This window comes from Achromobacter xylosoxidans, assembly GCF_002192695.1.
GTDB classification, from domain to species: Bacteria; Pseudomonadota; Gammaproteobacteria; order Burkholderiales; family Burkholderiaceae_B; genus Achromobacter; species Achromobacter xylosoxidans_C.
In genome coordinates this window covers 287,171-328,443 of record NZ_MTLG01000053.1, presented here as the reverse complement: position 1 = coordinate 328,443, position 41,273 = coordinate 287,171, and the positions used below count along the sequence as shown (strand labels likewise).

Genomic DNA, 41,273 nt, shown 5'->3' with positions numbered 1-41,273 from the left:
TGACGCGCACCTTGACGTTGTAGTCAACGACGCGTTTGACAGGTACCAAAACCTTCATCCCGCTGCCTCCAAATGGAAAATAATTACCCGGCATGCGCCGGGATCGCATTGCACAATTTTTTCTTGATTCTACAGCTTCGCCAGCGCTCGTATATGGGCGACCACGCTGCGGCCCAGGGCGGACAAGTTGTAACCGCCTTCCAGCGTGCTGACGATGCGCCCCTGGCAGTGGCGCTCGGCCACCGCCACGAGCTGTTCGGTGATCCAGGCGTAATCGGCCTCGACCAGGCCCATCTGGCCCATGTCGTCCTCGCGGTGCGCATCGAAACCGGCCGATATCAGGATCAGCTCGGGCCGGTGCGCCTCCAGCGCCGGCAGCCAGGTATCGGTGACGATGGCCCTGACCGCCGCCCCTCCCGTGTAGGCGGCGACGGGCACGTTCAGCATGTTGGAAGCCGGATGCTCGGTGCCGCTATTGGGAAAGAACGGATGCTGGAAGAAGCTGCACATCAGCACGCGGTCGTTGCCGGCGAAGATGTCTTCGGTGCCGTTGCCGTGGTGCACGTCGAAATCGACGATGGCCACGCGCGACAGGCCGTGGAAGTCCAGCGCATGCTGCGCTGCAATGGCGACGTTGTTCAGAAAGCAGAATCCCATGGCCTGGGAACGGCAGGCATGGTGCCCCGGAGGCCGCACCGCGCAGAAGGCCGTGCGGGCTTCCCCGCCCATCACGGCATCCACCGCCGCCACGCCCGCTCCGGCCGCATGCAGGGCGGCCTCGTAGGTGTGGGGGTTCATCAAGGTATCCGGATCGATAGGGAAATACCCTTGCTCCGGCAAGTGTTCGCGCAAACTGTTCAAGTACTGGACAGTGTGCACCCGCAATATGTCATGGCGGGACGCTTGCGGCGCCTGGCGGTCGTCCAGGTAAGGCATCAATCCGCTGGCCAGCAACTGGTCTGAAATGGCGTCCAGCCTCTGGGGGCTTTCGGGATGCCAACTGCCCATTTCATGCAGGCGGCATGCCGGGTGGGTAAGATACATGGTCTCCATAAGGAAGATTATGTTCATCTGTCGGCGATTACTGCAACTCGGAACGCTCTCCGCCCTGCTGGCGGGCTGCTCCACCACCGCCCCCTCTGCCCCCAATACCGCCGCCGGCCAGCCGGCTGCCGAATCAACCCCGGCCCCCATCCGCATCGGACCCAGCGCGCCGACACCTGGATCCGAACTGGCGGACGATGCCCCCGCCGCACTGGCCGCCAATGGCACGTTGCGGCCTGAAGTCCGCACTTTCGTGGAAAACCTGGCCACCGAGCGCCAGTTGCCGCTGGATCCCATGGTCGCCGCGCTGGCCGGTTCCCGCTACAACGCCACCGTCGCGCGCCTGATCGCGCCCTCGCCCCCGGGCAAGAAGATCTGGCGCAGCTGGCTGACCTACCGCTCGCGCTTCGTCGAGCCCAAGCGCATCGGCTGGGGCGTGGAGTTCTACAACGAGAACCGCGACCTGCTCAACCAGGCGGCGCAGCGCTTCGGCGTTCCGGCGCCGGTGATTGCCTCGATCATCGGCGTGGAGACGCTGTACGGCCGCAATATGGGCAATTTCCGCGTGCTGGATGCGCTGACCACGCTGGCCTTCGACTATCCGGACCCCGCCAAGCCCGAGCGCGCCACCATGTTCCGCGGCCAACTGGCGGATTTCCTGACCCTGGTCATGAAAGACAAGCTGGACTTGGAAACCCGCGGCTCCTACGCCGGCGCCATCGGCATGCCCCAGTTCATGCCCACTAGCGTCATGCATTACGCCGTGGACGGCGACGACAACGGCCATATCGACCTGAGCAACAACACCCGCGACGCCATCATGTCGGTGGGCAGCTTCCTGTCGCAGCATGGCTGGCAGCGCGGCCTGCCGGTGTTCGCGCCGGTGGTGCTGCCCGCCGATCCCACCGCGCTGGTCGACGGCGGACTGGAACCCAAGCAAAGCTGGGGCACGCTCACGGCGGCCGGCGCGCGCTTGCAGCCGGGCGCCTCTGCCGCAGGCTGGGGCAGCCAGCCGCTGGGGGTCGTCGACCTGGTCGAGGAAGCCCGGGGCACGGCGCAATACCGCGTCGGCACGCCCAACTTCTTCGCCTTGACGAAGTACAACCGCAGCTACTTCTACGCGACGTCCGTGGCGGATCTGGCCTACGAGATCGAAGCCCGCGTGGGCCGCTGACAGCGCTATGAGCCGCGGCGTCCCACGCCGCGGCCAGCCTTTACACCGTCGCGACGGGCGTCGCGGGCGACCCTACGGCGCCCGGCAGGTTCAACGGCGGCGCCGTCAACAGGAAGCGGCTGCGGCCGTGGGCGGCGAGCCAGCGCGCCAACGCCCCCAGGTACCACATCTCGCCTATCGGCATGCCGATCTTGAAGATGCAATGGTGGTGCAAGGGTAGCGCCGCGCAGCAGGCATTGGGCTTCTGCGTGGGATAGATTTCCAGCGCATGGTTGTCCGATGCCATGGCCGCCACCTGCGAGTCGGTGATCCACTGCAGCAGCTTCTCGTCGCTGCCATCCAGGCCGGCGCAGATCTCGTGCAGCGTATGGGGGTCCGGCTCGCGGTTCTTTTCGAGCAGGGCGTCGCCGAATTCCGTGTGGAACAGCACGATATCGCCGCGCTCGATCTCGATCCGGTCTGCTTCCAGTATGCGCATCAGGTCGTCGTAGCCGACCGACTTCTGCTCTCGGCCGTAATGGCGCGCCAGGTCAACCATCACGCCGCGGGTCTGCAGGCACGATTCGGCCAGCTGGGTGATGTCCAGCTTCTTGGCGTTGGAGGCCGGCCCCTGGCCCAGGTCGGTCTTGGCGTAGCCATTGTCCACGTCGTAGTCCACCGGCCCCACCACGTGCTCGTTGGGCCGGTAGCCGTTGTAGTAGACGCGTTCGGGCAGGCCGTCGCCATTGGCGTCGAACAGCGCGCCCACATGCGCCAGCGAATCCCATTGCGTTGAGTACTGCAGGCTCATTTCGACGATGTCGTCGCTGAGCACGTCGACGCATCCCGGACGCAGGCGCCCCAAGGGGAAATTCAGGTACTGGTCGCCGTCCCTTTCGGTGGGACGCAGCTTGGGCGGATGGCGCCGGACGTTCACGCCGTTGCCGCCCGGGTAATCCAGCGGCAGCGACAGGCAGAAACTCAGTCCCTCGCGGACTTCGCGCATGCCGCTCAGCACGTTCGCGGGGGTGATGTAATTCAGGCAGCCTCGCTGGTCGTCAGGCCCAAAATCTCCCCAGTTCGATCCCTCAGGACGGTTCTTCCATCTCATGCGTTGCAACTCCTGGTCGATTGAATGCTGTTTGACATAAATTTATCACGTATAGGATACTAACATCATGGATGTGAAAACTGCAGGCCGCGTGCTGGATGTGCTGAACCTCTTCGCCGAGGCGCAGAAGCCCTTGCTGTACAGCGAAATCGCAGCCCAGATGGGGATACCGCTGTCGAGCTGCCATGGGCTGCTGAAGACCATGGTGGCGCGCGGCTATCTCTATGAAATCGGCAAGAAGCACGGCTATTACCCGACCCAGAAACTGATACACGTGGCCACCCTGATCTGCCATAGCGACCCGCTGAACGCGGTGATCGAGCCGGTGCTGGCCCGGGTGCGCGACCTGACGGGCGAAACGGCCTTGCTGGCCAAGCTGGCCGACGACAAGGTCGTGTACCTGATCGTCGCCGAGTCCAAGCAGACGATCCGCTTCTCGCACCAGCCGGGCGGCTTCAAGGCGGTGCACGCCACCAGCTCCGGCAAGGCGCTGCTGTCGGTGCTGTCGCAGGAAGAACGGCAGAAGTGGTTCAAGGCCTACAGCGGTTTTGCCGCCTACACGGACAGCACGCTCACCAGCCAGGAGGCCTTCGACCGCGACCTGGAAGCGGGCGTGGCGCGCGGCTGGCAACGCTCGGTGGGCGAGAACGTGGAGGACGTGATGTCCATTTCGCTCGGATTCCGGGCATACGAACAACCCTTTGCCATCGTGGTGGCCGGCCCGCTGAGCCGGATGCTGAAGAACGAAGCCACCACGGGGAAACAGCTGGCCGAGGTCCGGGCGATGCTGCAGGCAGCGCTGCCCTCGGCCAATCTCACCTTTGTAGGAGTAGACAGTAGATGAACAAACGCACCTTCCTCGCCGCGGCATGCTCGGCGATCGCCACGGCGGCCCTGCCGGCGGCAAACGCCTATGCGCAGGCGGCCTATCCGGACAAGCCCATCCGCGTGATCATGCCGTGGGCGGCGGGCGGACCGACGGACGTGGTCGGCCGCGTGATCGCGGTCCAGATGGGGGAAATCCTGGGCCAGCCGCTGGTGATCGAAACCCGCGCGGGGGCCAGCGGCACCATCGGCACGGCCCAGGTCGCCAAGGCGCCCGGCGACGGCTACACCTTGTTGATGAACCCGTCGGTGCAGGGCATCTATCCGGCCCAATTCAAGAATCTGAGCTTTGACCCGATCAAGGACTTCCAGATGGTGGGCGTGCTGGGCACGGTGCCGATGGTGGCCGTCGTCCCGCCCAACTCCAAGTTCAAGACCTTCGGCGAACTGATCAAGCAGGGCCAGGCCCAGCCCGGCTCGCTGACCTTCGCCTCGCCCGGCGTCGCCACCTTGCCGCATCTGGCGGGCGAGCTGATCAACACCTCCACCAAGGCCAAGATCACCCACGTCGGCTACCGCGGCAGCAGCCCGGCGCTGACCGATGTCGCGGGCGGCCACGTGGACCTGATGTACGCGCCGCTGGCGCCGGCCCTGCCGCTGATCCAGAGCTGCAAGATCCGCCCGATCGCCGTGACGACCAAGACGCGCCTGGCCGAACTGCCCGACGTGCCGACCATCGCGGAAAGCGTCCTGCCCGGTTTCGACATCGTCACCTGGTACGGCATGTGGGCGCCCAAGGACACGCCGCAGCCCATCATCGCCAAGCTGAACAAGGCCATGATCGAAGCGTCGCAATCGCCCAAGGTGGTGGAAGCGCTCAAGTCGCAAGGCACGCTGCCCAGCGCCATGAGCTACCAGGAAGCGGAAGCCTTCAACCTCGCGGAAAGCAAGCGCTGGATCAAGGTGATGCAGGACGCCGGCATCCAGCCCGAATAAGCCGGCAAGAAACCGGGGCGCCCGCTGCGCCCCTGCAATGAAAAACCGCCATGTCCGGCTAGCCCGGCATGGCGGTTTTTTTCGGTGCGACGCGGTCAGGCGTTCAGTTGAACACGCCCGTGGACAGGTAGCGGTCGCCGCGGTCGCACACGATGAACACGATGGTGGCGTCGTTGACGCGCTCGGCCACGCGCAGGGCCGCAACCAGCGCGCCCGCCGAGGAAATTCCGCCGAAGATGCCCTCTTCCGCCGCCAGCCGGCGCGCCATCTGTTCGGCCTCGGCCTGTTCGATGGATTCATAGGCGTCCACCCGGCTGCGGTCGAAGATCTTGGGCAGGTAGGCTTCGGGCCACTTGCGGATGCCCGGGATCGACGACCCTTCGGCGGGCTGCGCGCCCACCACCTGGACCGCGGGATTGCGCGACTTCAGGTAGGTCGACACGCCCATGATGGTGCCGGTGGTGCCCATGGCGCTCACGAAGTGAGTGACGCGCCCTTCGGTCTGGTTCCAGATTTCCGGCCCGGTGGTTTCGATGTGGGCGCGGGGGTTGTCGGGATTGGCGAACTGGTCCAGCACCAGCCCGCGGCCGTCCGCCTGCATGGCGGAGGCCAGGTCGCGGGCATATTCCATGCCGCCCTTGTCCGCAGGAGTCAGGATCAGTTCGGCGCCATAGGCCGTCATGGCGGCGCGGCGTTCCACCGACAGGTTGTCGGGCATGATCAGGATCATGCGGTAGCCGCGCATGGCGGCGGCCATGGCCAGCGCGATGCCGGTATTGCCGCTGGTGGCCTCGATGAGGGTGTCGCCCGGCTTGATGTCGCCGCGCTCTTCCGCGCGCGCGATCATCGACAGGGCCGGACGGTCCTTCACGGAGCCGGCGGGGTTGTTGCCCTCCAGCTTGGCCAGGATGACATTGCCCCGGGCTGCGCCCGCGGCCCCGGGAATGCGCTGCAGGCGCACCAGCGGCGTATTGCCGACGGTTTGCTCGATAGTGGGATAGGTAGTAGTCATGCGGACGATAATAACCTCGCCTGGCGGCGCGCGCCGTCAAAAGCCGCGCTCCCGCCAGGGCTACCCGCCGCAGGCCGCTACGCGCTCAGGGCCGGGCGCGGGCGGCGGGCTGGGATGCCACCGGTTTCGCTTCGGATTTGGTTTCGGATTTGGCTTCGGCCTTGCCCCCAGCCGGCTTGCCCTGCGCCGGCTTGGCCGCTGTATCGCCCTGCCCGGTCTGAGGGCCCGCCCCTCCCACCTGCAGGCCGGCCTCTTGCAAGGCCTGCGCCTTCTTCGGGCCGATGCCGCGCACGCGTTCAGCCAAGTCGTTCAAGGATTCGAACTTGCCGCCCCGCTCGCGTTCCTTGATGATGATTTCCGCCATGCGCGGGCCGATTCCCCGGACACCTTCGAGCTGCTGGGCATTGGCCTGGTTGAGGTCGACCGCAAGCGCCTGCGGCGCGACCAGGCCCAGGCCCGCCGTTACCAGCAGCGTGCCCAACACCTGCCGCAAAGGGCGCGGCCGGGCTTCGGAAGCAAGGGTGGCACGCGTCCTGCGCCATCTGGCAAAGGGCGCCGGGTGGGCGGCGGCGGATTGAAGGAACGGATTCATGGAAGGTCTCCCTGGAGTCTGGCGCAACGGCTGTCACGCCACGCTCAGATCATGCGGGCGGCGCGCCTCGCCACGGCGGCGCGGTGAATGGAAACATCCGCCCCGGCAAACCGCCAGACGAAAAAAAGCCACCGCGAAGGGTGGCTAGCTTGCAGACACGGCGCAGTCGCGCAGACTTACTTGCGGGCGCGCCAGTAGCGCACGTACTCGGTGACACCGGTCCGCACGTCGCGCATCGGCGCCTGGAACCCCGCCGCGCGCAGGCGCGTGACGTCGGCCTGCGTGTAGCTCTGGTAGCGCCCTTTCAGGTCGTCCGGGAACGGGATATAGCGGATCAGATCCAGTTCGACCAGCTGCGCCAGCGTCAGCTCGGCTTCGCCGCGCTCCGCGCGCAAGGCATTGACCACGCCGGCCGCCACGTCGTTGAAGGGCTGCGCGCGGCCCGTGCCGCAGTTGAAGATGCCCGACTGCTCGGGGTGATCCAGGAAGTGCAGGTTGACGGCAACCACGTCCTCGACGGAGATGAAGTCGCGACTCTGGCCACCGTCCACGTAGCCGTCCCAGCCCGCGAACAGGCGCACGTGCCCGTGCTCCAGGAACTGGTTCATGTTGTGGAACGCCACCGAGGCCATGCGGCCCTTGTGCTGTTCGTGCGGGCCATAGACGTTGAAGTAGCGCAGGCCCACGACCTGTGCGGTCAGGCTGTCCATGCGCTGGCGCAGGACCTGGTCGAACAGCAGCTTGGAATAGCCGTAGACGTTGAGCGGGCCTTCGTTGGCGGGATCTTCCACGTAGATCGAGGAACCGCCATAGACCGCCGCCGACGAGGCGTACAGGAACGGAATGCGGCGCTCCTGGCAGAACTCGAACAGCTCCAGCGTGACGCGGTAGTTGTTGTCCAGCATGTAGCGGCCGTTGCGCTCGGTCGTGTCCGAGCACGCGCCCTGGTGCAGCACGGCCCGCACTTCGCGCAAGCTGCCGTCGAGGACGCGGCGGCGGAAGTCGTCCTTGTCCATGTAGTCCGCGATCTGGCAATCGACCAGGTTGACGAACTTGTCGCCTTCGGTCAGGTCATCGACCGCGATGATGTCCTTGATGCCGCGGCGGTTGAGCCCCCGCACCAGGTTGCTGCCTATGAAGCCGGCGGCGCCGGTAACGACGATCATGAGAGTTCTCCTGCCAATTCCGCGGCGGTGACGATGGACGTGCCGAGCTTGCCCACGGCGATGCCGCCGGCCTTGTTGGCCCAGCCCATCGCGTCGACCCAGGGCAGATCGATGGCGCGCGACACGGCCAGCGTCGCCAGCACGGTATCGCCCGCGCCGGACACGTCGAACACTTCGTGCGCCTGGGCATCGATGTGGTCGCGCCCGCCGTCGGTAAACAAAGTCATGCCCTGCTCGGAACGCGTCACAAGCAAGGCTTCCAGATCCAGGTCGGCGCGCAGGCGCTGCGCGCGATCGGTAAGTTCAGCCTCGGAACTCCAGCGGCCCACGGCCTCCTGCATTTCCGAGCGATTGGGGGTGACCAGGGTGGCGCCGCGATAACGGGTGTAGTCGTGGCCCTTGGGGTCCACCAATACCGGCACCCCGGCGCTGCGGGCCAGGGCGATCAGCGATTCGACCCGCGTCAGCACGCCCTTGGCATAGTCGGACAGCACGACGATGTCGTGGTTGGCCAGATGGCGGGCAAATGCAGCATCGACGCAGTCCAGCGCGGCCTGCGCCGGATGCTGCTCGAAATCCACGCGCAAGAGCTGCTGCTGGCGGCCCAGTACACGCATCTTCAAGGTGGTGTGCAAGGACGTATCGGCGACCAAGTCGGCCTGTATGCCGGCCTCGGCGGATAGGCGGCGGACGCTGTCGCCGGCCTCGTCTTCGCCCAGCACGCCGACCAATGTCACGTGGCCGCCCAGGGCCGCCACGTTGCGCGCGACGTTGGCCGCGCCGCCCAGCCGGTCTTCGCGGCGCGCGACGCGCACCACGGGCACCGGCGCTTCCGGCGAAATGCGTTCGACTTCACCGAACCAGTACCGGTCCAGCATCACATCGCCCACCACTAGGACGCGGCTATGCGAAATGGCTTCGGCGGGAAATGCATTCATTCAAGTTCTTCCAAGCGGCGCGGCGCATAGGTTTCCCAGGCGTTGCAGCCGGGACATTGCCAGTAAAAGCGACGCGCCTGAAAACCGCAACTGCGGCATGCGTAGCGGTCCAGCCGCTGCGTATGCTTGTGGATCAGGCTGCGCAACAGCGTCAGGTCGGCGCCCGGCACCGGCGCTTGCTCGGCGCCGCCTTCCGGATTGGCCAGCTCGGCTTCCAGCAGGCGGTCCAGGCCCAGCAGCGACGGATGGCTGCGCAAGGCATTGCGGGCAAATGCCCATGACGGCGCAGAGCCCTGCTGGGCGCGCAGTTCGCGGAACAGCACGTTGAACAGGTCCAGCGACGCGTGGCGCGCATACTGCTTCTGCAGCACGTCGAGCCCGGCCGCTTCCTGATTGGCGGCGCGGTAGTTCGCCAGGACCTGCTCGGCCACCAGGCCGGCGTACTCGGGAGCGTCGGTCATGACCGACTCCAGGTAAAGGCGTTCGCGCTTCGGGTCCTGTTCGATCAGCGCCAGGCGGGCGCGCAGCATCGCGGTGCGCACCATGGCGCCCTTGCTCGCACCGGGATCGATGGTCGACAGGGCATGGTCGGCGGCATCCAGCGCCTTGTGGGCCGCTTCGACGTCGGCGGGCTTGGCCGACAGCGCGGTCTGCGCCTGTTCGCAGTAATAGTGCACGAGCTGCGGCACCGGCTCGTCGACCAGGCCCTGCAGCGTCTTCACGGCCTCGATGGCGCGCGGCCAGTCGTGCTCGGATTCGTAGATGCGGATCAGCGAACGCAGCGCGGGCAAGGCGTAGCGGGTGTCCTTGAGCTGCTCGAAGCCGCTTTCGGCGCGGTCCAGCATGCCCGCCTTGAGGAAGTCCTGCGCCAGCTCGTGCTGCGCGTGCTCGCGTTCGGCGGCGGGCAGGTCGGAACGGTTCAGCAGGCTTTGGTGCACGCGGATGGCGCGCTCCATTTCACCCCGGCGGCGGAACAGGCTGCCCAGCGCAAAGTGCAGCTCGGTGGTTTCCGGGTCCAGCTTGGCCACTTCGACAAAGGCGTCGATGGCGCGGTCCGGCTCTTCATTGAGCAGGAAATTCAGCCCGCGGAAATAGGAGTCGGGCAGGCTGCGGGTTTCCCGCAGCATTTGCCGGATATCGAAGCGCGCGGCCAGCCAACCCAGCGCGAACAATACCGGCACGAAAATCAACCACCAAGGTTCAAAATCCACTATGCGGGCTCTTGCGGTAATTCAGTGCGGAAAGGGATACAGGGCCGGCGCGTTACAGCGGCGACATCGGGGCCACGGCCTCCGGCGGCACGGCAGGCGTGGTGCCGGCGACGGCGGCCTGGACGCGGTCCAGTTCGCGGCGCAGGCGCATGGCTTCGCGGCGGCGGCGCATGGCGGCGGGCACGGTCAGCAACAGGCCGAACAAGGCGCCCAACACGAACACGACCAGCATCACGACGATGAGGGGGACGTCCTGCACCACGTAATCGGCGTAGAACTTCACGGCGACCGGATCCGTGTTTTTCAACGCGAACATCAATACTGCAACAAACACGAGCAATCGCAGGGCCCAGACTAGGTAGCGCATGGCGCATGCTCCAAAGAATTCAAGACTATCAATTGTAAGCGACGGATCCCGCCTGGCGCCAAAAAACAAAGCCCCTTGATTGCTCAAGGGGCCAGGTTCTCGGTCCGATCCGCCCGAAGGCGGCCTTACTGCCGTGCCGTCAATGCATGGCGTGCAGACTCACCATCGACGGCATCGGTTCACTCGATCCAGAGGATTGAGCGTCCTCGTCATTGCCGCCGGCCAAGTCCACCCGCTCGCGCAGTTCCTTGCCCGCCTTGAAGTGCGGCACCTGTTTACCAGGCACCAGCACCTGCTCGCCGGATTTCGGATTGCGACCGATGCGGGGAGACCGCTGCGACAGCGAGAAGCTGCCAAAACCGCGGATCTCGATGCGCTGACCCGAGGCCAGGGCCTGGGTCATTGCGTCGAGCACGGTCTTGACCGCGTAATCGGTGTCGCGGGCGGCCAGCTGAGGATAGCGGGCCGCCAAGGCGGCGATCAGCTCCGACTTGGTCACGAATTAACCGTCGTTGCGCTGTTGGTCCAGCTTGGCCTTCAGCAGCGCGCCGAGGTTGGTGGTGCCGGACGAAGCGCTGGCGTCGGACATGCGCTGGATCGTTTCGGCGGTTTCGGCGTTGTCGCGGGCCTTGATCGACAGCTGGATCGAACGCGTCTTGCGGTCGATGTTGACGATCATGGCTTCGATGTTCTCGCCGGCGTTCAGAACGGTGGTGGCATCTTCGACGCGGCCCGAGGAGATCTCGGAAGCGCGCAGGTAGCCTTCAACGTCCACGGACAGCGTGACAACAGCGCCCTTGGCTTCGACCGACTTGATGGTGCCCGGAACAACGGCGCCCTTGTCGAAGGTGGCAACGAAGTTGTTGAAGGGGTCGCCTTCCAGCTGCTTGATGCCCAGCGAGATGCGTTCCTTGTCGGTATCGATGCCCAGAACCACGGCTTCGATCTCGTCGCCCTTCTTGAAGTTGCGCACGGCTTCTTCGCCGGTTTCCGTCCACGACAGGTCGGACAGGTGAACCAGGCCATCGATGCCGCCGGGCAGGCCGACGAACACGCCGAAGTCGGTGATCGACTTGATGGCGCCGCGGACCTTGTCACCACGCTTGAAGTTGGTGGCGAACTCTTCCCACGGGTTCTGGCGGCACTGCTTCATGCCCAGCGAGATGCGACGACGGTCTTCGTCGATTTCCAGGACCATGACTTCGACTTCTTCGCCCAGGGTCACGACCTTGCGCGGATCGACGTTCTTGTTGGTCCAGTCCATTTCGGAGACGTGCACCAGGCCTTCGATGCCGGCTTCGACTTCAACGAACGCACCGTAGTCGGTCAGGTTGGTAACCTTGCCGAACAGGCGGGTGCCTTGCGGGTAGCGGCGAGCCAGGCCCACCCACGGGTCTTCGCCCAGCTGCTTGACGCCCAGGGAGACGCGGCTCTTTTCCTGGTCGAACTTGAGCACCTTGGCTTCGACTTCCTGACCCACTTGCAGGACTTCGGAGGGGTGACGCACACGGCGCCAGGCCATGTCGGTGATGTGCAGCAGGCCGTCGATGCCGCCCAGGTCCACGAACGCGCCGTAGTCGGTGATGTTCTTGACCACGCCCTTGACCACAGCACCTTCGTGCAGGGTTTCGAGCAGCTTCTGGCGCTCTTCGCCCATGCTGGCTTCCAGCACCTGGCGACGCGACAGCACGACGTTGTTGCGCTTGCGGTCGAGCTTGATGACCTTGAATTCGAGGGTCTTGCCTTCGTACGGGGTGGTGTCCTTGACCGGACGCAGATCCACCAGCGAACCCGGCAGGAACGCGCGGATGCCGTTGGTCATGACGGTCAGGCCGCCCTTCACCTTGCCGGTGATGGTGCCGGTGACCAGCTCGCCGTTTTCCAGGGCCTTTTCCAGTTGCAGCCAGGCCGACAGGCGCTTGGCGCGGTCACGCGACAGGATGGTGTCGCCGTAGCCGTTTTCCAGGGAATCGATGGCCACCGAGACGAAATCGCCGGGTTGCACTTCGAGCTCGCCCTGGTCGTTCAGGAACTCTTCCAGGGGGATCAGCGCTTCGGACTTCAGGCCGGCGTTGACGACGACGAAGTTGTGGTCGACGCGGACGACTTCGGCGCTGATGACCTCGCCGGACTTCATGTCCTGGCTCTTGAGGCTCTGTGCGAAAAGGTCGGCGAAGCTTTCGCCGCCGGTGGCGACGGTAGTGGAAACGGAAGACATGGGGTTGAAATCCATTGGGCCGAAATGGCCGTTAAAAACACACCGCAGCGGATTGCCCGCCACAGTGGAGTCAAAATGCCTGTTTGCCGGTTCGCCCTTGCGGGGTGGCCCGTGGGGGTTGCACCTGGCTTGAACAGGGCCGATAAAAAAAACAGAAAACTGCGGAGGATTCGCGGGGAAAGTCCGGGACCGATAACTCAATCCGCGGCGGCGTTCTTCCAGAAATCCAGTATTGCCTGCACCGTTTCCGCAATCGTCAAATCAGACGAATCCAGCACGTGTGCATCCGCTGCGGGAGCCAGGGGAGCCGTAGTTCGCCCCATATCGCGGGCGTCCCGCTCGCGCATATCCCGTAGAAGGTCATCAAGATTAGCAGAAATTCCCTTTTCGATCAACTGCTTACAGCGCCTCTGCGCCCGCGCGACCACATCGGCCACCAGGAACACCTTCAGGGGCGCATCGGGAAACACCACCGTGCCCATGTCGCGACCGTCCGCAACCAGGCCCGGAGCCACCTGGAAGGCGCGCTGGCGCTCGAGCAGCGCCTTGCGCACGCCCGGAAAGGCAGCCACGCGCGAAGCGAAATTGCCGACTTCCTCGCGGCGGATCTCGTGGCCGACGTCCACGCCTTCGAGGTAGACATGAGGGCCCTCGAAACGCACGTCCAGGGTCTCAGCCACGCGCGCCACGCCGGGCTCGTCCTCGGCCGACAAGCCGCGGTTCAACGCCGCCAGCGCGGTCAGGCGATAGAGCGCGCCGCTGTCGAGCACGGCCCAGCCCAACGCCTTGGCGACGCGGTGGGCCACCGTGCCCTTGCCGGACGCGGTGGGGCCGTCGATGGTGATGACGGGGACGGAAGAGGAAGTTGCAGAGGAAATCGAAGTCATGGGCAATTCTGCGCTAGGCCGCTACCAGGCCCGCGTAAACATCAAAGTAACCCGGGAAGGTCTTGCTGACGCAACCCGGGTCGAGGATACGGACGGCCGCCGGCCCGAAAGCCGCCAGCGAGAAGCACATGGCCATGCGGTGGTCGTCCCAGGTGCCGATGTGCGCGTCGCGCCAGGCGTCCTGCGCCGGCGGCGTCACGCGCAGCCAATCCGGCCCCGATTCCACCTGCGCGCCCAGCTTTTCCAGCTCGGTCTGCATGGCGTGGATGCGGTCGGTTTCCTTGACGCGCCAGCTGCCGATGTTGCGCAGGCGGCACGGGCCATCGGCGTACAACGCCAGCGCCGCCGCGGTCATGGCTGCGTCCGGGATCAGGTTGAAATCGGTGTCGAAGGCCTTCAGGCGTTCGCCCTGGGCGACGCGCGCGCCCGATACTTCGATCCAGTCCGGACCGTAGGTCACGGTGGCGCCCATGGCGGCCAGCGTGGCGGCAAAGGCGACGTCGCCCTGGATGCTGTCCGCGCCCACGCCGGTCACGCGCAGCGGCCCGCCGCCGATCGCGCCCAGCGCCAGGAAGTATGAAGCCGTGGAGGCGTCGCCTTCCACGGCGATCCGCCCGGGGCTGCGATAGGCCGCCCCGCCGTCGATGACGAAACGGCTCCAGCCGTCGCGCCGCACCTGCACGCCGAAGCGCGCCATCAGGTTCAGCGTGATCTCGATGTAGGGCTTGGAGATGAGCTCGCCCAGCACTTCGATCGTGACCGGCTTGCCGCTGCGGCCGGCCTGCAGCGGCGCGGCCATCAGCAAGGCCGTAAGGAACTGGCTGGACACCGAACCCTGCACGCGCGTGACCGCGTCGGCCGCGATGTCGCCGCGGCCGATGTGCAGGGGCGGATAGCCGGGCTGACCCAGGTAATCGATGCTGGCGCCCAGGCCCTTGAGCGCGTCGACCAGGTCGCCGATGGGCCGCTCGTGCATGCGCGGCACGCCTGACAGGCGGTAGTCGCCGCCCATCAGCGCCAGCGCCGCAGTCAGCGGCCGGATCGCGGTGCCGGCGTTGCCCATGAACAGGTCGGCGCTTTCCACGGGAAAGCGGCGCACGCCCTGCACCGTGACGCTGCCCGCTTCCAGTTCGGACACCTGCACGCCCAGCTGGCGCAAGGCCCCCAGCATGACGCGGGTGTCGTCGGAATCCAGCAGGCCGGTGATGACCGTGCTGCCTTCGGCAATGGCCGACAGCAGCAGCACGCGGTTGGAAATGCTCTTGGAACCCGGCAGGGCAATCACGCCCCGCGCTTGCCGCACGCGCGGCAGGTCGAGATAAGGCAAAGCGCCCATGTCAGCTACTCCTTGCGCCAGTTGCGGCGGGCGCGGGCCGCCGTGTCCAGCAGCGTCAGCAAAGCCGCGCCATCGCCGTCGGCAATGGCGCGTTCGGCACGATCCAGCACCGCGCGCACGTCGGCCAGTTCGGCCAGCATCGCGTCGCGGTTGGACAGAAAAATGTCGCGCCACATCTCGGGCGAACCCGCGGCGATGCGCGTGAAGTCGCGAAAGCCGCTGCCCGCCAGAGCCAGGCGCGTGGCGGCGTCGGCGGCCTCGGCCACCTGTTCCATGTACACCGCCGACAGCAGATGCGGCAAGTGGCTGACCGAAGCGAGCACGCGGTCATGGGCGTCGGTGTCCATGTCGATCACGTCCGCCCCGCAAGCGCGCCATGCCTGGCGCACCAGATCCAGCGAGGCCGCGCCGTTCTCGGCCAGCGGCGTCAGTATGACGGTGCGCTTGCGGTACAGGTCGGCATCCGCCGCCTCCGGCCCGGTACGCTCGGCGCCGGCGATGGGATGGCCAGGCACGAACTGCGCAATCCGGTCGCCCAGGGCGACGCGTGCGGCCTCGACCACTTCAGCCTTGGTACTGCCCCCATCCGTCAGCACGGTATCGGAACGCAGATGCGCGCGCATGCGCGACAGCACGTCGCCCAGCCCGCCCACTGGCGTCGCCAGCAGGATCAGATCGGCGCGCGCCGCGGCATCCTCTGCGGACGCTGCTTCGTCGATCAGCCCCAACTCAACTGCGCGGGCCAGCGATTGCGCATTGCGCCCCACCCCCAGCACCCGGCCCACCTGCCCCGCCCGGCGCAAGGCCGCGGCGAAGGACCCGCCAATCAGGCCCACGCCCACGACGGCCAATACAGGAATCAGGGGGCCAGCGGCCCCCTGATCGGATTTCGGTGACGCGTCGTTCATGCGGACAAGATGGCGGTCAGGGCTTCGATGAACCGCTCGTTTTCCTGCGGCAGTCCGATGGACACCCGCAGCCACTCCGGCAAGCCGTCGCCGGCCACCGGACGCACGATCACGCCGCGCTTGAGCAGCTCCAGGTTGATGCGCGGGGCGTCGCCCACATGCACCAGCACGAAGTTGCCGTAGCTGGGCACGTAGCGCAGTTTCAGGTTTTCGAACGCGGCGCACAGCTGCGCCTTGCCCGCCTTGTTGGAAGCATAGGCCTCTTCCAGGTAGGCGGCATCGCGCAAGGCGGCGATGGCGGCGGCTTGCGCCAGCGTATTGACGTTGAAGGGCTGGCGCACGCGGTTCAGCAAGTCCGTCAGCACGGGCTGCGCCACCGCGAAGCCCACGCGCAGGCCCGCCAGGCCGTAGGCCTTGGAGAACGTGCGCGACACGATCAGGTTGGGATAGCGGCGCACCAGCGCGGTACTGTCGAAGCGGAACTCGGGATCGAGGTACTCGTTATAGGCCTCGTCCAGCACCACCGTCACGCGGTCGCCGTGGGCGGCGTGCACGCGCTCCAGGAAGGCCGCGATCTGGTCGCCCGGCACGAAGGTGCCGGTCGGGTTGTTCGGGTTGGCGATGAACAACAGCCGCGTATCGTCGGCGATGGCATCGAACATCGCATCCAGGTCGTGGCCGTATTCCTTGGCCGGCACCACGATGTGGCGCGCGCCGCGCGCCTGGGTGGCCAGACGGTAGACCGCGAACGAATGCTGCGCGTACACCGCCGACACGCCCGGCTCCAGCAGCGCCAGCGCCGCGATTTCCAGGATGTCGTTGGAGCCGTTGCCGAGCGTGACCCAGCTCATCGGCACGCCATAGCGTTCGGCCAGCGCCGCCTTCAGGTCGAAGCCGTTGGGATCGGGATAGCGCGCCAGCGACTCGGCGGCGGCCAGCATGGCCTCGCGCGCCGACTTGGGCATGCCCAACGGGTTTTCATTGGACGCCAGCTTGACGATGCCGGCGGGATCCAGCCCGAATTCGCGGGCCAGTTCTTCGATGGGCTTGCCGGCCTGGTAAGGCGCGATGGCGCTGACGTGCGCGGGAGCAACAAGGGGCTTGGATGCGGTGGTCATGTCGGAGAGGCTCACGGCGCCGGGTAGGAACCCAGCACTTTCAGGTAGGCAACCTGCGCCTGCAAGGCGGCAAGGGCGCGTTCGACGTTCGGGTCATTGCGGTGACCCTGGACGTCCACATAGAAATAGTATTCCCACTGGCCGGTGCGCGCCGGCCGCGACTCGAAGCGCGTCATGGATACGCCGTTGGCGGCCAGCGGCGCCAGCATTTCGTAGACGGCGCCGGCGCGGTTCGGCACCGCCAGGATCAGGCTGGTCTTGTCCTTGCCGCTGACCAGCGGCTCGATGTTGCCGATCGCCAGGAAGCGCGTGCGGTTGTGCGGATCGTCCTGGATGCCCGCGGCCACGATCTGCAGGTTCCAGGCGGGCGCCGCCACTTCGCCGGCGATGGCCGCGATGCTCGGGTCGCCCGCAGCCGCGCGCGCGGCCTCGGAATTGCTGGACGCGGCCACGCGCGCCACGTCCGGATAGTTGCGCGTCAGCCAGCCCTGGCACTGGGCCAGCGCCTGAGGATGCGCGGAAATCGTCTTGATGCCGTCCATGCTGCCGGACTGCGACATCAGGCAATGGCGAATGACCAGTGAACGCTCGCCCAGGATCTTCAGCGGCGTGTTCAGCAGCAGGTCCAGGCTGCGGTTGACCGCGCCTTCGGTGGAGTTCTCGACCGGAACCATGCCGACGTCGGCCTGCCCCGCCTCGACGGCGCGGAAGACCTCGTCAAAGGACGCACACGGCAACTTCTGCACGGCGTGGCCGAAATGCTCCTGCGCGGCCTGTTCCGAGAACGAGCCCTGCGGGCCCAGGAAAGCGACCGTCATGCCGCGCTCCAGGCCGCGGCAGGCCGAGATGATTTCAGTCCAAACCGCGGCCACGCCTGCGTTCGGGAACGGGCCGGGATTGGTCTGCTGCAGGCGGCGGATGACATCGGCTTCGCGCTCAGGACGCAGCACGGGACCATCGGCATTCGCGGCGTGCTTGGCCTCGCCCACTTCCAGCGCGGCGCTCGCGCGCTGCGTCAGGAGGTCGAGGATCTGGGCGTCCAGCGCGTCGATGCGCTGACGCAGGGGGAGCAGCTTGCGCTGCAGATCGTCATCCATAGCGACGCTCGAATTCCTTGAGGTACTCGACCAGCGCGGCGACCCCGGCCAGGGGCACCGCGTTGTAGATGGAGGCGCGCATGCCGCCCACGCTCTTGTGGCCCTTGAGCTGCGTCAGGCCGGCCGCGTCGGCGCCTTGCAGGAAGGCGTCGTTCAGCGATTCGTCGCGCAGCACGAACGGCACGTTCATGCGCGAGCGCACGGGTGCGTGGATGGGATTGCGGTAGAAGCTGGTGCTGTCCAGGTAGCCGTACAGCAGATCGGCCTTGGCCTTGTTCGCGGCTTCCATGCCGGCCACGCCGCCATTGGCCTTGACCCACTTGAACACCAGGCCGGCGACGTAGATGGCGAAGGTGGGCGGGGTGTTGTAGCGCGAATGCTCCGCTGCCACGTTGGCGTAGTCGAACGCGGACGGGCAGATCGGCAAGGCATGGCCGATCAGGTCGCGGCGCGCGATGACCATCGTCACCCCCGCCGGGCCGGCGTTCTTCTGCGCGCCGGCATACATCATGCCGCAGCGCGTCACGTCCATCGGACGCGACAGGAAATGCGAGGACGCGTCGACGACCAGCGGCACGTCGGGCGCGCCCAGCGCGGCGGTGTCGGGCCAGTCCATGAACTCGACGCCGCCGATGGTTTCATTGCTGCACAGGTGCAGATAGGCCGAATCCTGGCGCACCTGCCAGGTATCGACCGGCGGCACCCAGGTCAGCGGCGCCTGCTCGCGGCCATCCAGCTGGATGGCCTGCTCGCTGCTTGCCGCCACATGGGTGCTGCCGTAGCGGCCGGCTTCCTTGTACGAACGCTTGGACCAGTGGCCCGTCACGACGAAGTCGGCCGCCGGCGTGCCGCGGCGTCCCATGAGGTTCATGGGAACGATGGCGTTTTCCCCGGAACCGCCGCCTTGCATGAACATGACGGCGTAATCCGCCGGCAGTCCGAGCAGGTCGCGCAGATCGGACTCTGCTTCATCGCAGATCTGCACGAAATGCTTGCCGCGATGGCTCATTTCCATCACGGACATGCCGCTGCCGTGCCAGTCCAGCATTTCCGCAGCGGCTTGCTGCAGCACCACCTCGGGCAAGGCCGAGGGGCCTGCCGAGAAGTTCCAGGGGCGGGCCATTATTGCTCCGTAGGTTCCGTCGAATCCGTCGAGTCCGCAGCGCCGTTGTCGTCGCCGCCATCCGCGTCCTGGCCGTCTTCGCCCAGGTCGCCGTCATCGTCCGCATCGCTTTCCACGACACGGCGCACGCCGGACAGCGAGCTGCCGTCGTCGACGTTGATGAGCGTGACGCCTTGCGTGGCGCGGCCCATTTCGCGGATTTCCGAGACGCGGGTGCGCACCAGCACGCCGCCGGTCGTGATCAGCATGATCTCGTCCGAAGGCATGACCAGCACGGCGCCCACGACCTTGCCGTTGCGCGAGCTGGTCTGGATGGCGATCATGCCCTTGGTGCCGCGGCCGTGGCGCGTGTACTCGGTGATCGGCGTGCGCTTGCCATAGCCGTTTTCGGTGGCGGTCAGCACGCTTTGCGTTTCGTCGCCAGCCACGAGCAGCGCGATGACGGTCTGGGTGTCTTCCAGCATCATGCCGCGCACGCCGCGGGCGTTGCGGCCCATCGGACGCACGTCGTTTTCATCGAAGCGCACGGCCTTGCCCGAGTCCGAGAACAGCATGACGTCATGCTTGCCATCGGTCAGGTCGGCGCCGATCAGGTAGTCGCCGTCGTCCAGGTCCACGGCGATGATGCCGGCCTTGCGCGGGTTGGAGAAGTCGGACAGCGGGGTCTTCTTGACCGTGCCGCGCGAGGTCGCCATGAAGACGTAATGGTCTTCGCTGAATTCCTTGACCGGCAGCACCACGGTGATCTTCTCGCCTTCGGCCAACGGGAACATGTTGACGATGGGCTTGCCGCGCGAGTTGCGCGTGCCTTGCGGCACTTCCCAGACCTTCAGCCAGTACACGCGGCCGCGGTTGGAGAAGCACAGCAGGAAGTCGTGCGTGTTGGCGATGAACAACTGGTCGATCCAGTCGTTTTCCTTCATGGCCGTGGCCTGCTTGCCGCGTCCGCCGCGCTTTTGCGAGCGGTACTCGGACAAGGGCTGGCTCTTGATGTAGCCGCCGTGCGACAGGGTCACGACCATGTCGGTCGGGGTGATCAGGTCTTCGGTGTCGAGCTCGGTCGCGTTCAGTTCGATTTCCGAACGGCGCGTATCCTTCACGCCAGTCGAGAATTCCGCCTTGATGGCCTGCAGCTCGTCGGAGATGATCGTGGTGATGCGCTCGGGGCGCGCCAGGATATCCAGCAGGTCGGCGATGGTGGACATGATGTCCTTGTATTCGCCGACGATCTTGTCCTGCTCCAGCCCGGTCAGGCGTTGCAGGCGCATGTTCAGGATTTCCTGGGCCTGCGTGTCGCTCAGGCGGTACATGCCGTCGCCCTGGAGGCCGAACTCGGTGCCCAGGTCGTCCGGACGGAAGGCCGCGCGGCCTCCCGGCGTGTCGCCATCGGCGCGCGACAGCATTTCGCGCACCAGCGACGAGTCCCACGACTTCGCCATCAGTTCCTGGCGCGCGACCGGAGGGGTCGGCGCCGCCTTGATGATGGCGATGAAATCGTCGATGTTGGCGAGCGCGACGGCCAGGCCTTCCAGCACGTGGCCGCGTTCGCGGGCCTTGCGCAGCTGGAACACCGTGCGGCGCGTGACCACTTCGCGGCGATGCTGCAGGAAGTAGTCGATCATCTGCTTCAGGTTGAGCAGGCGCGGCTGGCCGTCGACCAGCGCCACCAGGTTCATCCCGAAGGTATCTTGCAGTTGCGTGTTCTTATAGAGGTTGTTCAGGACAACCTCGGGAACCTCGCCGCGCTTGAGTTCGATGACCAGGCGCATCCCGTCCTTGTCGGACTCGTCGCGGATGTCGGAGATGCCTTCGATCTTCTTGTCGTTGACGAGCTCGGCGATGCGTTCCTGCAGCGTCTTCTTGTTGACCTGGTAAGGGATCGCATCGACCACGATGGCCTGGCGGTTACCCTTCTCCATGTCCTCGAAGTGGGTCTTGGCGCGCATGATGACGCGGCCGCGACCGGTGCGGTAGCCTTCGCGCACGCCGGACATGCCGTAGATGATGCCGCCAGTGGGGAAATCGGGGGCCGGGATGAGCTCCATGAGCTCATCGACCGAGCAGCCCGGATTGCGCAGGCAGTACAGGCAGCCGTCGACCACTTCCTGGAGGTTGTGGGGCGGAATGTTGGTCGCCATGCCTACCGCGATGCCCGAGCTGCCGTTGACCAGCAGGTTGGGCAGGCGCGACGGCAACAGCAGCGGTTCTTGTTCGCTGCCGTCGTAATTGGGGCCAAAGTCCACCGTTTCCTGGTCGATGTCGGCCAGCAGTTCGTGGGCGATCTTGGCCAGGCGGATTTCGGTGTAACGCATCGCCGCGGCGTTGTCGCCGTCGATCGAGCCGAAGTTGCCCTGGCCGTCGACCAGCATGTAGCGCATGGAGAAGTCCTGCGCCATGCGGACGATGGTGTCATAGACGGACTGGTCGCCGTGGGGGTGGTATTTACCGATGACGTCCCCGACGATACGCGCCGACTTCTTGTAGGCGCGGTTCCAGTCGTTGTTCAGTTCGTGCATCGCGTAGAGCACGCGCCGGTGGACGGGCTTGAGGCCGTCCCGCACATCCGGTAGCGCCCGCCCGACGATCACGCTCATCGCGTAATCGAGGTAACTGCGGCGCATCTCTTCTTCCAGCGATACCGGAAGCGTCTCCTTGGCAAAGGAATCCATATATATAACGACAGAATCGTGTAAGGAGGAACCCGGGCCGGGTAAACAGGAAATTCTATCATCCGATTCCCGTAGAGGTCAGAAGGCGCTCCCCAAGAAGCCCCTCGGCGGGCCGGACCGGCAGATATGGGGCGGCGACCGACCCGCGCCTCGACCCGCGTCCTGCGGGCCTGTTGTCAAAAACCAACATGGAAAACGGAAGGAGCGCCGAAAACGTCATATCCAGCGCCAATGCGCCTCTCCAGGGAAGCCAAAGGCCCCCAAATGCCTTAAGATTGTTTCCAGCACGCAGGAAACCCAGTAGCTATTCCTTTGAACCAGCTCTTGGCGTTGCTATACTGGCCCCGTTTTCCTGATATGCGGCGGGGGTTCGCTGCGAGTCACTTATCCAGCTTCAAGCTCAACGAGGAGAAACATGAACAAACCCTCCAAATTCGCTCTGGCGCTCGCCTTCGCCGCCGTCACGGCCTCTGGTGTAGCTTCCGCGCAAACCGTGGACAACTGGCGCAACCCGTTCGGTGACGTTTGGAAGAACGGCACGAACGAACTGTGCTGGCGCGATGCATTCTGGACCCCGGCCACCGGTATCCCCGGTTGCGACGGCGTGCCGGTTGCACAACAGAAGGCGAAGCCGGCCCCGATGGCGGCCAAGGTCGTGTTCAATGCTGACACGTTCTTCGACTTCGACAAGTCGACGCTGAAGCCCGAAGGCCGTCAGCTGCTGGACCAAGTCGCCCAGCAAGCTCGCGGTATCGATCTCGAAACCATCATTGCTGTGGGCCACACCGACTCGATCGGTACCGAAGCCTACAACCAGAAGCTGTCCGAGCGCCGCGCCGCTTCGGTCAAGACCTACCTGGTCAGCAAGGGTATCGACCCGAACCGTATCTACACGGAAGGCAAGGGTGAGCTGAACCCGATCGCTTCCAACAAGACGAAGGAAGGCCGCGCCCAAAACCGTCGCGTTGAAATCGAAATCGTGGGTAGCCGCAAGTAATTGCTGGACTAGCTACAATAAGGGGGCCTCGCATAGCGAGGCCCTTTTTTTCGCCGGCCACGCACCAAAGCGGTGCAACGCCGCGCCCTTCCCTCGCCTAGCGCGACGGACCCCCTCTATATATATAGAGTCGCCTTACGCTGGACCTGCCCATGACCACGCAAACGCACGACACCGCCCGCCCCGCCATCAACGCCGACCAGGCTGAAATCGACAAGTTCGGCGCCCTGGCCAGCCGCTGGTGGGATCCCGAAAGCGAGTTCAAGCCCCTGCACGCCATCAATCCGTTGCGGCTGGAATGGATCCAGGAATGCGCGGGCAGCCTGGCGGGCAAGAAGGTCCTGGACGTGGGCTGCGGCGGCGGCATCCTGTCCGAAGCCATGGCGCGCGGCGGCGCCGAGGTCACCGGCATCGACCTGGCGGACAAATCCCTGAAGGTGGCCCGCCTGCATGGCCTGGAATCGGGCGTGAAGGTGGAATACCGCAAGGTTCCCGTGGAGGAACTCGCGGCGGAACAACCGGGTCAGTACGATGTGGTGACCTGCATGGAAATGCTGGAGCACGTGCCGGATCCCGCTTCCATCGTGCGCGCCTGCTCGACCCTGGTGAAACCGGGGGGCTGGGTGTTCTTCTCGACGCTGAACCGCAATCCCAAGTCCTTCCTGTTCGCCATCGTCGGCGCGGAATATGTCCTGCGCCTGCTGCCGCGCGGCACGCACAGCTATGACCAGTTCATCAAGCCCAGCGAGCTGTCGGCAGCGGCGCGCGGCGCCAACCTGGAACCGGTCAGCATGCGCGGCATGGAATACAACCCGATCACCCAGATCTACACCCTGTCGTCCGATACCTCGGTCAATTACCTGATGGCTACCCGCAAATGAGCGCCCTGATCCTGTTCGACTTCGACGGCACGCTGGCCGACACCGCCCCCGACCTGGCCGCCGCGGCCAACCGCCAGCGCACCCGCAAGGGCCTGGAACCGATGCCCTACGAGGCCCTGCGCCCGGTCGCGTCCCAAGGCGCGCGCGGCCTGCTGCGCGTGGCGCTGGACCTCAAACCCGGCGACGCCGACTACGAGCCCACCCGCCTGCAGTTCCTGGAAGACTATGCCGCCGGCTCCACGGTCCACAGCAAGCTGTTTCCCGGCATCGAGGCGCTGCTGGCGGACATCCGCGGCCGCGGGCTGTCCTGGGGCATCGTGACCAACAAGGTCACCTACCTGACCCTGCCCATCGTCGAATACTTGGACCTGACGCGTGACAGCGCGGTCCTGGTCTGCGGCGACACCACGGCGCACGCCAAGCCGCACCCGCTGCCGCTACAGCACGCGGCGCGCGAAGCCGGCTTCGCCGTAGACCGTTGCGTCTATGTCGGCGACGACCTGCGCGACATCCAGGCCGCGCACGCGGCAGGCATGCCCGCGGTGGCGGCCGCTTACGGCTACGTCGGCGAAGACGACAACATCACGACCTGGGAAGCGGAAACCTGCGCCAACTCCCCCGCGGAACTCTGGTCCGCCATCCAGCCGCTGCTGCCCAGCGACCTGCGCTGATCCAGCTTGGCCGGGCCGCCGCGCGGCCCGTATCCCACCTAGCGCTTGTTCGCGAAAATTAGTTGAATTTGCCGAACAATCTTTCCGGAATCAGGGTCTTTATCCTGAAACCAAAGCCACTTAAAGTATCGCTTATGCAAGGCATGCGGGTGCTTCCCGATTGCCTTTTCCGGCTGATGCCGGAGGTCGCGGACACCGCCGTCCGCCACTAATCCCCCGCAACGGCGCCCTTCGGCCCCGTTGCTCTGCCCGGCGCTCAGGCCGGAGCACACCTGACCTTTTTAGACCACCCACAACGCCGCCCGCGCGCCGCCCTGCCGCGTCGCGCCAGAGGAATGCCTATGCTATTGCCCATCCTGTTACTTTCCGCCGCCGGCTTCACCATCCTGACGACAGAGTTCCTGATCATCGGGCTGCTGCCCGGCCTGGCCCGCGACCTGAACGTCACCGTATCCCAGGCCGGCCTGCTGGTGTCGCTGTTCGCCTTCACGGTGGCGGCGACCGGCCCTCTGCTCACGGCGCTCATGGCCAACATCGAGCGCAAGCGGCTGTTCATCGGCGTGCTGGTGCTGTTTGGCCTGTCCAACGCCCTGGCAGCCGTCGCGCCCAACATCTGGGTCATGGCCGTGGCGCGTCTGGTCCCTGCACTGGCCCTGCCGGTGTTCTGGTCGCTGGCCAGCGCCACGGCCGTGGAGCTGGTTGGTCCCGCCCGTGCCGGGCGCGCCATCTCCATGGTCGCCTTCGGCATCGTCGCGGCCACGGTGTTCGGCATCCCCATCGGCGTGCTGATCTCGGACGCCTTCGGCTGGCGCGCCGCCTTTGGCGTGCTGTCGGCGGTGGCGTTCGCCAAGGCCCTGCTCTTGCTGTTCGCCTTCCCCAGCACCCGCATCCGCGCCGACAGCGTCAAGCTCATCACCCAGCTGCGCATCCTGCGCAACCCGATCGTGGTCGGCCACGTGCTGCTGTCGCTGCTGGTGTTCACCGGCATGTTCACGGCCTATACCTATCTGGCGGACATGCTGGAGCGGCTGGCGGGCTTCAACGGCCAGATCGTGGGCTGGACCATGATGGCATTCGGCGCCGTCGGCCTGATCGGCAACACCCTGGGCGGCCGCATGGTAGACCGCAGCCCACTGGGCGCGACCGCCTTGTTCTCGGCGCTGATGGCGGCGGGACTGGCCGTGATCGCCCCCGTGATGCAATCGCACGGCCTGCTGGCCGTGGCGCTGGGCGTCTGGGGCATTGCGCAAGCCGCGCTCTTCATCGTCTGCCACGTGCGGCTGATGAAATCCGCGCCCGAAGCGCCGGCATTTGCCGCGTCCCTGAATATCTCGGGCGCCAACACCGGCATCGGCCTGGGCGCCGTGGTCGGCGGGTACGTCATCGACAACTACGGGTTGGCCTCGCTGGGCTGGGCCGCGGCCGCGATCGTCGGCGTCTCCGTGATCCTGGCCTTCGTGCTGATGGCGGCTTCGCGCCCGCGCCGGGAGCCCAAGGCGGTCTGCGCCAACGCGGTCTGACGCCCGCCTGTATCGTCTGCGCCACGCCCGGGCAAGGCGGCGCAGACGACGCAGCAAGCTATGGCGTTTACCAGTACAATAGATCCTCTTGGGGCCGATCCGGATTCGACGTGGGTCGCGAAACAACTCAGGGCATGCCGAGCACCAGTACGCTCGTTAAACCACTGGAACACTACAAACGCCAACGACGAGCGTTTCGCTCTCGCCGCTTAAGCGGTGAGCCGCTGCACTGATCTGTCCTTGGGTCAGGCGGAGGAAGGCAACTTCCTAGGGGGGCAACCCTCGAACCGCAGCAGCGACATTCACAAGGAATCGGTTTGAACTGGGGTCACACGGTTCAAATTTAAATTACGTGAATCGCTTTGGTCCGGCCTGTCGGTTGGCTAAGTCCAAAGTTAAAACCAAATAAATCGACTACGCATGTAGAACTGGTTGCGGAGGGCTTGCGGACGGGGGTTCAATTCCCCCCGGCTCCACCAAATACCGCTGAAAAGCCGGTCTGATCTTGAATCAGACCGGCTTTTTTTTGCCTGCGACAAACGCACCTCGGCACCCCGCTGTGCTCAAGCCTCCAGCCTGAACTGCGGCAAGGTGATCTCGTCCGACACCCGCTCGAAGCACACCCGCACCCGGCTTCCCATCCGGACCGCCTCGGGCGGACTGTCGACGATGTTGGCCATCATGCGCACGCCTTCATCCAGGTCGATCATGGCGACGACATATGGCACTTTTTCGCTCAGGGCCGCGTTGCTCGGGCGCCGGTTGATGGTGTAGGTATAGACGGTTCCCTGGCCTGCGGACTCGATCCATTCGATGTTGTCGGACAGGCAGGCCGTGCAGAATTCGCGCGGATAGAACTGGCGCGTCTTGCAGCAGCCGCATTGCTGGACGACCAGGCGGTTTTGCTTCGCCGCATCCCAGTAGGGCTGGGTGATCCGGGTCGGTTGCGGCAGCGGGCGTTGGGCGAGTTCCATGGTCAGACTCCGAGTATCAGGGTGGTGTTGCAGGAAAAGACCAGGCCGGGCGCATGCACCAGGGCCAGTTCGGCGCGGGGCAGCTGGCGCTCGCCGCATTCCTTGCGCAATTGGTGCACGGCCTCGAGCAGCAGCAGCATGCCGAACTGGCCGGGGTGGTTGTAGGACAGGCCGCCGCCCGAGGTATTGATGGGGAAGTCGCCCCCCGGAGCCAGGCGTCCGTCCGCCACGAAGGCCCCGCCCTCCCCGCGCTTGCAGAAGCCCAGTTCTTCCAGCGACTGGATCACGCCGATGGTGAAGTGGTCGTAGATCTGCACCACGTCGATGTCGGCGCGCGTGACGCCGGCCATGGCGAGCGCGGCGTCGGCCGTCTGCGCCACATTGGTGTCCAGCCAGTCCGCCGTGTTGAAGGGCGTGTAGTGGTGCGAGAAGGATTCGGCGATGCCCATCACGTAGACCGGCGGCCGCTTGAGTTCGCGGGCGCGCGCCGCGGACGTGATGATGACGGCGCCGCCGGCGTCGGTCACCAGGCAGCAGTCGCGCTGGCGCAGGGGATCGGCAATCATCTTGGACGCCATGACTTCCTCGATCGAGGTGTCCTCGCGGCGGTAGGCCTTGGGGTTGAGCTGCGCCCACTTGCGCGCCGCCACCGCTACTTCGGCCAGGTCCTTGTGGGTGGTGCCGTAGCGCTGCATGTGCAGCTGCGCCACCATCGCGTAGTAGCCGATGGGGCTCAGCTGCCCATACGGCGTGATGAACTGCCCGCGCGGCAGGCGCATGTCCTCGGGCGTGCCGCCCACCTTGCGCGTGCCGTCCGACAGCTGGGTGCTGCCGTAGGCCACCAGCGCCACCTCGCACATGCCGGCCTCGATGGCGGCCATGGCGTGGCGGATGTGCATGACGCTGGACATGCCGCCCACGCTGGTCGAATCCACGTAGCGCGGCCGTATGCCCAGGTATTCCGCAAGGTGCAGGCCGGCGAACTTGTCGTCCACGTGCGCGAACACGCCGTCGACGTCCTTGAGCGTCAGCCCGGCATCGCGCAAGGCGCGGGCCGCTGCCTGCGCCTGCAGGTCCAGCGAGGTCATCCCGGGCACTTTCCCCAGGTCCGATTCGGCGGCGCCGACGATGGCGACCGATTTAGAAAGATGCTTGCTCATGTAGGGATCTGTTCCTGTCGAAGTCGAAGAGAAGGTTCAAAGCGTCCGGGCGATCAGCTCGCGCATGACCTCCGAGGCGCCGCCGTAAATACGGTTGGGCCGCACGTCGGTGTAGGCGCGGGCGATGGGGTATTCGCGCATATAGCCGTAGCCGCCGTGGAACTGCAGCAGGTCATCGATGGCGCTGGTGGCCTCGGAAGCCCACAGCTTGGCCATGGCCGCGCCGCCTGCATCGAGCTCGCCATCCAGGTATTGCTGCACGCAGCCGTCGACGAAGGCGCGGGTGGCGGCGGCCAGGGTCTTGATGTCGGCCAGCTTGAAGCGGATGTGCTGGTTGTCGATCAAGGCTTTGTCGAAGGCGCGCCTTTCCTTGGTGTAGTCGACGGTCCATTGCAGCGCGCTCTCCAGCGCCATGGCGCAGCGCACCGCGATCATCAGGCGCTCGCGCACCAGCTCCTTCATCAGATAGCCGAAGCCCTGCCCCGGCTCGCCCAGCATGTCCTCGTCCGGCACGAACATGTCCTGGAAAAAGAGTTCGGCCGTGTCCTGCGCCTTCTGCCCGACCTTGTCCAGCAGGCGTCCGCGCGTGAATCCGGGCGTCGCGGTATCGACCCAGAACAGGCTGATGCCGCGCGCGCCAGCGGCGGGATCGGTCTTGGCGACCACCAGCACGCGGTCGGCATGGAAGCCGTTGGTGATGAAGGTCTTCTGGCCGTTGATGACGTAGCCGCCTTGGGCACGGACCGCCGCGGTGCGTATCGCCTTGACGTCGCTGCCGGCGCCCGGCTCGGTCATGGCGATGGACGCCACGATGTCGCCCTGGGCCATGCCGGGCAGGTCGCGCAGCTTCTGCCGTTCGGTGCCGAAGTTCAGCAGGTAGGGCGCGACGATATCGGAATGGGTGGTGAAGCCCGTGACGCCGGTGGCCAGCGCGCGGGCGATCTCTTCCACCACGATGATGGTGTGCAGGAAGTCGCCGCCGCCCCCGCCGTATTCCTCGGGCGTGCTGGGCAGCAGGATGCCGGCCGCGCCGGCCTTGCGCCACAGCTCGCGCGGCACCAGGCCTTCCTGTTCCCATTGGTAGTGATGGGGCGTGATCTCTTGCGCAATGAAGCGCGCCACGGTGTCGCGGAACAGTTCGTGCTCCGCCGAGAAAAGCTTGCGCTGCCGGTTCATGCTGTCTCCTGGTCTGTCATGGCGGCCCGCCTAGGCTTGCGGCCAGTAGCGCTGTTTGACCAGCCGCTTGAGCAGCTTGCCGGTCTCGGTGCGCGGCATGTCGCTGGAAAAATCCACGCTCTTCGGGCACTTGATGGGCGAGATCCGGTCGCGGCAATAGGCGATGAGCTGCTGCGCCAAATCGGGGCTGGCGGCGGCGGGATCGCGCAGTTGCACTACCGCCTTGACCTCTTCGCCGAACTCCGCGTTCGGCACCCCGACCACCGCCACGTCGGCCACCGCGGGATGCGTGCTCAGCAGGTTCTCCGCTTCCTGGGGATAGATGTTGACGCCGCCCGACACGATCATGTTGGAGAGGCGGTCGGTCAGGTACAGATAGCCGTCCTGATCCAGGTAGCCGATGTCGCCATAGGTGGCCCAGCCGCGCGCGTTGTAGGCGCCGCGCGTCTTGTCCGGATCCTTGTGGTATTCGAAGGAGCCGCCGCCGGAAAAATAGATGACCCCGGGTTGGCCGGGGGGCAATTCATTCAGGCCGTCCTCGCTCATGATGTGGGCCTGGCCGAACTCCGGCCGGCCGACCGAGCCGCGATGCGCCAGCCACTCGTCGGAGCCCAGCGAGGTGCGTCCCACCAGTTCCGTCCCGCTGTAGTACTCGTACAAGATCGGCCCCCACCACGCGATCATGGCTTCCTTGACGTCGGCCGGGCACGGCGCGGCCGCGTGCACCGCGTAGCGCAGCGTGGACAGGTCGTGGCGCGCGCGCTCCTCTGGCGGCAGGCGCAGCAGGCGGATGAACATGGTGGGCACCCATTGCGAATGGGTAATGCCATGGGTGGCGATGGCCTCCAGCGCCGCGGCCGCGTCGAATTTTTCCATCATGACGCAGCTGCCGCCCGCCCGCAGCGCCGCCATGTTCCAGCGCACCGGAGCCGCGTGATAGAACGGCGCGGTCGACAGATAGACGGTGCCGCGGTCGAAGGCCTTCCAGGCGCTGCTGGGCGCGTCGCCGACGCGGAAGTAGCGGTTGGCCACCGACAGCGGACGCTTGATGCCCTTGGGCAGTCCGGTGGTGCCCGATGAATACAGGAAGTCCGTGCCTTCCGGGGTTTCAGGCAAGGCCACGTCATCGGCGTAACGGCCGATCCAGTCTTCGTACTGGATCGCGCCGGCGTCCGCGCCGTCCATGCACACGCGCAGCACGCCGCGCGCATCCAGTTCATCCGCGTCCGTTTCGGCCTGCGTATGGCCGGAGTAGAACAGCACCCGCGCGTCGCAGTTCTCGATGATGTAGCGCGCTTCGTCGCGCTTCAGATGGCGGCTGATAGTGGTGTAGTACAGGCCGACGCGGTGCGCGGCCCACAGCAGTTCGAAGAAGCGCGGATGGTTTTCCAGGAACACCGCAACCACGTCGCCGGGTTGCAGGCCAGCGTCCAGCAAGGCCGCCGCGCATTTGCGGCTGCGCAGTTCCAACTCGCGCCAGGTCACCTTGGTGCCGGACGGAATCATGCGATAGGCGATGCCATCGGGCATCTCCCGGGCATGGGCTTCAAGTACAGACATGGTTCACCTCTGGTTTCTCTCAATGCGCCAGGCTGGCCGCGCCATGGCTCAGCACCACCGTGCCGCGCTCGTGGGCCAACGCGCGGAATTGCAGGCGGTCGCCGTCGCGCCAGATCTCCACACGCAACGTCTCGCCCGGGAAGAACGGCGCGGAAAAGCGCGCGGCGATGGCGCCCAGCCGTTGCGGCGCCGAGGGCGCGCAGGCCTGCAGCAAGGCCCGCGCCGCCATGCCGTAGGTGCACAGGCCATGCAGGATGGGCCGGTCGAAGCCGGCTTCGCGCGCCATGTGCGGCAGCGCGTGCACCGGGTTGAGATCGCCGTTCAGGCGATAGAGCAAGGCCTGCTGCGGCAGCGTGGGCAGCAGCACGACCTGATCGGGTTCGCGCTCCGGCGTGGCCGGCAAGGCCTCGGGCGGCTCGTCGCCCTGGCCGAAGCCGCCATCTGCGCGGCAGAACGACACGTGCTCCACCGTGGCCAGCGGCGCGCCGCTGTCGGCGTCCGAAATATCGCGCACGGTCACCACCAGCGCGCCCTTGCTGGCGCCCTTGTCCACTACCCGTGTAACGCGGGTCCGGCTGCGCACCGCGCCGGCCGCGACCAGCGGCGCATGGAAGGTCATGCGATGCTCGCCATGCAGGATCTTGACCCAGTCGATGCCCGTGGCCGGATCGGCGGCCCAGCCATTGGGCGCGCCGATGGTGGCCAGGAAGGTCGGCACCACCGCCGTCCCTTCTTCATGCACGTAGCGCAGTTCGCCTTCGTTGGCCGGATCGCTGCCGTAGCCCAGTCCCAGCGCATAGATCATGCAGTCGCGCGCGCTGTAGCGGTCGACGCGGTCCTCGAATTTCCAGTTGCGCAGGTTTTGATAATCGATTGCCATGGATCATGCCTCCCTGTGCAAGCCGGCGGCGCCTGGCCGCCGGCTTGCGGGTCATTCCGCCTTGATGCCGGCGGCCTTGATGATTTTTTCCCAACGGTCCTTTTCGGACCGGATGAAGCTGTCGAACTCGGCCGGCGTGCCGCCCAGCGGAATGCCGCCCTGCTGCGCCAGCTGCTTCTTCACTTCCTCATCCGCCAGGACCGCGTTGAGCTCCGTGTTCAGGCGCGCGACCACGGCCGGCGGGGTGCGCGCCGCGACCAGCACGCCCAGCCACGCGCCGACGTCCACATCGGGATAGCCTTGCTCGGCCAGCGTCGGCACGTCGGGCAGGATCTGGCTGCGTTCGCGGGTGGTGACCGCCAGCGCCCGCAGCCTGCCCGCCTTGACCAGCGGCGCGACGGTGATCACGTTCTCGACCGTGAAGTCGACCTGGCCCGCGACCAGGTCGTTGGTCGCGGGCGCCGCCCCCTTGTAGGGCACGGTGACCGCGGTGAAGTCCAGGCGGTTCTTCAGCAGCTCGCCGCCCAGGTGCCCGGACGTGCCGATCATGGATACCGCCATCGACAGGCTGCCCTGCTTCTTGCGGGCATAGTCGCGGAACTCGGCCAGCGTCTTAACCGGCGCGTTGGCGTTGACCACCAGCGCGTTCGGCATGGTGATGATGCGGATCACCGGCGCGAAGTCGGACATCGCGTAAGGCAGCTTGCTGTACAGCGTGTAATTGACCGCGTTCGGGCCGCTGCTGCCCATGACCATCGTGTAGCCGTCGGGCTCGGCGCGCAGCAAGCCTTGCATGCCCAGGATGCCGGCCGCGCCGGCCATGTTTTCCACCACCACCGGTTGGCCCAGCCTCTCGGACAGCTTCTTGCCTATTACCCGGCTGGTGATGTCCAGGATTCCGCCCGGCGAGCTGGGCGCGATCAGGCGCAGGGGCTTGTTCGGATAGTCATCGGCCGCGTGCGACACCGGCGGCAAGGTTATTGCGGTCATCAGGCTGGCCAGCACTGCCAGCGTGTATCGCCTGCGTGTGTTCATGTATGTCTCCTGATTGGTCTTGTGTCCGCGGGCTTGTGGCGCCCGCTGTCTCGAATCCGGCGAACGGACCCGTTGCCGCGCGTCAATCCACCTTCATGCCGGTGGCGTCGACCACGCCCTGCCACTTCTTCACTTCGCTCTTGAGGAAGGCCCGCGCCTCGTCCGGACCGCCGGTCAGGGGCCGGGCGTAGATCCGGTCCATGAATTCCTGCACATCGGGCTGCTTGTTGATGTCGGCCACGGCATCGGCCAGCTTCTTCAAAACCGGCGCCGGCACCTTGGCGGGGGCCGCCATGAAGTACACCGCTTCCACGTCATAGCCCTTGAGGCCGGCTTCCTCGATGGTGGGTAGGTCCGGCATCGCCTTCATGCGCTCGCGCCCGGTCACGGCCAGCGCCTTCAGCTTCTTGGACTGCACCAGCGGGATGGCGGTGGAAACGCTGCCGAACATCATGTCCACGGTGCCCGACATCAGGTCCACCTCCGCCGGCGACACGCCCTTGTAGGGCACGTGGGTCATGTCGACCCCGGCCATGACCTTGAACAGCTCGCCCGCCAGGTGAATGGACGAGCCCATGCCGGCCGAGGCGAAGGTCAGCTTGTTGCCGCCGGCCTTGGCCTTGCTGATCAGGTCGTCGACGCCCTGGATGCTGGAGCCGGTCGGCACCACCAGGATGTTGGGCGTGGAGGCCACCATGCCTATGGGCATCAGGTCGCGCTCCCAGTCGTAGGGGTTGCGCTTCATGGCGGCGTTGGCCGCCACATAGTTGGCCGCCATCGCGATGGTGTAGCCGTCGGCCGGGGCCTGCGTCAGCGCCTGGATCGCGATGTTGCCGCCGGCGCCCGGGCGGTTTTCCACGATGAATGTCTGATTGAAACGTTCGCCGAGCTTTTTGGCGTACAGGCGGGCGAGCAAGTCCGTGGCGCCGCCGGGCGCAAAGCCCACGTACACCCGCACCGGCTTGTCCGGATAAGCGTCGGCCCCGCTGGCTGCGCCTGCGGCAGCCAGGCTCAGTACCGCGGCCAACAATCCCTTCAACATTGCCATGAGTCGATCTCCTTCCGTTTTTTTAGAGATATGGGAATGTCGGGCCAACTTATTCCGACATGCCGAACAGTATAACGATGTGCCGATAATAATTGTCAATATTTCCGGTGATGTGTATATTTGTTCGGAACCTCGGAATAAATTCAAACTTGCCAGGCGTATCTCCCGGGATATCGGATTTCGGGCCCAAGGCGCCGGCACATCAGCTACAGAAGGGGAATGGAGATGGACCTGCAACTCACCGGTAAAGTCGCTGTCATCACGGGTTCCGGCCGCGGCATCGGCTATGCGTCGGCATTGGCCCTGGCGCAGGAAGGCGCCCGCATCGTCATTACCGACATCAACCCCGAATCGGTGGAACAGGCAGTCGGCAGCCTGAAGCAGGCCGGCCACGAGGCCATCGGCGCCGTGCTCGACGTCTGCGACGCGGAACAGGTCCAGACCATGGCCGAGCTGGCCGCGCACAAGTTCGGCGGCATCGACATCCTGGTCAACAACGCCGGCTTCACGCGCGACAAGTACCTGCTCAAGATGCCGGTGGAGGACTGGGATTCGGTGGTCGACACCATCCTGAAGGGCGCCTACTACTGCACCAAGGCCGCCCTGCCCTCGATGATGGAAAGGAAGTGGGGCCGCGTCATCAACATCGCTTCGCGCGCGCACTGGGGCAATCCCGGACAGACCAACTACTCGGCCGCCAAGGCCGGCCTGATCGGCTTCACCCGCGCGCTGGCGCTGGAACAGGGCAAGTTCAACATCACCGCCAACGCCATCGCTCCGGGACTGATCGAAACGCCGCTGGTGCGCGGCCTGTCCACCTATGAAACCCTGCGCGCCAATGCGCTGGCGCGCCAGCCGGTGCCGCGCCTGGGCGCGGTCGAGGACATCGCCAACGCGGTGGCCTTCCTGGCCTCTGAACGGTCCTCCTTCATCACGGGCGAACTGCTGCACGTGACCGGCGGCCGCTACGCCTCGTAAAACGCCCCTCCTCTCCGGAATCCGCTCAGCCATGCAAAGCGCAAGCCCTGCCAGCCAGTCCCCGCTTCCCGCCCAGCCGCCGCTGGAAGTCGGCCATCGCTTCGAATCCGCCGGCCGCACCATTACCGAAAGCGACATCGTCAACTTCGCCTGCCTGTCCGGCGACTTCAACCGCCTGCACGTCGACCACGAGTACGCCAGCGCCACGCCCTTCGGCCAGCGCATCGCCCACGGCCTATTGGTGCTGTCCGTGCTGTCCGGGCTGACCACGCAGTCCAGCGGCTACCGGCAGCTGGAACCCTATGTGCTGGCGCTGATCGACATCAACTGCCGTTTTCCCAAGCCCACCTTCATCGGCGACACCATCGTCGTGCGAGTGACTGTGACCGAAAAAACCGGGCAGTACCGGCCCGGCAAGGACAAGGTGGTGTTCCGGCGCGAAGCCGTCAACCAGCGCGGCGAGGTGGTGGTCCAGGCCGACTTCGCCATGGTGCTGCGGTCCATGGAGGGTGCGGCATGAAACCGTTCGCAGACCTGACGCGCTTCGTCAACCCGCGCAACGTGGCGGTGGTCGGGGCCTCCGCCCGCGAGTCCAGCCAGGGGCGCCGCCTGTACGACAACCTGATGCTGCATTCCTCGGTGCCGGGCGAGGTGTACGCGGTCAATCCGGCCTATCAGGAGATCGGTGGCCGGCCCTGCTGGCCCTCCATCAGCGCGTTGCCCGAGGCCGACATCGACGTGGCGCTGATCATGGTCAACGCCTCGCTGGTGCTGGATGCCTTGCGCCAATGCGCGGCGCGCGGAATTCCGTTCGCGGTGGTCATGACCTCGGGCTTTTCGGAGGCGGGCGAGGAAGGCAGGCGCCTGGAGCGCGAGATCGCCGAGCTGTGCGAGGCCACCGGCCTGCATGTCTACGGGCCGAACTGTCCCGGCTTCGTCAATGTCCGCGACCGCCTGGGCATGACCTTCTCGCCCGCCTTCAAGGACGATCTGAACTCCGGCTCCATCGGCTTGGCAACCCAGGGCGGCGGACTTGGCCGCAACCTGTTGCAAGGCCTGTCCCACGGCCAGGGCGTGGGCCTGTGGTTTTCCGCCGGCAACGAGGTCGACCTGGAGATCCCGGACTTCATCGCCCACATGGCGAACGATCCGAAAATCAGCGTGATCGCCTTGCTGATGGAAGGGGTGAAGGATGGCAGACGCCTGACCGCCGCGCTGGAGCTGGCGCGCGCCCGCAACAAGCCGGTGGTGGTGCTGAAGGTCGGCCGCTCCGAAGCCGGCGTGCGCGCCGCGCAATCGCACACGGCGTCGGTGGCCGGCACGGCTGCGGTCAACAGCGCCGTGTTCCGGCAGTTCGGCGCGATCGAAGTGGACGACCTGGATCAGCTGCTGGCGGCCTCGCGCCTGCTGACGCGCATCACGCCCAAGAGCGGCAATGGCCTGTGCATCCATACTTTCTCGGGCGGCACCGCCGCGCTGGCCGCCGACATCGCTGGCGCCGCCGGCCTGCCGATGGCAGTGTTCGCGCCCGAAACCAAGGCCGCCTTGCGCAAGCTGCTGCCGGACTTCGCCAGCATCGACAACCCGGTAGACACCACTGCCGACATCCTGCGCAACCCCGAGGCCTCGGCCGCCTGCCTGCGCGCGATATGCGCCGACCCGGCGGTGGGCACGGTGCTGTTCCCCATCCCCATGGATTACGGTTCGATCACCGACGGCATGGCGCAGGCCATCGCCACGGTGGCGGCCGAAACCGAAACCTTGATCGTGCCGGTCTGGATGAGCCGGCGCCTGGGCGGGGGCTTCCAGCTGCTGGAAACCGCCGGCCTGCTGCCATTCCTGTCGCTGTCGGACGCGATCGCGGCGCTGTCCAAGGCCATACCCTGGAAGCGCCCCGAGCGCGCGGCAGCGGCGCCCGCGCACGCGGATGCCGCCCCCGGCCAGGCCCGCATGCTTAGCGAAGCCGCGGCCAAGGCCATGCTGCGCGCGGCCGGCCTGCCGATACCCGAAGGAGTGGTTGCCGCCAGCGCCGAACAGGCGGCCCATGAGGCCGAGCGCCTGCGCTTTCCCGTGGTGATGAAGGTGGTCAGCGCCCAGATCGCGCACAAGACCGAAGCGGGCGGCGTCAAGCTGGGTATCGCCAGCGCTGGCGCGGCGCGCGCAGCCTATGCCGCCATTCATGAATCGGTCGCGCGCCACCAGCCGGACGCCGTCATCGATGGCATCCTGGTGGAGCGCATGCTGCCGCCGGGCGGCCGCGAAGTGTTGATCGGCGTGCACAGCGATGCGGCCTTCGGCCTGGTGCTGACCTTCGGCCTGGGCGGCATTTTCGTCGAAACCATCCGCGACGTGGCCCACCGCATGGTGCCGCTGTCGCGCGACGATGCACGAGCGCTGCTGCGCGAGATCCGCCATGCCGACGTGCTGGACGGCGTGCGCGGCCAGGCGCCCGCCGATCTCGCGGCGCTGGAGGACCTGGTCCTGCAGGTCTCGGACTTCGCCTGGAGCCACCGCGACGCCTTGCAGGAAATGGAGCTCAATCCGGTCTGGGTCGGCGCCGCTGGGCAAGGCGCGGTGCCGCTGGACGCGCTGATCGGCCTGCGGGCCGATGCGGATCCCGACCTGGGGCTGCGCCAGCCATGAGCGCCGCCGGACTGCTCTTTCCGACTCTATCCGCCTAGGACTCGCATGGACTTCTCACTGGACTCCACCCAGATCGAATTGCGCGATTCGCTGCGCCGCTACCTGACGGCCGAAGTCGCGCCCATCGTCAACCGCTACGAAGCCGAGGCCCGCGTGGTGCCGCAAGACATGGTCCGCGCCATGCGCGACTTCGGCCTCCTGGGCGGAATGCTGCAGGAAAAGGACGGCGGCTACGGCCTGCCGATGACAACCTACGGCATGCTGATAGCCGAGCTGGCGCGCGTCTGGCCGTCGCTGCGCAGCATCGTCAGCACCAGCAATCTCGCGGCCTCGGTCTTGAGCGACGGCGGCTCGCCCTACCTCAAGGAAAGGTACCTGCCGCGCGTCCTGTCGGGCGACGCGATCGCCAGCTTCGCGCTCAGCGAACCCAATATCGGTTCGGACGCGGCCAACGTGGAAACCCGCGCGGTGGAAACGGCGACCGGCTGGCGGGTCAATGGCCGCAAGCTCTACATCAGCCTGGGCACGGTATGCGAGCTGGGCGTGGTGTTCGTGCAGACCCAGCGGCAGAACGGCGAACGCGGCGTATCCTGCCTGCTGTTCGAGCGCGCCATGCCGGGCTTCTCGTCCAGCCCCATCGGCAAGATGGGCATGCTGAGCTGCCCGCTGGGCGAGCTGCTGTTCGAAGACGTGGAGATCCCCGCGGCCAACCTGATCGGCACGGAGGGCAAGGGCTTCGCGCTGGCCAAGAAGTACCTCAACATCGGCCGCTGCGTGGTGGCGTTTTCCGCGCTGGGCATCGCCGAGGCCGCCTATGAGGCGGCGGTAAAATACGCCGGCGACCGGGTCCAGTTCGGCCGCCCCATAGGCGGCTTCCAGCTGGTGCAGCATATGATCGCCGACATGATGACGCTGGTCGAAACCTCGCGCCTGCTGTGCTGGCGCGCCGCCGACGCGCTGGACCGCAACGCCGCCGACAGCCAGATGCTATGTTCGATGGCCAAGCGCCATGCCACCGACGCCGTGCTGCGCGTGGCGGAACTGTCCATGCAGGTGCATGGCGGCGCGGGCTACACCACGCTGTTCCCGGTCGAGCGTCATTACCGCGACGCCCGCCACCTGAGCATTGCCGAAGGCACCAACCAGATCCAGGCCCTACTCATGGCGCAGAGCGTACTAGGCATTTCCGCGTTGAAATGACCGACTACGCCAACGCCCAGGCCGGCTCCCCTATCCACTCCGACATCCTATGCCGCAAATCCTCCCTACCGCACAGCGCGTGCTGCAAGTCTTCGAAGTCTATGCGCGGGAACGCCGTCCCCTGACGAATTCGGAAATGGCGCGCTTCCTCGATCTGGCCGACAGCAGCTGCTCGGACCTGCTCTACACGCTGCGTCAGGCAGGCTATCTGCTGCGCACGCCCAAGTCGCGCTACTTCCATCCGACGGGCAGGCTGCTCGACGTGGCCCAGGGCATCTCGGCGGCCGACCCGCTGCAGTCCTTCGCGTCCGAAGCGCTGGAAATCCTGACGCGCCAGTCCGGCGAATCGTCGATGTGCGGCCTGCTGGACGGCAACAAGGTGAAGATCTACGCCAGCCAGGAAAGCCCGCGCGCCCTGCGCTACGTGGTGCAGCCCGGCACCACCTTCGACCTGCAGGTCGCGGCGCTGGGCAAGGCGCTGCTGGGCGAGATGGACGCGGCGGAGCGCAATGCGCTGATCGACTCGCTGCCGTACGAGCACGTCACGGCCAGCAGCATCACCGACCCCGCCACCTTGCGCGCCCAGATCGAATCGCAGTCGGCCAAGCACTATTTCAACAGCCGCGACGAAGGCAATGAAGGCGTGTCGGCGGTCGGCATCGCGGGGCGCGTGGGAGGCCAGCTGACGGCTCTGTCCATCGTCGGCCCGACCCATCGCATGGACGCCAATATGGAGAAGTACATCCAGATCATCCTGGACGCGCGCGCCGAATTCTTCGAATCCTGAGAACCCGACACATCATGGAGTGACGATAGACATGGCTGGTCCCCTGAACGGATTGACGGTGGTGGAAATGGCCGGCATCGGGCCCGGCCCCTTCTGCGCCATGATGTTGGCGGACATGGGCGCGGACGTGATCCGCATCGACCGGCTGACGCCCGGATTCCTGGGCGGCGGCGGCACCATCATCGACCGCGGCCGCCGCACGATCGCGCTGGACCTCAAGCAGCCCGGCGCCACCGACATCGTGCTGCGGCTGCTGGACCGGGCGGATGCCTTGCTGGAAGGCTTCCGCCCGGGCGTGATGGAAAGGCTGGGCCTGGGGCCGGACGAGTGCCTGGCGCGCAATCCACGCCTGGTGTACGGGCGCATGACCGGCTGGGGCCAGGACGGCCCGCTGGCGCAGGCGGCCGGCCATGACCTGAACTACATCGCCATCACCGGCGCGCTGCACGCCATGGGGCATGCCGAACTGCCGCCAGCGCCGCCGCTGCATCTGGTCGGCGACATGGGCGGCGGCGCCATGATGCTGGCCTTCGGCGTGCTTTGCGGCCTGCTCGAGGCCGGCCGCACGGGCCAGGGCCAGGTGGTGGACGCGGCGATCTGCGACGGCGCGTCCCTGCTGGCCAGCGCTTATCACGGCAAGCTGCAGGATGGCGGCTGGGTCAACCAGCGCCAATCCAACATGCTGGACGGTGGCGCCCATTTCTACGGCTGCTATGCCTGCGCGGACGGCAAGTACGTCTCCATCGGCGCGATCGAGCCGCAGTTCTACCGCCTGCTGCTGGAGCGCTGCGGCATCGACGACCCGGACTTCCAGCAGCAATGGGAGCGCGCGCAATGGCCGCAGCTGCGCGCCAAGCTGGCGGGCATCATCGCCGGCCGGACCCGCGAGCAATGGTGCGCGCTGCTCGAAGGCACGGACGCCTGCTTCGCGCCGGTGCTGGACTTCGAGGAAGCGCCGCGACACCCCCACCATGTGGCGCGCGGCAGCTTCATGGAGACCGGCGGCATCGTGCATCCCGCCCCCGCGCCGCGGCTTTCGCGCACGCCGGGACAGGCCCGCGCAGTGCCCGCGCCCGGCGCGCACACGGAAGAATTGCTGGCGGAACTGGGCCTGGCGCAAGCCGAGATCCAGGCCCTGCGCGAGCGCGGCGCCATCGCCTGAGCGTTCGCGGCAGCTAGCGGCCCGGTCCGCATGGCGCGGGCCGGCCATCCTGAAAGGCAGACATGGAGACCGATCCGATGCAAGTCATCTCTAGCGAGTTCAAGACCCTGCTCTATGCCGTGGAGGGCGGCGTCGCCACCATCACGCTGAACCGCCCCGCCCAGCGCAATGCGCTGGACATGGCCATGCGCGAAGAACTGGCCCATCTGGTGGGCGAGATCCGACGCGACCGCGGCGTGCGCGTCGTGATCCTGGCAGGCGCCGGCGGCGCCTTCTGCTCGGGCGGCGACATCTCCACCATGGGCTCCGGCGGCTCCGCCGAGGAAGCGCGCGAGCGCATGGCCAGCCTGCTGCTGACGATAGAAGGCCTGATCACGCTGGACCGGCCGGTGATCGCGGCGGTCGATGGCCCAGCCTATGGCGCCGGGCTGGGCCTGGCCCTGACCGCCGACCTGATCCTGGCGTCGCCGCGGGCGCGCTTCTGCCTGTCCTTCCTGCGGCTGGGGGCCATCCCCGATTGCGCCACCATGTACACCCTGCCGCGCATGGTGGGCCTGCAACGCGCCAAGGAACTGGCCTTCTCCACCCGCGAATTCCAGGCGCAGGAAGCCCGCGACATGGGCATCGTGTTCGAGATCCAGCCGCAAGAGGCGATCCACGAGCGCGCGCGGCAGATCGCGCTGTCCATGGCCGAACTGCCCATGGCGGCGCTGGCGATCACCAAGCGCGGCTTCAACGCCTCGCTCAACAGCGACCTGAACGCGATGCTGGACCTGGAAGCCGCCGGCCAGGGCGTGGCGCGCTCCACCGACTATCACCGCGAGGCGGCC

At 66.3% G+C, this 41,273-nt stretch carries 38 protein-coding genes and 1 other RNA gene (1 of these 39 cut by a window edge); 15 read left to right on the top strand and 24 right to left on the bottom strand.

Features of this window, described 5'->3' with window-relative positions; translation table 11 throughout:
- Nucleotides 1–129: 129 nt before the first annotated feature.
- A complete protein-coding gene (locus BRO63_RS07950) occupies nucleotides 130–1,053 on the bottom strand; it encodes a histone deacetylase family protein (RefSeq protein WP_179215053.1) in 924 nt (307 codons plus the stop codon).
- Between the two features lie 10 nt (nucleotides 1,054–1,063).
- Here BRO63_RS07950 and mltB point away from each other — a divergent pair, with 10 nt between their 5' ends.
- Entirely contained in the window at nucleotides 1,064–2,218 is a 1,155-nt protein-coding gene (mltB, locus tag BRO63_RS07945; RefSeq protein WP_088139186.1) for a lytic murein transglycosylase B, read from the top strand.
- A gap of 40 nt (nucleotides 2,219–2,258) precedes the next feature.
- On the opposite strand, the gene BRO63_RS07940 is transcribed toward mltB, so the two are convergent.
- The gene (locus tag BRO63_RS07940) at nucleotides 2,259–3,308 is read right to left on the bottom strand and encodes a cyclase family protein (RefSeq protein WP_088139185.1); all 1,050 of its coding nucleotides are present in this window, start codon (nucleotides 3,306–3,308) and stop codon (nucleotides 2,259–2,261) included.
- Between the two features lie 67 nt (nucleotides 3,309–3,375).
- Here BRO63_RS07940 and BRO63_RS07935 point away from each other — a divergent pair, with 67 nt between their 5' ends.
- Complete coding sequence (locus tag BRO63_RS07935; protein WP_088139184.1) at nucleotides 3,376–4,152, top strand: IclR family transcriptional regulator; 777 nt, start codon at nucleotides 3,376–3,378, stop codon at nucleotides 4,150–4,152.
- Nucleotides 4,149–5,129, top strand: coding sequence for a Bug family tripartite tricarboxylate transporter substrate binding protein (locus BRO63_RS07930; protein WP_088139183.1), 981 nt, complete (start codon nucleotides 4,149–4,151; stop codon nucleotides 5,127–5,129). Before BRO63_RS07935 ends, BRO63_RS07930 begins: the two co-directional genes overlap by 4 nt.
- 103 nt (nucleotides 5,130–5,232) lie before the next feature.
- Here BRO63_RS07930 and cysM read toward each other — a convergent pair whose 3' ends face one another.
- The 15 genes from cysM to gyrA form a co-directional block, all read right to left on the bottom strand.
- On the bottom strand, nucleotides 5,233–6,141 hold the full coding sequence (gene cysM, locus BRO63_RS07925) for a cysteine synthase CysM (protein ID WP_041655288.1): 909 nt from the start codon (nucleotides 6,139–6,141) through the stop codon (nucleotides 5,233–5,235).
- A gap of 85 nt (nucleotides 6,142–6,226) precedes the next feature.
- The gene (locus tag BRO63_RS07920; protein WP_088139182.1) at nucleotides 6,227–6,733 is read right to left on the bottom strand and encodes a ComEA family DNA-binding protein; all 507 of its coding nucleotides are present in this window, start codon (nucleotides 6,731–6,733) and stop codon (nucleotides 6,227–6,229) included.
- 176 nt (nucleotides 6,734–6,909) lie between these two features.
- Nucleotides 6,910–7,899 (bottom strand): ADP-glyceromanno-heptose 6-epimerase, encoded by a 990-nt coding sequence (gene rfaD, locus BRO63_RS07915; protein ID WP_054450903.1) that lies wholly within the window; start codon nucleotides 7,897–7,899, stop codon nucleotides 6,910–6,912.
- The gene (gene rfaE1 / locus BRO63_RS07910) at nucleotides 7,896–8,837 is read right to left on the bottom strand and encodes a D-glycero-beta-D-manno-heptose-7-phosphate kinase (protein WP_088139181.1); all 942 of its coding nucleotides are present in this window, start codon (nucleotides 8,835–8,837) and stop codon (nucleotides 7,896–7,898) included. The genes rfaD and rfaE1 overlap by 4 nt, the downstream gene beginning before the upstream one ends.
- Nucleotides 8,834–10,048 carry a lipopolysaccharide assembly protein LapB gene (gene lapB / locus BRO63_RS07905; protein ID WP_088139180.1) on the bottom strand — a complete coding sequence of 405 codons (1,215 nt, stop codon included), beginning with the start codon at nucleotides 10,046–10,048 and terminating at the stop codon, nucleotides 8,834–8,836. The genes rfaE1 and lapB overlap by 4 nt, the downstream gene beginning before the upstream one ends.
- A 52-nt stretch (nucleotides 10,049–10,100) precedes the next feature.
- On the bottom strand, nucleotides 10,101–10,415 hold the full coding sequence (locus BRO63_RS07900; RefSeq protein WP_013392395.1) for a LapA family protein: 315 nt from the start codon (nucleotides 10,413–10,415) through the stop codon (nucleotides 10,101–10,103).
- 139 nt (nucleotides 10,416–10,554) lie between these two features.
- Complete coding sequence (locus tag BRO63_RS07895) at nucleotides 10,555–10,914, bottom strand: integration host factor subunit beta (RefSeq protein WP_013392394.1); 360 nt, start codon at nucleotides 10,912–10,914, stop codon at nucleotides 10,555–10,557.
- A 3-nt stretch (nucleotides 10,915–10,917) separates the two neighbouring features.
- A complete protein-coding gene (gene rpsA, locus BRO63_RS07890; RefSeq protein WP_041655272.1) occupies nucleotides 10,918–12,633 on the bottom strand; it encodes a 30S ribosomal protein S1 in 1,716 nt (571 codons plus the stop codon).
- Between the two features lie 197 nt (nucleotides 12,634–12,830).
- Nucleotides 12,831–13,520, bottom strand: coding sequence for a (d)CMP kinase (gene cmk / locus BRO63_RS07885; RefSeq protein ID WP_088139179.1), 690 nt, complete (start codon nucleotides 13,518–13,520; stop codon nucleotides 12,831–12,833).
- 13 nt (nucleotides 13,521–13,533) lie between these two features.
- The gene (gene aroA, locus BRO63_RS07880) at nucleotides 13,534–14,856 is read right to left on the bottom strand and encodes a 3-phosphoshikimate 1-carboxyvinyltransferase (protein WP_088139178.1); all 1,323 of its coding nucleotides are present in this window, start codon (nucleotides 14,854–14,856) and stop codon (nucleotides 13,534–13,536) included.
- Nucleotides 14,857–14,861: 5 nt separating this feature from the next.
- Nucleotides 14,862–15,764 (bottom strand): prephenate dehydrogenase, encoded by a 903-nt coding sequence (locus BRO63_RS07875; protein ID WP_088139177.1) that lies wholly within the window; start codon nucleotides 15,762–15,764, stop codon nucleotides 14,862–14,864.
- Nucleotides 15,761–16,882 carry a histidinol-phosphate transaminase gene (gene hisC, locus BRO63_RS07870; protein WP_088139204.1) on the bottom strand — a complete coding sequence of 374 codons (1,122 nt, stop codon included), beginning with the start codon at nucleotides 16,880–16,882 and terminating at the stop codon, nucleotides 15,761–15,763. Before hisC ends, BRO63_RS07875 begins: the two co-directional genes overlap by 4 nt.
- A gap of 11 nt (nucleotides 16,883–16,893) precedes the next feature.
- Nucleotides 16,894–17,979 (bottom strand): prephenate dehydratase, encoded by a 1,086-nt coding sequence (gene pheA, locus BRO63_RS07865; RefSeq protein ID WP_088139176.1) that lies wholly within the window; start codon nucleotides 17,977–17,979, stop codon nucleotides 16,894–16,896.
- Nucleotides 17,972–19,102 (bottom strand): 3-phosphoserine/phosphohydroxythreonine transaminase, encoded by a 1,131-nt coding sequence (serC, locus tag BRO63_RS07860; protein WP_165867895.1) that lies wholly within the window; start codon nucleotides 19,100–19,102, stop codon nucleotides 17,972–17,974. The genes pheA and serC overlap by 8 nt, the downstream gene beginning before the upstream one ends.
- Complete coding sequence (gene gyrA / locus BRO63_RS07855) at nucleotides 19,102–21,771, bottom strand: DNA gyrase subunit A (protein WP_088139174.1); 2,670 nt, start codon at nucleotides 21,769–21,771, stop codon at nucleotides 19,102–19,104. Before gyrA ends, serC begins: the two co-directional genes overlap by 1 nt.
- A 415-nt stretch (nucleotides 21,772–22,186) precedes the next feature.
- Between gyrA and ompA the strand changes: the two genes are divergently transcribed.
- From ompA to ssrA, 5 genes are all read left to right on the top strand, one after another.
- Nucleotides 22,187–22,768, top strand: a complete 582-nt coding sequence (ompA, locus tag BRO63_RS07850) for an outer membrane protein OmpA (protein ID WP_013392385.1) — start codon at nucleotides 22,187–22,189, stop codon at nucleotides 22,766–22,768.
- Between the two features lie 152 nt (nucleotides 22,769–22,920).
- Nucleotides 22,921–23,649 carry a bifunctional 2-polyprenyl-6-hydroxyphenol methylase/3-demethylubiquinol 3-O-methyltransferase UbiG gene (gene ubiG, locus BRO63_RS07845; protein WP_088139173.1) on the top strand — a complete coding sequence of 243 codons (729 nt, stop codon included), beginning with the start codon at nucleotides 22,921–22,923 and terminating at the stop codon, nucleotides 23,647–23,649.
- Nucleotides 23,646–24,320 carry an HAD-IA family hydrolase gene (locus BRO63_RS07840; protein WP_088139172.1) on the top strand — a complete coding sequence of 225 codons (675 nt, stop codon included), beginning with the start codon at nucleotides 23,646–23,648 and terminating at the stop codon, nucleotides 24,318–24,320. The genes ubiG and BRO63_RS07840 overlap by 4 nt, the downstream gene beginning before the upstream one ends.
- A gap of 341 nt (nucleotides 24,321–24,661) precedes the next feature.
- Nucleotides 24,662–25,840, top strand: a complete 1,179-nt coding sequence (locus BRO63_RS07835; protein ID WP_088139171.1) for an MFS transporter — start codon at nucleotides 24,662–24,664, stop codon at nucleotides 25,838–25,840.
- A 90-nt stretch (nucleotides 25,841–25,930) separates the two neighbouring features.
- Nucleotides 25,931–26,319: a transfer-messenger RNA gene (ssrA, locus tag BRO63_RS07830) on the top strand.
- A gap of 84 nt (nucleotides 26,320–26,403) precedes the next feature.
- Here the strand turns inward: ssrA and BRO63_RS07825 are convergent.
- From BRO63_RS07825 to BRO63_RS07795, 7 genes are all read right to left on the bottom strand, one after another.
- Nucleotides 26,404–26,814 (bottom strand): Zn-ribbon domain-containing OB-fold protein, encoded by a 411-nt coding sequence (locus tag BRO63_RS07825; RefSeq protein WP_088139170.1) that lies wholly within the window; start codon nucleotides 26,812–26,814, stop codon nucleotides 26,404–26,406.
- A gap of 2 nt (nucleotides 26,815–26,816) precedes the next feature.
- The gene (locus BRO63_RS07820) at nucleotides 26,817–27,974 is read right to left on the bottom strand and encodes an acetyl-CoA acetyltransferase (RefSeq protein ID WP_088139169.1); all 1,158 of its coding nucleotides are present in this window, start codon (nucleotides 27,972–27,974) and stop codon (nucleotides 26,817–26,819) included.
- A 36-nt stretch (nucleotides 27,975–28,010) separates the two neighbouring features.
- Complete coding sequence (locus BRO63_RS07815) at nucleotides 28,011–29,150, bottom strand: acyl-CoA dehydrogenase family protein (protein WP_088139168.1); 1,140 nt, start codon at nucleotides 29,148–29,150, stop codon at nucleotides 28,011–28,013.
- Between the two features lie 30 nt (nucleotides 29,151–29,180).
- A complete protein-coding gene (locus BRO63_RS07810; RefSeq protein ID WP_088139167.1) occupies nucleotides 29,181–30,710 on the bottom strand; it encodes an AMP-binding protein in 1,530 nt (509 codons plus the stop codon).
- A gap of 19 nt (nucleotides 30,711–30,729) precedes the next feature.
- The gene (locus tag BRO63_RS07805) at nucleotides 30,730–31,590 is read right to left on the bottom strand and encodes a MaoC family dehydratase (RefSeq protein WP_088139166.1); all 861 of its coding nucleotides are present in this window, start codon (nucleotides 31,588–31,590) and stop codon (nucleotides 30,730–30,732) included.
- Nucleotides 31,591–31,641: 51 nt separating this feature from the next.
- Nucleotides 31,642–32,625 carry a Bug family tripartite tricarboxylate transporter substrate binding protein gene (locus tag BRO63_RS07800; RefSeq protein WP_088139165.1) on the bottom strand — a complete coding sequence of 328 codons (984 nt, stop codon included), beginning with the start codon at nucleotides 32,623–32,625 and terminating at the stop codon, nucleotides 31,642–31,644.
- Nucleotides 32,626–32,707: 82 nt separating this feature from the next.
- Nucleotides 32,708–33,673, bottom strand: a complete 966-nt coding sequence (locus BRO63_RS07795) for a tripartite tricarboxylate transporter substrate binding protein (RefSeq protein WP_088139164.1) — start codon at nucleotides 33,671–33,673, stop codon at nucleotides 32,708–32,710.
- A gap of 225 nt (nucleotides 33,674–33,898) precedes the next feature.
- On the opposite strand from BRO63_RS07795, the gene fabG reads away from it, so the two are divergent.
- From fabG to BRO63_RS07760, 7 genes are all read left to right on the top strand, one after another.
- Nucleotides 33,899–34,651, top strand: a complete 753-nt coding sequence (gene fabG, locus BRO63_RS07790; RefSeq protein WP_088139203.1) for a 3-oxoacyl-ACP reductase FabG — start codon at nucleotides 33,899–33,901, stop codon at nucleotides 34,649–34,651.
- Between the two features lie 31 nt (nucleotides 34,652–34,682).
- The gene (locus tag BRO63_RS07785; protein ID WP_088139163.1) at nucleotides 34,683–35,171 is read left to right on the top strand and encodes a MaoC/PaaZ C-terminal domain-containing protein; all 489 of its coding nucleotides are present in this window, start codon (nucleotides 34,683–34,685) and stop codon (nucleotides 35,169–35,171) included.
- Nucleotides 35,168–37,294 (top strand): acetate--CoA ligase family protein, encoded by a 2,127-nt coding sequence (locus BRO63_RS07780; protein WP_088139162.1) that lies wholly within the window; start codon nucleotides 35,168–35,170, stop codon nucleotides 37,292–37,294. The genes BRO63_RS07785 and BRO63_RS07780 overlap by 4 nt, the downstream gene beginning before the upstream one ends.
- A gap of 45 nt (nucleotides 37,295–37,339) precedes the next feature.
- The gene (locus BRO63_RS07775) at nucleotides 37,340–38,494 is read left to right on the top strand and encodes an acyl-CoA dehydrogenase family protein (protein ID WP_088139161.1); all 1,155 of its coding nucleotides are present in this window, start codon (nucleotides 37,340–37,342) and stop codon (nucleotides 38,492–38,494) included.
- 49 nt (nucleotides 38,495–38,543) lie between these two features.
- On the top strand, nucleotides 38,544–39,281 hold the full coding sequence (locus BRO63_RS07770; protein WP_088139160.1) for an IclR family transcriptional regulator: 738 nt from the start codon (nucleotides 38,544–38,546) through the stop codon (nucleotides 39,279–39,281).
- A gap of 31 nt (nucleotides 39,282–39,312) precedes the next feature.
- On the top strand, nucleotides 39,313–40,443 hold the full coding sequence (locus tag BRO63_RS07765; RefSeq protein WP_088139159.1) for a CaiB/BaiF CoA transferase family protein: 1,131 nt from the start codon (nucleotides 39,313–39,315) through the stop codon (nucleotides 40,441–40,443).
- Nucleotides 40,444–40,505: 62 nt separating this feature from the next.
- Nucleotides 40,506–41,273: the 5' portion of an enoyl-CoA hydratase/isomerase family protein gene (locus BRO63_RS07760; protein ID WP_088139158.1), read on the top strand. It continues 57 nt past the right edge of the window; 768 of the gene's 825 nt are visible here — the first part of the coding sequence; its start codon is at nucleotides 40,506–40,508; its stop codon lies beyond the right edge, outside the window.

Coding starts and splice junctions, on each gene's coding strand:
- BRO63_RS07950 (WP_179215053.1), bottom strand. CDS start 1,053: ATGGAGACCATGTATCTTACCCACCCGGCATGCCGCCTGCATGAAATG.
- mltB (WP_088139186.1), top strand. CDS start 1,064: ATGTTCATCTGTCGGCGATTACTGCAACTCGGAACGCTCTCCGCCCTG.
- BRO63_RS07940 (WP_088139185.1), bottom strand. CDS start 3,308: ATGAGATGGAAGAACCGTCCTGAGGGATCGAACTGGGGAGATTTTGGG.
- BRO63_RS07935 (WP_088139184.1), top strand. CDS start 3,376: ATGGATGTGAAAACTGCAGGCCGCGTGCTGGATGTGCTGAACCTCTTC.
- BRO63_RS07930 (WP_088139183.1), top strand. CDS start 4,149: ATGAACAAACGCACCTTCCTCGCCGCGGCATGCTCGGCGATCGCCACG.
- cysM (WP_041655288.1), bottom strand. CDS start 6,141: ATGACTACTACCTATCCCACTATCGAGCAAACCGTCGGCAATACGCCG.
- BRO63_RS07920 (WP_088139182.1), bottom strand. CDS start 6,733: ATGAATCCGTTCCTTCAATCCGCCGCCGCCCACCCGGCGCCCTTTGCC.
- rfaD (WP_054450903.1), bottom strand. CDS start 7,899: ATGATCGTCGTTACCGGCGCCGCCGGCTTCATAGGCAGCAACCTGGTG.
- rfaE1 (WP_088139181.1), bottom strand. CDS start 8,837: ATGAATGCATTTCCCGCCGAAGCCATTTCGCATAGCCGCGTCCTAGTG.
- BRO63_RS07900 (WP_013392395.1), bottom strand. CDS start 10,415: ATGCGCTACCTAGTCTGGGCCCTGCGATTGCTCGTGTTTGTTGCAGTA.
- rpsA (WP_041655272.1), bottom strand. CDS start 12,633: ATGTCTTCCGTTTCCACTACCGTCGCCACCGGCGGCGAAAGCTTCGCC.
- cmk (WP_088139179.1), bottom strand. CDS start 13,520: ATGACTTCGATTTCCTCTGCAACTTCCTCTTCCGTCCCCGTCATCACC.
- aroA (WP_088139178.1), bottom strand. CDS start 14,856: ATGGGCGCTTTGCCTTATCTCGACCTGCCGCGCGTGCGGCAAGCGCGG.
- BRO63_RS07875 (WP_088139177.1), bottom strand. CDS start 15,764: ATGAACGACGCGTCACCGAAATCCGATCAGGGGGCCGCTGGCCCCCTG.
- hisC (WP_088139204.1), bottom strand. CDS start 16,882: ATGACCACCGCATCCAAGCCCCTTGTTGCTCCCGCGCACGTCAGCGCC.
- pheA (WP_088139176.1), bottom strand. CDS start 17,979: ATGGATGACGATCTGCAGCGCAAGCTGCTCCCCCTGCGTCAGCGCATC.
- serC (WP_165867895.1), bottom strand. CDS start 19,102: ATGGCCCGCCCCTGGAACTTCTCGGCAGGCCCCTCGGCCTTGCCCGAG.
- gyrA (WP_088139174.1), bottom strand. CDS start 21,771: ATGGATTCCTTTGCCAAGGAGACGCTTCCGGTATCGCTGGAAGAAGAG.
- ompA (WP_013392385.1), top strand. CDS start 22,187: ATGAACAAACCCTCCAAATTCGCTCTGGCGCTCGCCTTCGCCGCCGTC.
- ubiG (WP_088139173.1), top strand. CDS start 22,921: ATGACCACGCAAACGCACGACACCGCCCGCCCCGCCATCAACGCCGAC.
- BRO63_RS07840 (WP_088139172.1), top strand. CDS start 23,646: ATGAGCGCCCTGATCCTGTTCGACTTCGACGGCACGCTGGCCGACACC.
- BRO63_RS07835 (WP_088139171.1), top strand. CDS start 24,662: ATGCTATTGCCCATCCTGTTACTTTCCGCCGCCGGCTTCACCATCCTG.
- BRO63_RS07825 (WP_088139170.1), bottom strand. CDS start 26,814: ATGGAACTCGCCCAACGCCCGCTGCCGCAACCGACCCGGATCACCCAG.
- BRO63_RS07820 (WP_088139169.1), bottom strand. CDS start 27,974: ATGAGCAAGCATCTTTCTAAATCGGTCGCCATCGTCGGCGCCGCCGAA.
- BRO63_RS07815 (WP_088139168.1), bottom strand. CDS start 29,150: ATGAACCGGCAGCGCAAGCTTTTCTCGGCGGAGCACGAACTGTTCCGC.
- BRO63_RS07810 (WP_088139167.1), bottom strand. CDS start 30,710: ATGTCTGTACTTGAAGCCCATGCCCGGGAGATGCCCGATGGCATCGCC.
- BRO63_RS07805 (WP_088139166.1), bottom strand. CDS start 31,590: ATGGCAATCGATTATCAAAACCTGCGCAACTGGAAATTCGAGGACCGC.
- BRO63_RS07800 (WP_088139165.1), bottom strand. CDS start 32,625: ATGAACACACGCAGGCGATACACGCTGGCAGTGCTGGCCAGCCTGATG.
- BRO63_RS07795 (WP_088139164.1), bottom strand. CDS start 33,673: ATGGCAATGTTGAAGGGATTGTTGGCCGCGGTACTGAGCCTGGCTGCC.
- fabG (WP_088139203.1), top strand. CDS start 33,899: ATGGACCTGCAACTCACCGGTAAAGTCGCTGTCATCACGGGTTCCGGC.
- BRO63_RS07785 (WP_088139163.1), top strand. CDS start 34,683: ATGCAAAGCGCAAGCCCTGCCAGCCAGTCCCCGCTTCCCGCCCAGCCG.
- BRO63_RS07780 (WP_088139162.1), top strand. CDS start 35,168: ATGAAACCGTTCGCAGACCTGACGCGCTTCGTCAACCCGCGCAACGTG.
- BRO63_RS07775 (WP_088139161.1), top strand. CDS start 37,340: ATGGACTTCTCACTGGACTCCACCCAGATCGAATTGCGCGATTCGCTG.
- BRO63_RS07770 (WP_088139160.1), top strand. CDS start 38,544: ATGCCGCAAATCCTCCCTACCGCACAGCGCGTGCTGCAAGTCTTCGAA.
- BRO63_RS07765 (WP_088139159.1), top strand. CDS start 39,313: ATGGCTGGTCCCCTGAACGGATTGACGGTGGTGGAAATGGCCGGCATC.